This is a genomic window from Paracoccus lichenicola (assembly GCF_009708075.1).
GTDB lineage: Bacteria > Pseudomonadota > Alphaproteobacteria > Rhodobacterales > Rhodobacteraceae > Paracoccus > Paracoccus lichenicola.
The window spans coordinates 610,009-663,064 of record NZ_WMBT01000001.1 but is presented as its reverse complement, the minus strand read 5'-3'; the positions used below and the strand labels follow the sequence as shown (position 1 = coordinate 663,064).

At 65.7% G+C, this 53,056-nt stretch carries 67 protein-coding genes, 2 tRNA genes and 1 pseudogene (2 of these 70 running past the window's edge); 45 read left to right on the top strand and 25 right to left on the bottom strand.

Going from position 1 to position 53,056, the window contains the following annotated elements:
* From rplB to GIY56_RS03305, 17 genes are all read left to right on the top strand, one after another.
* Positions 1–496: the 3' portion of a 50S ribosomal protein L2 gene (gene rplB / locus GIY56_RS03385; protein WP_154763379.1), read on the top strand. The gene continues 344 nt to the left of window position 1, outside the view; only the last 496 of its 840 coding nucleotides appear in the window; its start codon lies beyond the left edge, outside the window; the stop codon is at positions 494–496.
* 3 nt (positions 497–499) lie between these two features.
* Entirely contained in the window at positions 500–778 is a 279-nt protein-coding gene (gene rpsS, locus GIY56_RS03380; RefSeq protein ID WP_126155998.1) for a 30S ribosomal protein S19, read from the top strand.
* Positions 779–783: 5 nt separating this feature from the next.
* Positions 784–1,164, top strand: coding sequence for a 50S ribosomal protein L22 (gene rplV / locus GIY56_RS03375; protein WP_154763378.1), 381 nt, complete (start codon positions 784–786; stop codon positions 1,162–1,164).
* On the top strand, positions 1,164–1,880 hold the full coding sequence (rpsC, locus tag GIY56_RS03370; RefSeq protein ID WP_154763377.1) for a 30S ribosomal protein S3: 717 nt from the start codon (positions 1,164–1,166) through the stop codon (positions 1,878–1,880). The genes rplV and rpsC overlap by 1 nt, the downstream gene beginning before the upstream one ends.
* Positions 1,881–1,891: 11 nt before the next feature.
* Positions 1,892–2,305, top strand: coding sequence for a 50S ribosomal protein L16 (gene rplP / locus GIY56_RS03365; protein ID WP_126156001.1), 414 nt, complete (start codon positions 1,892–1,894; stop codon positions 2,303–2,305).
* Positions 2,306–2,502: 197 nt separating this feature from the next.
* Entirely contained in the window at positions 2,503–2,709 is a 207-nt protein-coding gene (rpmC, locus tag GIY56_RS03360; RefSeq protein WP_154763376.1) for a 50S ribosomal protein L29, read from the top strand.
* Between the two features lie 11 nt (positions 2,710–2,720).
* On the top strand, positions 2,721–2,966 hold the full coding sequence (gene rpsQ / locus GIY56_RS03355; RefSeq protein WP_154763375.1) for a 30S ribosomal protein S17: 246 nt from the start codon (positions 2,721–2,723) through the stop codon (positions 2,964–2,966).
* Between the two features lie 76 nt (positions 2,967–3,042).
* Positions 3,043–3,411, top strand: a complete 369-nt coding sequence (gene rplN / locus GIY56_RS03350; protein ID WP_010400243.1) for a 50S ribosomal protein L14 — start codon at positions 3,043–3,045, stop codon at positions 3,409–3,411.
* Positions 3,411–3,716 (top strand): 50S ribosomal protein L24, encoded by a 306-nt coding sequence (gene rplX / locus GIY56_RS03345; RefSeq protein WP_154763374.1) that lies wholly within the window; start codon positions 3,411–3,413, stop codon positions 3,714–3,716. The genes rplN and rplX overlap by 1 nt, the downstream gene beginning before the upstream one ends.
* Positions 3,716–4,276: a 50S ribosomal protein L5 gene (rplE, locus tag GIY56_RS03340; RefSeq protein ID WP_154763373.1), complete on the top strand. Its 561-nt coding sequence runs from the start codon at positions 3,716–3,718 to the stop codon at positions 4,274–4,276. Before rplX ends, rplE begins: the two co-directional genes overlap by 1 nt.
* Before the next feature lie 17 nt (positions 4,277–4,293).
* Positions 4,294–4,599: a 30S ribosomal protein S14 gene (gene rpsN / locus GIY56_RS03335; RefSeq protein ID WP_154763372.1), complete on the top strand. Its 306-nt coding sequence runs from the start codon at positions 4,294–4,296 to the stop codon at positions 4,597–4,599.
* 9 nt (positions 4,600–4,608) lie between these two features.
* The gene (gene rpsH, locus GIY56_RS03330) at positions 4,609–5,007 is read left to right on the top strand and encodes a 30S ribosomal protein S8 (RefSeq protein ID WP_154763371.1); all 399 of its coding nucleotides are present in this window, start codon (positions 4,609–4,611) and stop codon (positions 5,005–5,007) included.
* Positions 5,008–5,019: 12 nt separating this feature from the next.
* Complete coding sequence (gene rplF / locus GIY56_RS03325; protein ID WP_154763370.1) at positions 5,020–5,553, top strand: 50S ribosomal protein L6; 534 nt, start codon at positions 5,020–5,022, stop codon at positions 5,551–5,553.
* Between the two features lie 12 nt (positions 5,554–5,565).
* A complete protein-coding gene (rplR, locus tag GIY56_RS03320) occupies positions 5,566–5,925 on the top strand; it encodes a 50S ribosomal protein L18 (RefSeq protein WP_154763369.1) in 360 nt (119 codons plus the stop codon).
* A 112-nt stretch (positions 5,926–6,037) separates the two neighbouring features.
* On the top strand, positions 6,038–6,607 hold the full coding sequence (gene rpsE / locus GIY56_RS03315) for a 30S ribosomal protein S5 (RefSeq protein WP_154763368.1): 570 nt from the start codon (positions 6,038–6,040) through the stop codon (positions 6,605–6,607).
* A gap of 12 nt (positions 6,608–6,619) precedes the next feature.
* Positions 6,620–6,805, top strand: coding sequence for a 50S ribosomal protein L30 (gene rpmD / locus GIY56_RS03310; protein ID WP_103173018.1), 186 nt, complete (start codon positions 6,620–6,622; stop codon positions 6,803–6,805).
* 141 nt (positions 6,806–6,946) lie between these two features.
* Positions 6,947–7,657, top strand: coding sequence for a hypothetical protein (locus GIY56_RS03305; RefSeq protein ID WP_328288418.1), 711 nt, complete (start codon positions 6,947–6,949; stop codon positions 7,655–7,657).
* Positions 7,658–7,659: 2 nt separating this feature from the next.
* Here GIY56_RS03305 and GIY56_RS03300 read toward each other — a convergent pair whose 3' ends face one another.
* Positions 7,660–8,268, bottom strand: coding sequence for a hypothetical protein (locus tag GIY56_RS03300; RefSeq protein WP_154763367.1), 609 nt, complete (start codon positions 8,266–8,268; stop codon positions 7,660–7,662).
* A gap of 227 nt (positions 8,269–8,495) precedes the next feature.
* On the opposite strand from GIY56_RS03300, the gene rplO reads away from it, so the two are divergent.
* The 7 genes from rplO (at position 8,496) to rplQ (ending at position 13,785) form a co-directional block, all read left to right on the top strand.
* Positions 8,496–8,972: a 50S ribosomal protein L15 gene (gene rplO, locus GIY56_RS03295; protein WP_154763366.1), complete on the top strand. Its 477-nt coding sequence runs from the start codon at positions 8,496–8,498 to the stop codon at positions 8,970–8,972.
* A gap of 108 nt (positions 8,973–9,080) precedes the next feature.
* Positions 9,081–10,451, top strand: a complete 1,371-nt coding sequence (gene secY, locus GIY56_RS03290; protein WP_154763365.1) for a preprotein translocase subunit SecY — start codon at positions 9,081–9,083, stop codon at positions 10,449–10,451.
* Positions 10,452–10,486: 35 nt separating this feature from the next.
* Positions 10,487–11,158, top strand: a complete 672-nt coding sequence (locus GIY56_RS03285) for an adenylate kinase (RefSeq protein WP_154763364.1) — start codon at positions 10,487–10,489, stop codon at positions 11,156–11,158.
* A 155-nt stretch (positions 11,159–11,313) separates the two neighbouring features.
* Positions 11,314–11,682, top strand: coding sequence for a 30S ribosomal protein S13 (gene rpsM / locus GIY56_RS03280; RefSeq protein ID WP_328288417.1), 369 nt, complete (start codon positions 11,314–11,316; stop codon positions 11,680–11,682).
* Positions 11,683–11,694: 12 nt separating this feature from the next.
* Positions 11,695–12,084: a 30S ribosomal protein S11 gene (rpsK, locus tag GIY56_RS03275; RefSeq protein WP_130991642.1), complete on the top strand. Its 390-nt coding sequence runs from the start codon at positions 11,695–11,697 to the stop codon at positions 12,082–12,084.
* 115 nt (positions 12,085–12,199) lie between these two features.
* Positions 12,200–13,216: a DNA-directed RNA polymerase subunit alpha gene (locus GIY56_RS03270; RefSeq protein WP_154763363.1), complete on the top strand. Its 1,017-nt coding sequence runs from the start codon at positions 12,200–12,202 to the stop codon at positions 13,214–13,216.
* 149 nt (positions 13,217–13,365) lie between these two features.
* On the top strand, positions 13,366–13,785 hold the full coding sequence (rplQ, locus tag GIY56_RS03265) for a 50S ribosomal protein L17 (RefSeq protein WP_154763362.1): 420 nt from the start codon (positions 13,366–13,368) through the stop codon (positions 13,783–13,785).
* Positions 13,786–13,825: 40 nt separating this feature from the next.
* On the opposite strand, the gene GIY56_RS03260 is transcribed toward rplQ, so the two are convergent.
* A complete protein-coding gene (locus tag GIY56_RS03260) occupies positions 13,826–14,002 on the bottom strand; it encodes a hypothetical protein (protein WP_154763361.1) in 177 nt (58 codons plus the stop codon).
* Between the two features lie 97 nt (positions 14,003–14,099).
* Between GIY56_RS03260 and GIY56_RS03255 the strand changes: the two genes are divergently transcribed.
* The 11 genes and pseudogenes from GIY56_RS03255 (at position 14,100) to GIY56_RS03205 (ending at position 24,340) form a co-directional block, all read left to right on the top strand.
* Complete coding sequence (locus GIY56_RS03255) at positions 14,100–14,711, top strand: helix-turn-helix transcriptional regulator (RefSeq protein WP_154763360.1); 612 nt, start codon at positions 14,100–14,102, stop codon at positions 14,709–14,711.
* A gap of 64 nt (positions 14,712–14,775) precedes the next feature.
* Positions 14,776–15,366 (top strand): acyl-homoserine-lactone synthase, encoded by a 591-nt coding sequence (locus GIY56_RS03250; protein WP_154763359.1) that lies wholly within the window; start codon positions 14,776–14,778, stop codon positions 15,364–15,366.
* A 50-nt stretch (positions 15,367–15,416) separates the two neighbouring features.
* On the top strand, positions 15,417–16,733 hold the full coding sequence (locus GIY56_RS03245; RefSeq protein WP_154763358.1) for a replication-associated recombination protein A: 1,317 nt from the start codon (positions 15,417–15,419) through the stop codon (positions 16,731–16,733).
* 31 nt (positions 16,734–16,764) lie between these two features.
* Complete coding sequence (gene crcB, locus GIY56_RS03240; RefSeq protein ID WP_154763357.1) at positions 16,765–17,130, top strand: fluoride efflux transporter CrcB; 366 nt, start codon at positions 16,765–16,767, stop codon at positions 17,128–17,130.
* Complete coding sequence (locus GIY56_RS03235; RefSeq protein ID WP_154763356.1) at positions 17,127–18,182, top strand: RluA family pseudouridine synthase; 1,056 nt, start codon at positions 17,127–17,129, stop codon at positions 18,180–18,182. Before crcB ends, GIY56_RS03235 begins: the two co-directional genes overlap by 4 nt.
* Positions 18,179–18,831: pseudogene (locus tag GIY56_RS03230) on the top strand (HAD-IA family hydrolase). Before GIY56_RS03235 ends, GIY56_RS03230 begins: the two are co-directional and overlap by 4 nt.
* Complete coding sequence (locus GIY56_RS03225; RefSeq protein ID WP_154763355.1) at positions 18,828–19,541, top strand: ATP12 family chaperone protein; 714 nt, start codon at positions 18,828–18,830, stop codon at positions 19,539–19,541. The pseudogene GIY56_RS03230 and the gene GIY56_RS03225 overlap by 4 nt, the downstream one beginning before the upstream one ends.
* 163 nt (positions 19,542–19,704) lie before the next feature.
* Positions 19,705–20,721 carry an amino acid ABC transporter substrate-binding protein gene (locus tag GIY56_RS03220; RefSeq protein WP_154763354.1) on the top strand — a complete coding sequence of 339 codons (1,017 nt, stop codon included), beginning with the start codon at positions 19,705–19,707 and terminating at the stop codon, positions 20,719–20,721.
* Positions 20,722–20,828: 107 nt separating this feature from the next.
* The gene (locus tag GIY56_RS03215) at positions 20,829–22,085 is read left to right on the top strand and encodes an amino acid ABC transporter permease (RefSeq protein ID WP_230312239.1); all 1,257 of its coding nucleotides are present in this window, start codon (positions 20,829–20,831) and stop codon (positions 22,083–22,085) included.
* A 1-nt stretch (position 22,086) separates the two neighbouring features.
* Positions 22,087–23,541: an amino acid ABC transporter permease gene (locus GIY56_RS03210; RefSeq protein WP_154763353.1), complete on the top strand. Its 1,455-nt coding sequence runs from the start codon at positions 22,087–22,089 to the stop codon at positions 23,539–23,541.
* A gap of 10 nt (positions 23,542–23,551) precedes the next feature.
* Positions 23,552–24,340, top strand: a complete 789-nt coding sequence (locus GIY56_RS03205; RefSeq protein ID WP_154763352.1) for an amino acid ABC transporter ATP-binding protein — start codon at positions 23,552–23,554, stop codon at positions 24,338–24,340.
* A gap of 125 nt (positions 24,341–24,465) precedes the next feature.
* On the opposite strand, the gene GIY56_RS03200 is transcribed toward GIY56_RS03205, so the two are convergent.
* From GIY56_RS03200 to rpmH, 9 genes are all read right to left on the bottom strand, one after another.
* Positions 24,466–24,984: a SixA phosphatase family protein gene (locus GIY56_RS03200; RefSeq protein WP_154763351.1), complete on the bottom strand. Its 519-nt coding sequence runs from the start codon at positions 24,982–24,984 to the stop codon at positions 24,466–24,468.
* Positions 24,985–25,064: 80 nt separating this feature from the next.
* Entirely contained in the window at positions 25,065–25,964 is a 900-nt protein-coding gene (gene argB, locus GIY56_RS03195) for an acetylglutamate kinase (protein WP_154763423.1), read from the bottom strand.
* Positions 25,965–26,039: 75 nt separating this feature from the next.
* Positions 26,040–26,690 (bottom strand): ribosome biogenesis GTP-binding protein YihA/YsxC, encoded by a 651-nt coding sequence (gene yihA / locus GIY56_RS03190; RefSeq protein ID WP_154763350.1) that lies wholly within the window; start codon positions 26,688–26,690, stop codon positions 26,040–26,042.
* Complete coding sequence (locus tag GIY56_RS03185; protein WP_328288415.1) at positions 26,687–27,448, bottom strand: MOSC domain-containing protein; 762 nt, start codon at positions 27,446–27,448, stop codon at positions 26,687–26,689. Before GIY56_RS03185 ends, yihA begins: the two co-directional genes overlap by 4 nt.
* The gene (yidC, locus tag GIY56_RS03180; protein ID WP_154763349.1) at positions 27,445–29,268 is read right to left on the bottom strand and encodes a membrane protein insertase YidC; all 1,824 of its coding nucleotides are present in this window, start codon (positions 29,266–29,268) and stop codon (positions 27,445–27,447) included. Before yidC ends, GIY56_RS03185 begins: the two co-directional genes overlap by 4 nt.
* A 108-nt stretch (positions 29,269–29,376) precedes the next feature.
* Positions 29,377–30,249 (bottom strand): tRNA 2-thiocytidine(32) synthetase TtcA, encoded by an 873-nt coding sequence (ttcA, locus tag GIY56_RS03175; RefSeq protein ID WP_154763348.1) that lies wholly within the window; start codon positions 30,247–30,249, stop codon positions 29,377–29,379.
* Complete coding sequence (yidD, locus tag GIY56_RS03170) at positions 30,233–30,496, bottom strand: membrane protein insertion efficiency factor YidD (protein ID WP_154763347.1); 264 nt, start codon at positions 30,494–30,496, stop codon at positions 30,233–30,235. Before yidD ends, ttcA begins: the two co-directional genes overlap by 17 nt.
* The gene (gene rnpA, locus GIY56_RS03165; RefSeq protein ID WP_154763346.1) at positions 30,493–30,897 is read right to left on the bottom strand and encodes a ribonuclease P protein component; all 405 of its coding nucleotides are present in this window, start codon (positions 30,895–30,897) and stop codon (positions 30,493–30,495) included. The genes yidD and rnpA overlap by 4 nt, the downstream gene beginning before the upstream one ends.
* A gap of 44 nt (positions 30,898–30,941) precedes the next feature.
* A complete protein-coding gene (gene rpmH / locus GIY56_RS03160; RefSeq protein ID WP_089386361.1) occupies positions 30,942–31,076 on the bottom strand; it encodes a 50S ribosomal protein L34 in 135 nt (44 codons plus the stop codon).
* Between the two features lie 265 nt (positions 31,077–31,341).
* Here rpmH and GIY56_RS03155 point away from each other — a divergent pair, with 265 nt between their 5' ends.
* From GIY56_RS03155 to opgC, 9 genes are all read left to right on the top strand, one after another.
* Positions 31,342–32,760: a sensor histidine kinase gene (locus GIY56_RS03155; RefSeq protein ID WP_154763345.1), complete on the top strand. Its 1,419-nt coding sequence runs from the start codon at positions 31,342–31,344 to the stop codon at positions 32,758–32,760.
* A 77-nt stretch (positions 32,761–32,837) separates the two neighbouring features.
* Positions 32,838–32,914 (top strand) — tRNA-Arg (locus GIY56_RS03150).
* A 245-nt stretch (positions 32,915–33,159) separates the two neighbouring features.
* Positions 33,160–34,350: a 3-deoxy-D-manno-octulosonic acid transferase gene (locus GIY56_RS03145; RefSeq protein ID WP_154763344.1), complete on the top strand. Its 1,191-nt coding sequence runs from the start codon at positions 33,160–33,162 to the stop codon at positions 34,348–34,350.
* Positions 34,351–34,389: 39 nt separating this feature from the next.
* Positions 34,390–34,797: a DUF1178 family protein gene (locus GIY56_RS03140; protein ID WP_154763343.1), complete on the top strand. Its 408-nt coding sequence runs from the start codon at positions 34,390–34,392 to the stop codon at positions 34,795–34,797.
* A 101-nt stretch (positions 34,798–34,898) separates the two neighbouring features.
* Positions 34,899–36,155 (top strand): aspartate kinase, encoded by a 1,257-nt coding sequence (locus tag GIY56_RS03135; RefSeq protein WP_154763342.1) that lies wholly within the window; start codon positions 34,899–34,901, stop codon positions 36,153–36,155.
* A gap of 64 nt (positions 36,156–36,219) precedes the next feature.
* On the top strand, positions 36,220–38,466 hold the full coding sequence (gene ptsP / locus GIY56_RS03130; protein WP_154763341.1) for a phosphoenolpyruvate--protein phosphotransferase: 2,247 nt from the start codon (positions 36,220–36,222) through the stop codon (positions 38,464–38,466).
* Positions 38,467–38,612: 146 nt separating this feature from the next.
* A complete protein-coding gene (locus GIY56_RS03125) occupies positions 38,613–40,193 on the top strand; it encodes a glucan biosynthesis protein (protein WP_154763340.1) in 1,581 nt (526 codons plus the stop codon).
* The gene (gene mdoH / locus GIY56_RS03120) at positions 40,190–42,289 is read left to right on the top strand and encodes a glucans biosynthesis glucosyltransferase MdoH (RefSeq protein ID WP_154763339.1); all 2,100 of its coding nucleotides are present in this window, start codon (positions 40,190–40,192) and stop codon (positions 42,287–42,289) included. The genes GIY56_RS03125 and mdoH overlap by 4 nt, the downstream gene beginning before the upstream one ends.
* Positions 42,286–43,419, top strand: coding sequence for an OpgC domain-containing protein (gene opgC / locus GIY56_RS03115; protein ID WP_154763338.1), 1,134 nt, complete (start codon positions 42,286–42,288; stop codon positions 43,417–43,419). Before mdoH ends, opgC begins: the two co-directional genes overlap by 4 nt.
* 26 nt (positions 43,420–43,445) lie before the next feature.
* Here the strand turns inward: opgC and GIY56_RS03110 are convergent.
* The 7 genes from GIY56_RS03110 to GIY56_RS03080 form a co-directional block, all read right to left on the bottom strand.
* Positions 43,446–43,519: transfer RNA gene (locus GIY56_RS03110), tRNA-Cys, on the bottom strand.
* A gap of 95 nt (positions 43,520–43,614) precedes the next feature.
* Positions 43,615–44,634, bottom strand: coding sequence for a tyrosine-type recombinase/integrase (locus GIY56_RS03105; protein ID WP_154763337.1), 1,020 nt, complete (start codon positions 44,632–44,634; stop codon positions 43,615–43,617).
* Positions 44,631–44,837 (bottom strand): hypothetical protein, encoded by a 207-nt coding sequence (locus GIY56_RS03100; RefSeq protein ID WP_154763336.1) that lies wholly within the window; start codon positions 44,835–44,837, stop codon positions 44,631–44,633. The genes GIY56_RS03105 and GIY56_RS03100 overlap by 4 nt, the downstream gene beginning before the upstream one ends.
* A 5-nt stretch (positions 44,838–44,842) precedes the next feature.
* On the bottom strand, positions 44,843–45,307 hold the full coding sequence (locus GIY56_RS03095; protein WP_154763335.1) for a hypothetical protein: 465 nt from the start codon (positions 45,305–45,307) through the stop codon (positions 44,843–44,845).
* 104 nt (positions 45,308–45,411) lie between these two features.
* Entirely contained in the window at positions 45,412–45,609 is a 198-nt protein-coding gene (locus GIY56_RS03090; protein ID WP_154763334.1) for a hypothetical protein, read from the bottom strand.
* Positions 45,606–45,866, bottom strand: a complete 261-nt coding sequence (locus tag GIY56_RS03085) for a hypothetical protein (protein ID WP_154763333.1) — start codon at positions 45,864–45,866, stop codon at positions 45,606–45,608. The genes GIY56_RS03090 and GIY56_RS03085 overlap by 4 nt, the downstream gene beginning before the upstream one ends.
* Before the next feature lie 15 nt (positions 45,867–45,881).
* The gene (locus GIY56_RS03080; RefSeq protein WP_154763332.1) at positions 45,882–46,034 is read right to left on the bottom strand and encodes an Arc family DNA-binding protein; all 153 of its coding nucleotides are present in this window, start codon (positions 46,032–46,034) and stop codon (positions 45,882–45,884) included.
* A gap of 102 nt (positions 46,035–46,136) precedes the next feature.
* On the opposite strand from GIY56_RS03080, the gene GIY56_RS03075 reads away from it, so the two are divergent.
* Entirely contained in the window at positions 46,137–46,481 is a 345-nt protein-coding gene (locus tag GIY56_RS03075) for an Arc family DNA-binding protein (protein ID WP_154763331.1), read from the top strand.
* Between the two features lie 272 nt (positions 46,482–46,753).
* Here GIY56_RS03075 and GIY56_RS03070 read toward each other — a convergent pair whose 3' ends face one another.
* From GIY56_RS03070 to GIY56_RS03040, 7 genes are all read right to left on the bottom strand, one after another.
* Entirely contained in the window at positions 46,754–47,827 is a 1,074-nt protein-coding gene (locus GIY56_RS03070) for a hypothetical protein (protein ID WP_154763330.1), read from the bottom strand.
* On the bottom strand, positions 47,827–48,381 hold the full coding sequence (locus GIY56_RS03065) for an HK97 family phage prohead protease (protein WP_154763329.1): 555 nt from the start codon (positions 48,379–48,381) through the stop codon (positions 47,827–47,829). Before GIY56_RS03065 ends, GIY56_RS03070 begins: the two co-directional genes overlap by 1 nt.
* Positions 48,381–49,616 carry a phage major capsid protein gene (locus GIY56_RS03060; RefSeq protein ID WP_154763328.1) on the bottom strand — a complete coding sequence of 412 codons (1,236 nt, stop codon included), beginning with the start codon at positions 49,614–49,616 and terminating at the stop codon, positions 48,381–48,383. The genes GIY56_RS03065 and GIY56_RS03060 overlap by 1 nt, the downstream gene beginning before the upstream one ends.
* Before the next feature lie 8 nt (positions 49,617–49,624).
* Complete coding sequence (locus GIY56_RS03055; protein ID WP_230312238.1) at positions 49,625–49,954, bottom strand: HNH endonuclease; 330 nt, start codon at positions 49,952–49,954, stop codon at positions 49,625–49,627.
* The gene (locus GIY56_RS03050; protein ID WP_328288414.1) at positions 49,951–51,579 is read right to left on the bottom strand and encodes a terminase large subunit domain-containing protein; all 1,629 of its coding nucleotides are present in this window, start codon (positions 51,577–51,579) and stop codon (positions 49,951–49,953) included. Before GIY56_RS03050 ends, GIY56_RS03055 begins: the two co-directional genes overlap by 4 nt.
* Positions 51,576–52,091, bottom strand: a complete 516-nt coding sequence (locus GIY56_RS03045) for a head-tail connector protein (protein ID WP_154763325.1) — start codon at positions 52,089–52,091, stop codon at positions 51,576–51,578. The genes GIY56_RS03050 and GIY56_RS03045 overlap by 4 nt, the downstream gene beginning before the upstream one ends.
* A 496-nt stretch (positions 52,092–52,587) precedes the next feature.
* Positions 52,588–53,056: the final stretch of a hypothetical protein gene (locus GIY56_RS03040; RefSeq protein WP_230312236.1), read on the bottom strand. It continues 494 nt past the right edge of the window; the window shows 469 of its 963 coding nt (coding positions 495–963); its start codon lies off the right edge, out of view; it ends in the stop codon at positions 52,588–52,590.

Sequence of the window (53,056 nt, the reverse complement as noted above, 5' to 3'; positions counted from 1 at the left end):
GGTCATCGCCGGCGCCAAGGTCGACGTGAAGCCGGGCAACGCCATGCCCTTCAGCGGGATGCCCATCGGCACCATCGTCCACAACGTCGAGCTGAAGCCCGGCAAGGGCGGCCAGATCGCGCGTTCGGCGGGCACCTATGCCCAGTTCGTGGGCCGCGACGGCGGGTACGCCCAAATCCGCCTGTCCTCGGGCGAGCTGCGCCTGGTCCGCCAGGAATGCATGGCGACCATCGGCGCCGTGTCGAATGCCGACCACTCGAACCAGAACCTGGGCAAGGCCGGCCGCAACCGCCACAAGGGCATCCGTCCCAGCGTTCGCGGCGTCGCGATGAACCCGATCGACCACCCGCATGGTGGTGGCGAGGGCCGGACTTCGGGTGGCCGCACGCCGGTCACGCCTTGGGGCAAGGACACCAAGGGCAAGAAGACCCGCTCGAACAAGGCGACCGACAAGTACATCTTGCGTTCGCGTCACGCGAAGAAGAAGGGCCGCTGATCCATGGCACGTTCTATCTGGAAGGGTCCCTTTGTTGACGCCTATGTGCTCAAGAAAGCGGAAAAGGCCCGCGACTCGGGGAAATCCGATGTCATCAAGATCTGGTCGCGTCGCTCGACCATCCTGCCGCAATTCGTCGGCCTGACCTTCGGCGTCTACAACGGGCAGAAGCACATCCCCGTTGCCGTGACCGAGGAGATGATCGGCCAGAAATTCGGTGAATATTCGCCCACGCGGACCTATTACGGCCACGCGGCGGACAAGAAAGCCAAGAGGAAGTAATCGTCATGGGTAAGGAAAACAATCCGCGCCGCGTGGCGGAGAACGAGGCGTTCGCCAAGACCAAGATGCTTCGCACCTCGCCGCAGAAGCTGAACCTGGTCGCACAACTGATCCGCGGCAAGAAGGTGGACAAGGCCCTGGCCGACCTGACCTTCTCGCACAAGCGGATCGCGGGCGACGTGAAGAAGTGCCTGCAATCGGCGATCGCGAACGCCGAGAACAATCATGGGCTGGACGTGGACAACCTGGTTGTCGCCGAAGCCTGGGTCGGCAAGAACCTGGTGATGAAGCGCGGCCGTCCGCGGGCGCGTGGCCGGTATGGCAAGATCATGAAGCCGTTTTCGGAAATCACCATCAAGGTGCGCCAAGTCGAGGAGCAAGCGTAATGGGTCAGAAGGTCAATCCGATCGGTATGCGCCTGCAGGTCAACCGCACCTGGGACAGCCGCTGGTATGCCGACGACAGGGACTATGGCAATCTGCTGCTTGAAGACCTGAAGATCCGGGACTTCATCAAGACGGAAGCCAAGCAGGCCGGCATCAGCCGCGTCATCATCGAGCGTCCGCACAAGAAGTGCCGCGTGACGATCCATGCCGCGCGTCCGGGTGTGATCATCGGCAAGAAGGGCGCCGACATCGAGGTGCTGCGCAACAAGCTGGCGAACCTGACCAAGTCGGAAGTTCACCTGAACATCGTCGAGGTCCGCAAGCCGGAAGTCGATGCGGCCCTGGTGGCCGAGTCGATCGCCCAGCAGCTGGAGCGCCGGGTCTCGTTCCGCCGCGCCATGAAGCGCGCGGTGCAGAACGCGATGCGCATGGGCGCCCTGGGCATCCGCGTGAACGTGTCGGGCCGCCTTGGCGGCGCCGAGATCGCGCGGACCGAATGGTATCGCGAAGGTCGCGTGCCCCTGCACACCCTGCGCGCCGACATCGACTATGCGCTGGCCGAAGCCACGACCCCTTACGGGATCATCGGGGTGAAGACCTGGATCTTCAAAGGCGAGATCATGGAGCATGACCCCCAGGCCCGCGACCGCAAGGCCGCCGAGGCTCAGGAAGGTCCGGCTCCGCGTGGTCCGCGCCGTGACCGCGACGCGCGTTAAGGAGCGATAAGATGCTGCAACCGAAACGGACCAAGTTCCGCAAACAGCACAAGGGCCGGATCCACGGCGAGGCCAAGGGCGGTTTCGCCCTGAACTTCGGATCCTTCGCGCTGAAGGCCACCGAGCCGGAGCGCGTGACCGCCCGCCAGATCGAAGCGGCCCGCCGCGCGATCACCCGCCACATGAAGCGTCAGGGCCGGGTCTGGATCCGGATTTTCCCGGACGTGCCGGTTTCCTCGAAGCCGACCGAAGTGCGCATGGGTAAAGGCAAGGGTTCGGTCGATTTCTGGGCCGCCCGCGTCCACCCGGGCCGGATCATGTTCGAGATCGACGGCGTGTCCGACGAGATCGCGCGCGAAGCCCTGCGCCTTGGCGCCAACAAGCTGCCGGTCCTGACCCGCATCGTGGCGCGCGAAGACTGGTAAGGGCGGTGCGTGCAGGCACGCACCCTACGGAACAGGACCCCGCCGGGTGACTGGCGGGGTTTTCCTTTTCCCCGCGGGAAAAGGGTTGCACGAAGGGGTCGTTGCCTGTATGGGCAGGCCTTCATCATGAAACTCCACCGGGAATCAGGGTGGCCCTGCGTGCAGGGGCTCTCCGGTGATGTTGAAAGGAAAGCGCCATGAAAGCGCAGGAACTGAAAGACAAGACGCCCGATCAGCTGAAGGACCAGCTGATCGCGCTGAAGAAGGAGGCCTTCAACCTCCGCTTCCAGCAGGCCACCGGCCAGTTGGAAGGCACCGCCCGGATGCGCGCCGTGCGCCGCGACGTGGCGCGTGTGAAGACCATCCTGAACCAGAAGGCGGCCGCAGCCGCCGCAGCGAACTGAGGAGCGGTTTCATGCCCAAACGCATCCTGCAAGGCCGTGTCACCAGCGACAAGAACGAACAAACCATCACCGTTCTGGTCGAGCGCCGCTTCAAGCACCCGCTGCTGCACAAGACCGTCCGTTCGTCCAAGAAATACCGGGCGCATGACGCCCTGAACCAGTTCAAGATCGGCGACACCGTGCGCATCATCGAATGCGCGCCGATCTCGAAGACGAAACGCTGGACTGTCCTGACGGACGAAGCGGTTTCCGCGTAAGTCCATCATCACAGATCAGAAATGATCGAAACCCTGGGGCCGGATCAGCCGGTCCCCAAAGGTCGGGAGAAACCAAATGATCCAGATGCAGACCAATCTGGATGTCGCTGACAACTCCGGCGCTCGCCGGGTTCAGTGCATCAAGGTCCTGGGTGGTTCGCACCGTCGCTATGCGTCGGTGGGCGACATCATCGTCGTGTCCGTCAAGGAAGCCATTCCGCGGGGCCGGGTCAAGAAGGGCGATGTCCGCAAGGCCGTTGTCGTTCGGACCGCCAAGGAAGTGAAGCGCGAGGACGGAACCTCGATCCGCTTCGACCGCAACGCCGCCGTCATCCTGAACAACCAGGGCGAGCCGGTCGGCACCCGCATCTTCGGGCCGGTCGTTCGCGAATTGCGCGCGAAGAACTTCATGAAGATCATCTCGCTTGCGCCGGAGGTGCTGTGATGGCTGCCAAGCTGAAAAAGGGCGACAAGGTCATCGTGCTGGCCGGCAAGGACAAGGGCAAGCAGGGCGAAATCACCGCCGTCATGCCCAAGGACAACAAGGCGGTCGTTGACGGCATCAACATCGCGATCCGTCACCAGCGCCAGACCCAGACCACCCAAGGCGGTCGCATTCCGAAAGCGGTGCCGATCGACCTGTCGAACCTGGCGCTGCTGGACAAGAACGGCAAGGCGACCCGCGTCGGTTTCCGCATGGAAGGCGACCAGAAGGTCCGTTTCGCCAAGACCACGGGAGACGTGATCTGATGCTGGACGCAACCAAGTACACGCCGCGCCTCAAGGCCGTTTATCGCGAAACGATCCGTGCCGCGATGAAGGAGGAATTCGGCTACAAGAACGACATGCAGATCCCGCGCCTGGACAAGATCGTCCTGAACATGGGCATCGGCGAGGCCGTCAAGGATACCAAGAAGGTCAAGCAGGGCGCCGAGGAACTGTCGCTGATCGCCGGACAGAAGGCCGTGATCACCAAGGCCAAGACCTCGATCGCGGGCTTCCGTGTCCGCGAGGAAATGCCCCTGGGCGCCAAGGTCACGCTGCGCGGCGACCGGATGTACGAATTCCTGGACCGCCTGATCAACGTGGCCCTGCCGCGCGTCCGCGACTTCCGCGGCGTGAAGGGCACCTCGTTCGACGGCCGCGGCAACTATGCCATGGGCCTCAAGGAGCACATCGTGTTCCCGGAAATCAACTTCGACAAGGTCGACGAAGTTCTGGGGATGGACATCATCATCTGCACCACGGCGCCGACCGACGCCGAAGCGAAAGCGCTGTTGAAGCATTTCAACATGCCCTTCAACAGCTGATCGCGGAGGTAAGAGATATGGCAAAGAAATCCATGGTCGAGCGCGAGAAGAAGCGCCAGCAGCTGGTCGCGAAGTTCGCCGCCAAGCGCGCCTCCCTGAAAGAGGTGATCAACGACCAGTCCCGTCCGATGGAAGACCGGTTCAAGGCAAGCCTCAAGCTGGCCGAACTGCCGCGCAATTCGTCGGAAACGCGTCTGCACAACCGGTGCCAGCTCACCGGCCGTCCGCACGCGTATTACCGCAAGTTGAAACTGTCGCGGATCATGCTGCGCGAGCTGGGCTCGCAAGGTCAGATCCCCGGTCTCGTCAAGTCCAGCTGGTAAGGGGGCACCATGTCGATGAACGATCCTCTCGGCGATATGCTGACCCGCATCCGCAATGCGCAGATGCGTGGCAAATCGACCGTGCGCACCCCGGCCTCCAAGCTGCGCGCTTGGGTTCTGGACGTGCTGAAAGCCGAAGGTTACATCCGCGGCTATGACGAAGTGACCACCGAGGCCGGCCATGCCGAGCTGGAGATCGGTCTGAAATACCACGACGGCACCCCGGTCATCCGGGAACTGTCGCGTGTGTCGAAGCCTGGCCGCCGCGTTTACGCCGGCGCCAAGGAAATCCCGCAGGTCCGTCAGGGTTTGGGCGTGTCCATCGTCTCGACCCCCAAGGGCGTCATGTCGGATGCAGCGGCTCGCAATGCCAATGTCGGCGGCGAAGTCCTCTGCACCGTGTTCTGAGGAGGGCAGCAGATGTCTCGGATTGGTAAAAAGCCGGTCGCTCTGCCCCAGGGCGTGACGGCCGAGATCAAGGGTCAGACCATCGAAGTGAAGGGTCCGAAAGGCACCCGCAGCTTCACGGCGACCGATGATGTGGACCTGGTGCTGGACGAAGGCGCCGTCGCGGTCAAGCCGCGCGGCACCTCCAAGCGTGCGCGCCAGCAATGGGGCATGACCCGCTCGATGGTGGAAAACCTGACGGTCGGCGTGTCGCAGGGCTTCAAGAAAGAGCTGGAAATCCAGGGCGTGGGCTACCGCGCCACGATGCAGGGCAAGACCCTGAAGCTGGCTCTGGGCTATTCGCACGACGTGAACTTCGAGACGCCCGAGGGCGTGACGATCACGGCGCCGAAGCAGACCGAAATCGTTGTGGAAGGCATCGACCAGCAGCTTGTTGGTCAGGTGGCCGCGAACATCCGCGAGTGGCGCAAGCCCGAGCCGTACAAGGGCAAGGGCATCCGCTACAAGGGCGAGTTCGTCTTCCGCAAGGAAGGCAAGAAGAAGTAAGGGGCGCATGAAATGGCACTGAAAAAGCAAGAGCTGTTCCAGAAGCGCCGCCTGCGCGTTCGGAACAAACTGCGGGCGATGTCGAACGGCCGTCCGCGCCTGTCGGTCCACCGCTCGTCGAAGAACATCTCGGTTCAGGTCATCGACGACCTGAACGGCGTGACCCTGGCCTCGGCCAGCACGCTGGAGAAGGACTTCGGCCTGGTGGGCAAGAACAACGTCGAGGCTGCCGCCAAGATCGGCGCGGCCATCGCCGAGCGCGCGAAGGCCGCGGGCGTCGAGGAAGTCGTCTTCGACCGCGGCGGCTTCATCTTCCACGGCAAGGTGAAGGCCCTGGCCGACGCCGCCCGCGAAGGTGGCCTGAAGTTCTGATCCTGCGGGTGGCGGCAACGCCACCCCGATGATCCGGGGGCGTCCTTCGGGGCGCCCACCTGGATTGAACCAAACCGGCGCGCTCGCCGCGCCACCTGAAAAGGAATGCCATATGGCAGAACGTGATAACCGCCGGGGCGGCCGCCGCGAAGAACGCGAGGAAAACCCGGAATTCCAGGATCGCCTTGTCGCGATCAACCGCGTGTCGAAAACCGTCAAGGGTGGCAAGCGCTTCGGCTTTGCAGCCCTGGTCGTCGTGGGCGATCAGCGCGGCCGTGTCGGCTTTGGCAAGGGCAAGGCGAAAGAAGTGCCCGAGGCGATCCGCAAGGCGACCGAGCAGGCCAAGCGTTCGCTGGTCCGCGTGCCGCTGCGCGACGGCCGCACCCTGCACCATGACATCGAAGGCCGTCATGGCGCGGGCAAGGTGATCATGCGCACCGCCGTTCCGGGCACCGGCATCATCGCCGGCGGTCCGATGCGCGCCGTGTTCGAGATGCTGGGCGTTCAGGACGTTGTTGCGAAGTCGCAGGGGTCGCAGAACCCCTACAACATGATCCGCGCGACGCTGGACGGCCTGAAGAAGGAAGCCAGCCCCCGGTCTGTCGCGCAGCGTCGCGGCAAGAAGGTGGCCGACATCCTGCCGCAGGACAACAAGCCGGCTGCCGAGCCGGTCGAAGCGTAAGGAGACAGGCGCATGGCAACCATCGTCGTCAAGCAGATCGGCAGCCCGATCCGCCGCCCCGCCATCCAGCGCGAAACGCTGAAAGGCCTGGGCCTGAACAAGATGAACCGCACCCGCGAGTTGGAGGATACCCCCTCGATCCGCGGCATGGTCGCCAAGATCCCGCATCTGGTGACGATCATCGAGGAAAAGGCGTAATCCCGCAAGGATCGCCACGGAAAGACGCCCCGGAGAAATCCGGGGCGTTTTCCTTTGAGGGGGTGCCGTCCGGTTAACCTTATCCTAACGATTCGCCCCTTAGGTTCGGTGGTGGCTCAAACCGGACAGGGACCACCCCGAGTGACGCGCGTTCTAGCTGGCTGCATCCTGTGGCTTCTTCTGGCGGTGACGGCCCATGCCGGTCCCTGGTCCCGTGATCCCGGGCATTCCTTCATCGCCCTGTCCGGTGAACGGGACGATGCGGGCAATTCCTATACCGGGCTTTACACCGAATACGGCCTGAGCCGCCGCCGGACCGTGGGGCTGGAGGTCAGCCACACCAATGTCGGCGAAACCAGCGCCATGCTGTGGTATCAGAAATCGCTGGATCGGGGCGAGGGGCCGAACAAGCTCTCCTATGCGACAGGCATCGGCGTCATTCGCCGCGGGGGCGAGTTGCTGCCGCTCAGCCAGGCGGCGCTGATGTGGGGGCGCGGCTTCTCGGGTCCATGGGACGGCGGCTGGCTGAGCGCCGAGGCGCGGGTGAAGGTCGCGGGCAAGACCGAGGAAGTGACCGTCCGCCAAGGCCTGACCAGCATCCAGTACGCCTATCTGACGCCCGAGATCGTCACCAAGCTGGACCTGACGGTCGGCCTGCGTCCGACGCCTCTCTGGGCCGTGGTGAACCAGCTTCGGCTGGAGGCGCGCAAGGATACTGATTTCTCGGCCAAGCTGGCGACCTCGGTCGTGTATGACCTGACCGGGCCGGCAAGGCTGGAGATCGGCTTTGTCGCGCCCCTGGCCGGTCCCAGCGAACCCGCGATCAGGATCGGCACATGGCTGGAGTTCTGATGCTATTCCCGGCAGGCATAGACCGCGCCGCCCACCGCCACGACCGACACCGCCGCCCCCGCGACGATCGCGGGCGACGAGGCCACGGCCGCCGCCGCCCCGCCGATCGAGGACAGCGCGCCCGCGATATAGCCCTGCGATCCGCTGAGGATCACCGCGCCGGACCCGTCGGGCAGGGCGCGCGCGCCGTTGACCGCGCCCCTGGCCGCCGCGCCGGTGATGGCGACCGCCGCGTTCCTGGTCTGGTTCACCCGCTGGCAGACGGTTTTCGCGGGCGCCTCGCAGCGGCCATAGGCATCACGTTGGCCAAGGTCATAGCCGATGATCGAATCGCTGGCCTTGTCGTGGCGCAGGCAGAAGGGGCCGCGCTGGTCGTCCGTCAGGTCGGGCGTCAGGCTGCGCAGCACGACATAGCTGGGGCAGGTGTCGCGGCCCCACGAGGTGAACAGGATCTCGCGCCGGCTGAAATGGTCGCGCAAGCCTGGTTCCTGTGGGTCATAGGCCAGGGGCACGTCCTGGCCGTTGATGCGGGCGGTGCAGAAGGTCGGCTCGGCCTGCGCGGCCAGGGGGGCGCAGATCAGGGCGGCAAGGGCAAGGGCGATGCGAGTCATGGCTGTGGTCCAAAGGCTAATGCGGCCCTGATAGGGCGATGGCGCGCGACGGCAACTCACATCCGCTTGTCCGGGCGCTTGTCCGGGCGGGAAAGCAAGGCTTGCCCCAGGCCGGCGTTCCGTTTATACGCCCTGCCGGGTGCCACCGGGCGCCGATTCACGAAACAAGACATGCCGTGTCCGCCCCGTTTTCGCTTCGGGGGCGCGTCCGGCTTAGGAGAAGCGACATGAAACTGCATGAAATCCGCGACAACGACGGCGCGAACCGCAAGAAAAAGCGCGTGGCGCGCGGTCCCGGTTCGGGCAAGGGCAAGACCGCCGGGCGCGGGATCAAGGGCCAAAGCTCTCGTTCCGGCGTGGCGCTGAACGGCTATGAAGGCGGCCAGATGCCGCTGTATCGCCGGCTGCCGAAGCGCGGCTTCACCAAGCCGAACGCGAAATCCTTCGCGGTGGTCAACCTGGGCCAGATCCAGACCTTCATCGACGCGGGCAAGATCGACGCGGGCGCCGAACTGACCGAGGACGCGCTGGTCGCCTCGGGCCTGGTGCGCCGCAAGCTTGACGGCGTGCGCCTGCTGGCCAAGGGCGAGCTGACGGCGGCCGTGACGATCACCGTCACCGGCGCGTCGAAATCGGCGGTCGAGGCGGTCGAGAAGGCGGGCGGCAAGGTGACGCTGCCGGTCGTGGCTGCGGCGGCGGAATAAGCTGTTGATCGGGGCGTCCGCGCCCCATAGATAGCCCTCAGGTTTTCCTGGCGCCGCCGGTCCCCGGAAACGGGCCGGCGGCGCCGTCATGACACGGGACGGAAAAACATGGCGTCAGCCGCAGAACAGATGGCCGCGAACCTTTCATGGAGCGCATTCGGCAAGGCCACGGAACTTCGCCAGCGCATCTGGTTCACGATCGGGCTGCTGGTCATCTATCGGCTTGGCACCTATATCCCGGTGCCGGGCATCGACGGCGGGGCGCTGCGCAACTTCATGGATCAGGCGCAGGCCGGGATCGGCGGCATCCTGTCGATGTTCACCGGCGGCGCGCTTGGCCGCATGGGCGTCTTCGCGCTTGGCATCATGCCCTATATCTCGGCCTCGATCATCGTGCAGTTGCTCACCTCGATGGTGCCTTCGCTGGAACAGCTGAAGAAGGAAGGCGAGCAGGGGCGCAAGAAGATCAACCAGTACACGCGCTATGGCACCGTGGCGCTGGCGCTGTTCCAGGCCTTCGGCCTGGCCAAGTCGCTGGAGGCCGGGGGCCTTGCGCATGATCCGGGGCTGTTCTTCCAGGCCTCCGTCGTCATCACCCTGGTTGGCGGCACCATGTTCCTGATGTGGCTGGGCGAACAGATCACCGCGCGCGGCATCGGCAACGGCATCAGCCTGATCATCTTCGTGGGCATCGTGGCCGAAATCCCGGCGGCGCTGGCGAACTTCTTTGCGCAAGGGCGGTCGGGCGCGATTTCCACCCCGGTGATCCTGGGCGTGATCGTGATGGTCGTGGCCGTGATCGCCTTCGTGGTCTTCATGGAGCGGGCGCTGCGCAAGATCCGCATCCAGTATCCCCGGCGCCAGGTCGGCATGAAGATCTATGACGGCCAGTCCAGCCACCTGCCGATCAAGGTCAACCCGGCGGGCGTCATTCCGGCGATCTTCGCGTCGTCGCTGCTGCTGCTGCCGATCACGATCTCGACCTTCTCGGGCAACCAGACCGGGCCGATCATGTCCACGATCCTGGCCTATTTCGGGCCGGGCCAGCCGCTGTATCTGATCTTCTTCGCGGGGATGATCGTCTTTTTCGCCTATTTCTACACCCACAACGTCAGCTTCAAGTCCGACGATGTGGCCGACAACCTCAAGAACCAGGGCGGCTTCATCCCCGGCATCCGTCCGGGCAAGCGGACCGAGGAATACCTGGACTACGTGGTCAACCGCGTGCTGGTGATCGGCGCGGCCTATCTGGCGGCGGTCTGCCTGCTGCCGGAAATCATCCGCCACCAGTGGTCGGTGCCGTTCTATTTCGGCGGCACCTCGGTCCTGATCGTGGTGTCGGTCACGATGGACACCATCAACCAGGTGCAAAGCCATCTTCTGGCCCATCAATACGAAGGCCTGATTGAGAAATCCCAGTTGCGTGGTAAACGCAAGGAAGGAAGCGCAAAGCCGCGTCGCGCACCGTCGCGCCGCTAACGGCCCGACGGGCTGACGAGGGGGACAGACCAACGATGACGATCAATATCATTCTGCTGGGGCCGCCGGGTGCCGGCAAGGGAACGCAGGCCCGCAAGCTGGTCGAGGAGCGGGGGCTGGTACAGCTGTCCACCGGCGACATGCTGCGCGCCGCGCGGTCCTCGGGGACCGAGATGGGCAAGCGCGTGGCCGATGTCATGGACCGGGGCCAGCTTGTCACCGACGAGATCGTCATCGGCCTGATCCGCGAAAAGCTGTCCGAAGGCGGCAACGGCTTCATCTTCGACGGCTTCCCGCGCACGCTGGCCCAGGCCGATGCGCTTGGCCAGCTGCTGGACGAAACCGGCATGGTGCTGGACGCGGTGATCGAGATGCAGGTGGATGACGAGGCATTGGTCCGCCGCATCACCGGCCGCTACACCTGCGGCCATTGCGGCGAGGTGTATCACGACGAGACGAAGCCCACGGCAAGGCATGGCGTTTGCGATGTCTGCGGCTCGACCGACCTGCGGCGGCGGGCGGACGACAACGAGGACAGCCTGAAGACGCGGCTTCTGGAATATTACAAGAAGACCTCGCCCCTGATCGGCTATTACTATGCCAAGGGAAAGCTGGCGCCGGTGGACGGGCTGGCCGCCATGGACCAGGTCGCGGGGCAGATTGCCGCTGTCCTGCCTGTGTCAAGCGAAATCGCCACGGGCACTTGACGCGGCAGTCAGCGGCTTATAAGTCACGGCATCTCGCAAGAGAATCACCCCATTCGGCGGGTGGCCCATCAGCGGCCCGAAGGCATGGCTTTCGGGCCTTCCGTTGTGAAAAAAGGTTCCGGCGTTACGGAACCGCAACCGATAAAGGATAACGCGTGGCTCGTATTGCTGGCGTCAACATTCCGACCGGGAAACGCGTCCCGATCGCCCTGACCTATATCCACGGCATCGGCCCGATGTATGCCGGACAGATCTGCGAGGCCGTCGGCATCGACCCGTCCCGCCGCGTCAACGACCTGTCGGATGCCGAAGTGCTGCAGATCCGCGAATACATCGATGCGAACCTGACCGTCGAAGGCGACCTGCGCCGCGAAAACCAGATGAACATCAAGCGCATGATGGACCTGGGTTCATATCGCGGTCTGCGCCACCGTCGCGGCCTGCCGGTCCGCGGTCAGCGCACCCACACCAATGCCCGCACCCGCAAAGGTCCGGCGAAGCCCATCGCTGGCAAGAAGAAATAAGGGGAACGGGATATGGCACGCGACAAGACCCGCATGAAGCGCAAGGAACGCAAGAACATCGCCACCGGCGTTGCGCATGTGAATTCCAGCTTCAACAACACCAAGATCCTGATCTCGGACGTGCAGGGCAACGCGATCGCATGGTCGTCCGCCGGCACCATGGGCTTCAAGGGTTCGCGCAAATCGACCCCCTATGCCGCGCAGATGGCCGCCGAAGACGCGGGCCGCAAGGCCCAGGAACACGGCGTCCGCACCCTGGAAGTCGAAGTCCAGGGTCCCGGCTCGGGCCGCGAATCGGCGCTGCGCGCGCTGGCCTCGGTCGGCTTCAACATCACCGCGATCCGCGACGTGACGCCGATCGCGCATAACGGCTGCCGCCCGCCAAAGCGCCGCCGCGTCTGATTTCAGACAACCCTTACCCGGACCGCGCCCTGTGGCGCGGTTCGGTCTTTACGTTTTCAACCTCGGGCGTTTCCGGCCACGGACATGGGACGGGGACAAGAATGGAGGCAAACGCATGATCCACAAGAATTGGGCCGAGCTGATCAAGCCGACGCAATTGGTCGTCAAGCCGGGCGCGGATGCCACCCGCACGGCCACGCTGGTCGCCGAGCCGCTGGAGCGCGGCTTCGGCCTGACGCTGGGCAACGCCCTGCGCCGCGTGCTGCTGTCGTCGCTGCAGGGCGGGGCCATCACCTCGGTCCAGATCGACAACGTCCTGCACGAATTCAGCAGCGTCGCGGGCGTCCGCGAGGACGTGACGGACATCGTCCTGAACCTCAAGGGCGTGACGCTGAAGATGGACGTGGAAGGGCCGAAGCGCCTGACCCTGTCCGCGAAAGGCCCGGGCGAGGTCAAGGCCAGCGCCATCCAGGAAACGGCCGGCATCACGGTCCTGAACCGCGACCACGTCATCTGCCACCTGGATGACGGCGCGGACCTGAACATGGAACTGACGGTCCAGACGGGCAAGGGCTATGTCGCCGCCGACAAGAACCGCCCCGAGGATGCGCCCATCGGGTTGATCCCGATCGACGCCATCTTCTCGCCCGTGAAGCGCGTCAGCTATGAAGTCACGCCGACCCGCGAGGGGCAGGTGCTGGATTACGACAAGCTGACCATGAAGATCGAGACCGACGGTTCGCTGACCCCGGAAGACGCCGTGGCCTATGCCGCGCGCATCGTCCAGGACCAGTTGTCGGTCTTCGTGAACTTCGACGAGCCGGAATCGGCCAACCGCCAGGACGCCGAGGATGGTCTGGAGTTTGATCCGCGCCTGCTGAAGAAGGTGGACGAGCTGGAACTCTCGGTCCGTTCGGCCAACTGTCTGAAGAACGACAACATCGTCTATATCGGCGACCTGATCCAGAAAACCGAAGCCGAGATGCTGCGCACCCCGAACTTCGGCCGCAAGTCGCTGAACGAGATCAAGGAAGTCCTGTCGGGCATGGGCCTGCACCTGGGCATGGACGTGGTCGATTGGCCGCCGGAAAACATCGAGGATCTGGCGAAACGGTTCGACGACCAGTTCTGACGTGGCGGTGCGTGTGAACACGCACCCTACATAAAACCCGTAGGGTGCGTGCTTGCACGCACCTTGCGACCCCCGGGCATCCCGCCCCAAGGAGAGCGGCCCGCACGCATGGGCTGCCGGACAAAGCAAAAACGCTATAGGAGAAAATCATGCGTCACGCCCGTGGCTATCGCCGCCTCAACCGCACCCATGAACACCGCAAGGCGCTGTTCGCCAACATGGCCGGCTCCCTGATCGAGCACGAGCAGATCAAGACGACCCTGCCCAAGGCCAAGGAACTGCGCCCGATCGTCGAAAAGCTGATCACGCTGGCCAAGCGCGGCGACCTGCACGCCCGCCGCCAGGCCCATGCGCAGCTGAAGCAGGACGCGCACACGGCCAAGCTGTTCGAGGTCCTGGGCGCCCGCTACAAGGACCGCCAGGGCGGTTACGTCCGCATCCTGAAGGCCGGCTTCCGCTATGGCGACATGGCGCCGATGGCGATCATCGAACTGGTTGACCGCGACACCTCGGCCAAGGGCGCCGCGGACCGTGCCCGCGTCGAGGCCGAAACCGCCGACGCCGACTAAGCGGACGCTAGGTCACCGAATCAAACGCCCCGCGGCTTTTTCAGCCTGCGGGGCGTTTTTCTTGGTGTTGCGACAATTTGCGCATATTTTCCCGGGGCGGCGCCAGCTTCAGCAACGCCCGCGCCACTTCGCTTTTTTCGCCGGCTGTCAGGGGCATCGCCAGCAGTTGCTGGCGAAGATCGGCTGGCAGCGCAGGAATTCCGCTGGATGGCCGCATTGGTGGGATCTCCCATCCCTTTAATGATATGGCAAGAAATATCCGTCACTACTACATTGTCCGTTGACGCTACTGAACGCAATTTGTCTAAAAAGTCATGTCATCACGCGCAGATATCAATGCAGGCTTGCGGAAGTTGGGGAAAATAGCCCCGACCGGCTATTTTGTCGGCTTGCACATCCGTTTCGCCGCCCCCCTGATGCAGTTCCAGACCTATCCCGAGGAATGGTCGGAGTTCTATTCCCAGAACGGCTATGCGCTGCGTGACCCGACGATCGCCTGGGGCTTTTCCACGACAGGGGCCTGCCGCTGGTCCAGCCTGCCGATCCCCGATCCGTTCAGCATTCTCAAGGACGCGGCGCAGCACGGCCTGACCTTCGGCCTGACGGTGTCCTGCGGTCCGATCAGTTCCCGCACCATCGCCAGCTTCGCGCGCGATGACCGCGAATTCACGGATGACGAGATCGCCGAGATCTCGACCACGGTACGTCGGCTTCACGATATCACGGAGCCGCCGGCGAGCCTCACGAAGGCTCAGAAAGAGGCCCTTCGTTGTGTTGCGGAGGGCGATCGTCATGCAGCAGCGGCAGCCAAACTTGGCATCACCGAAAGCGCGTTCAAGGCAAGGCTGATTTCGGTCCGCGAAAGACTGAATGCACGCACGACGGCCGAGGCGCTGCAAAGGGCCAAGGAATACCGTCTGCTCTAGACCTTCGCCCAGGGGAGCCGTGATGCGGGGAGGGGTTTATCCTTACACCCCAGGAGTTTTGACCATGCAGACGACCACGCTTTCCTTTTCCAACCTCCACAACCATGGCGAGTTGTTCGCCAAGCTTTTTCGCGCACGCAAGCAGAGCTTCATCATCCAGAAGAACTGGGATCTGCCCGAAGCCGAGGACATGGAGTTCGACCAGTACGACACGCCGCAAAGCCGCTGGATCGCCGTCCACGACAAGGGCGAGATCCTGGCGGGCTTCCGCCTGACGCCGACCACCGCGCGCTGCGGCATCTACAGCTACATGATCCGCGACGCGCAAAAGGGGATCTTGGGCGGCTCGATCCCGCAGGATCTGCTGGACGCCGAGGCGCCGGTCGATGACCAGGTCTGGGAATGTTCGCGCGTGTTCGTCTGCCACGACATTCCGCAGATGTACCGCCGCAAGGTCCACTTCAAGATGGTCGAGGCGATGACCGGGTCGGCCCGCGAACTGGGCGCCACCCGGCTGATCGCCCTGACGGGGGCCAGCTGGCCGCGCTGGTATGGCCGTTGCGGCCTTGATGCCGAGGCGATTGGCCGGGTGATGTGGATCGACGATGCCAATTTCCAGTGCGTCGCGATCAACTTGGCGCCCAAGATGCACTAAGGCTGGCACATCTTGTGCGCCAGGGCCTTGCAGGCCTAAGATGGTGTATCATGCCCGACCTGTTTGACGCCAGCCCCTTGTCCGATCCGCCGCCACCCCCGGCGGCGCGACCCCTGGCCGACCGCATCCGCCCCGTGCGCATGGGCGACGTGATCGGCCAGGACAAGGTGCTTGGCCCGGACGGGCCGCTGGGATCCATGCTGGCGTCCCGCAGCCTGTCGTCCCTGATCCTGTGGGGACCTCCGGGTGTCGGCAAGACCACCATCGCGCGGCTTCTGGCCGATGAGACCGACCTGGCCTTCGTGCAGATCAGCGCCATCTTCTCGGGCGTGCCGGAACTGCGCAAGGTGTTCGAGACCGCGAAGCTGCGGCGCCAGCAGGGGCGCGGCACCCTGTTGTTCGTCGATGAAATCCACCGCTTCAACAAGGCGCAGCAGGACAGCTTCCTGCCCCATATGGAGGACGGGACGATCCTTCTGGTCGGTGCGACGACCGAAAACCCGTCCTTCGAGCTGAACGCCGCCTTGATGTCGCGCGCCCAGGTGATCGTGCTGGAACGCCTGTCACTGCGCGACCTGGAACTGCTGGCGCAGCGGGCCGAACGCGAACTGGGCCGCAAGCTGCCCCTGACCGCCGAGGCGCGGGATGCGCTGCTGGAGATGGCCGACGGCGACGGCCGCGCCGCCCTGAACCTGATCGAGCAGGTGGCGGCCTGGAAGACCGACAAGCCGGTCGATGCCCCCGCCATGGCGCAGCGGCTGATGCGGCGGGCGGCGAAATACGACAAGGCAGGGGACGAGCATTTCAACCTGATCTCGGCCCTGCACAAGTCGGTGCGGGGGTCCGACCCCGATGCGGCGCTGTATTGGCTGTCGCGGATGCTGGAAGGGGGCGAGGATCCCCGCTACCTCGCCCGCCGCATCACCCGCATGGCGGTCGAGGATATCGGCCTGGCCGATCCGGCGGCGCAGCGGCATTGCCTGGATGCCTGGGCCCTGTATGAACGGCTTGGGTCCCCCGAGGGCGAGTTGGCCTTGGCGCAGGCGGTGATCTATCTGGCGCTCGCGCCCAAGTCGAACGCGGGTTATGTCGCCTACAAGGCCGCGCGCGCCGAGGCGAAGCGCACCGGCAGCCTGATGCCGCCCTCCCATATCCTGAACGCGCCCACCAAGATGATGAAGGACCAGGGCTATGGGGCGGGCTATGCCTATGACCACGACGCCGAGGACGGCTTTTCCGGCCAGAACTATTTCCCCGAGGGCATGAAGCGCCCGGTGCTTTACGTTCCCGTCGAGCGTGGCTTCGAGCGCGAGTTGAAGAAGCGGCTCGATTGGTTCGTGTCGCAGCGGTTGAAGCGCGGCGGTTGACTTTGTTCCCGCGCCACCACAGTTAGCCGCCATGATGAACCCATATCTTCAGGTCGCCATCGGCGGAGCCATCGGATCGGTGGCGCGCCTTGGTCTTTATCGCGCGCTGCCTGCGCAGGGCTTTCCGCTGGCGACCTTCGCCGTCAACGTCGCGGGCAGCCTTGTCATGGGCCTGCTGGCGGCCGTGCTGGCGCAGCGCGGCGGACCTTGGGCGCCCTTGCTGCTGACCGGCATCCTGGGCGGCTTCACGACCTTTTCCGCCTTCTCGCTGGACGCGCTGACCTTGTGGGAACGAGGGCAGGGGGGCTTGGCCGCGATCTATGTCGCGGGATCGGTGCTGCTGTCGCTGGCTGCTGTGGCACTGGGCATGACCATCGGCCAGGGGATTTTCGCATGAGCGGCGTTCAGACCATCCGCGTGGGCGGGGACGAGGGCGAACAGCGCCTCGACCGCTGGCTGAGGAAGAAGTTTCCCCAGCTTGGCCAGATCGCCATCGAAAAGCTGTGCCGCACCGGCCAGATCCGCGTCGATGGCGGGCGGGTGAAGCCCGCGACCCGCATCGAGACGGGGCAGGAGGTCCGCATCCCGCCCCTGCCCGATGCCGCAACCATTCCGGCCCAGGCCAAGGAACGGCCCATCGGCCCGCGCGTGTCCGAGACGGACCAGCAGATGATCCAGGCCGCCGTCCTGTGGAAGGACGAACACATCATCGCGCTGAACAAGCCGCCGGGCCTGCCCAGCCAGGGCGGCAGCGGGCAGGGTGATCGGCATGTGGACGGGCTGACCACCGCGCTGATGTTCGGCTTCAAGGACCGGCCCAAGCTAGTGCACCGGCTGGACAAGGACACCTCGGGCGTGCTGCTGCTGGCGCGCACCGACCGGGTGGCGCGTGCGCTGTCCGAGGCGTTCCGGTCGCGCACTACGCGCAAGATCTATTGGGCCGCCGTGGCGGGCGTGCCGCATCCGCGCATGGGCACGATCCGCTTTGGCCTGGTCAAGGGCGGCGGTGGGCGCGGCGACAACGAAAAGATGATCGCCGTCCACCCCCGCGACATCGACGCGACCGAAGGGGCCAAGCGCGCGACCACCGACTATGCCGTGCTGGACGCGCTCGGCACGCGCGCCAGCTGGTGCGCCCTGGTGCCGGTCACGGGCCGGACGCACCAGTTGCGCGCGCACATGGCCGAACTGGGCCATCCGATCGTGGGCGACGGGAAATACGGCGGCTCGGGGCAGGAAAACCTGGGCGACGGCTGGGGGGCGCAGTTGGGCGGAGAGATCAGCAAGAAGCTGCACCTGCACGCCCGCAGCATCAGCTTTGACCATCCGATCACCAAGAAGCGGATCACCCTGACCGCGCCCCTGCCGGATCACATGGCGCGGACGTGGAAGACGGTGGGCTGGCAGGAAAACGACGTGCCCGACGATCCCTTCGCGGATGTCGAATGAAGCTGGTCGTCTTCGATGTCGATGGCACGCTGGTGGACAGCCAGCATCACATCCACGGCGCCATGACCGCCGCCTTTGAAGCCGCCGGCCTGACCCCCTTGCCGCCAGAGGCGGTGTTGCGGATCGTCGGTCTGTCGCTGCCGGTCGCGGTGGCGCAACTGGCCGCCGGGCAGGACGCGGCAACGCAGGCGCGCATCGTGGAAGCCTATCGTTCGGCCTTCATGCAGGCCCGCATGGCGCAGGCCGCGCCGCTTTACCCCGGCGCGCTGGACTGCCTGGACGGGCTGGCCGCGCGCGGCGACCTCCTGCTGGCGGTCGCGACCGGCAAGTCGCGGCGCGGGCTGGCGGCCATGATCGCGGCGCATGGGAGGGGCGGTTCGTCAGCCTGCAAACGGCGGACGATCATCCCTCGAAGCCCCATCCGGCAATGCTGCTGGCGGCGCTGGCCGAGGCAGGCGTGGACGCCCGGGACGCGGTGATGATCGGGGATACGAGCTTCGACATGGAGATGGCGCGTGCCGCCGGGATCACGGGTTTCGGCGTCGGCTGGGGGTATCATGCCCCCGAGGCGCTGACGGCCTCGGGGGCGGCCTTCGTGGCGGCGGATTTCAGGGATTTGGGCCAGGCAGTGGCAAGGTGGGCATCATGACCGAATGGAAGGCACGGCGGTTCTGGAAGGCGTCCGGGGTCCGGCCGTCCGGGGACGGGTTCGAGGTGGCGCTGGACGACCGGCCCTTGCGGACCCCCGGCAAGCTGCCGCTGCTGCTGCCGACCGAGGGCCTGGCGCAGGCGGTCGCGGCCGAATGGGACGCGCAGGCCGACGTGATCGACCCCAACACCATGCCCCTGACCCGCGCGGCCAATTCCGCGGTGGAAAAGGTCACTCCTCAATTTGCCGCCGTTGCGGTCATGCTTGCGGAATATGGCGGCACCGACCTGCTGTGCTATCGCGCAGACCAGCCTGCCGAACTGGCCCGCCGGCAGGCCGAGGCCTGGGACCCCCTGGTCGATTGGGCCGCGACCGACCTGCGCGCCCCCCTGCGCATCACCCATGGCGTCATTCCGGTCGGGCAGGATCCGCAGGCCCTGGCGCGGCTGCACGGGCATCTTGCGGAGCTGGACGCCTTCGGCCTCACGGCGCTGCACGATCTCGTGACGCTGCCCGGATCGCTGATCCTGGGCCTGGCAGTCATCCGGGACCGGATCGACGCGGAAACGGCCTTCCGCCTGTCCCGCATCGACGAGGATTTCCAGGCCGAACACTGGGGCCGGGACGACGAGGCGCAGGCTGCCGCCGAAAGCCGCAAGGCGGCGATGCTGGTCGCCGAACGCCTGTGGCATCTGTCCCGCCGCAGGTGAAACTGCCCGGCCTGTGGGCGATGCGCTTGACGCACCGGGAAGGATCGGCACTATGTTGCCCATGGGATGCCCTGTGCGGGCTTCCGGAAGACAAGCCCGGCCGGCAAGGTCCGGGCGCCGCCCGCGGGATCCCTGCGACGGCGGCACCAACAAAGGGGTAGAAATGAATACTTCGGTTTTTCTGGGTTCCGTCGCCGCCGTCACGCTGATGGCGGGTGCGGGCATGGCCGACACGCTGGCCGACGTGAAGGCGCGCGGTGAGCTGAACTGCGGCGTGAACACGGGCCTCGTCGGTTTTGCGGCACCCGATGCGAACGGCAACTGGACGGGCTTCGATGTCGATATCTGCAAGGCCGTCGCCGCCGCCGTCCTGGGCGATGCGACAAAGGTGAAATACGTCCCCACCACCGGCCAGACGCGGTTCACCGCCCTGTCGTCCGGAGAGGTGGACGTGCTGGCGCGGAACTCGACCTGGACGTTTTCGCGCGACACCGACCTGAAGCTGGATTTCATCGGCGTCAATTACTATGACGGCCAGGGCTTCATGGTGAACAAGGACCTGGGCGTGACCTCGGCCAAGGAACTGGACGGCGCGACCGTCTGCATCCAGACCGGCACCACCACGGAACTGAACCTGGCCGATTACTTCAAGGCCAACAACATGACCTACACGCCCGTCAACATCGACAGCAATGCCGAGGGCGAGCAGCAATACATGGCCGGCGCCTGCGACGCCTATACGACCGACGCATCGGGCCTGGCGGCCACCCGCGCGGCCTTTGCCGACCCCGAAAACCACATCATCCTGCCCGAGATCATTTCCAAGGAACCGCTGGGACCGGCGGTGCGCCACGGCGACAGCAACTGGGGCGACATCGTCCGCTGGACGCTTTACGCGCTGATCGCGGCCGAGGAATACGGCGTCACCTCGGCCAATGTCGAGGAACTGACCACCTCGTCCCAGAACCCCGAGGTTCAGCGCCTTCTGGGCGTGACCGACGACCTGGGCGCGATGATCGGGCTGGACAAGGAATGGGCCAAGCGCGCCATCATGGCCAGCGGCAACTATGGCGAGATCTTCGCGGCCAATATCGGCGAGCAGACCCCCATCGGTCTGGCGCGCGGGCTGAACGCCCAGTGGACGCAGGGCGGCCTGATGTACGCGATGCCCTTCCGCTGAGGCATCGCAGCAACGCTGGGGGGCGCAGATGCGCCCCTTTCGCATGACAAGACCGGTTGCGACAAACGCTGCCACCACAAGGCATGACCGGCTGCAGGGGTAGAAGAATGACGGACGTTATGGTCTCGGCGAATCCGCCGTTCCGGCCAAGCATGTTGATCCATGATCGGCGCTATCGGTCGATGACCTTCCAGGTGATCGTGTTCATCCTGGTGATGGCGCTGGCCTGGTGGCTGGTCAACAACACGGTCCGCAACCTCGCGGCCATGGGCAAGGATTTCGACTTCGGCTTCCTGTGGCAGCGCGCGGGCTATGACATCCCGCAGACGCCGATCCCCTATACCTCGGACGACACGCATCTGCGCGCGGCCTTTGTCGGCCTGCTGAACACGCTGATCGTGTCGATCCTGGGCTGCATCGCGGCCACCGTCGTGGGCATCATCGCGGGCGTGGCGCGGTTGTCGAACAACTGGCTGATCGCGCGGCTGATGACCGTCTATGTCGAGGCGTTCCGCAACGTGCCCCTGCTGTTGTGGATCCTGATCGTCTTCGCGATCTTCACCGAGGTGATGCCGCCGCCGAACGCCTTTCGGGGCGACGATCCCGCGGCCAGCATGATCCTGTTCGACCATGTGGCGCTGACGAACCGCTATACCGCCATTCCGACGCTGGCGATGACCAACGATCCGGGCAGCCTGGATCTGGGCGCGCGCATCACCTTCAACTGGGCGACCATCGCCTTTGTCGTGGTGCTGGTCGCGGGCTGGATCGTCCGGCGCATGATCGCCGCCTGGGCGCAGCGGGTGCAGGACCGGACAGGCGTCCGCCCCACCACCTGGTGGATGAGCCTGGGCGTCATGACGGTGCCGTCGCTGCTGCTGATCTGGTATTTCGGCCTGCACATGATCCCGCCGCAGCTGCGCGGCTTCAACTTCACCGGCGGGCTGAACGTCCAGAACGGGCTGGTCGCGCTGTGGCTGGCGCTGACGCTTTACACCGGCGCGTTCATCGCCGAGATCGTCCGCGCCGGGATCCTGGCCGTCAGCCGTGGCCAAAGCGAGGCCGCCTTTGCCTTGGGCCTGCGCCCGGGCCGCACCATGAACCTGGTGATCCTGCCGCAGGCGCTGCGGGTGATCATCCCGCCGCTGATTTCCCAATACCTGAACCTGACCAAGAACAGTTCCCTTGCCATTGCCGTGGGCTACATGGACATCAAGGGCACGCTGGGCGGCACGACGCTGAACCAGACGGGACGGGAACTGGAATCCATCCTGCTGATGATGGGGGTCTATCTGGTGCTCAGCCTGATCATCTCGACCGGGATGAACATCTTCAACGCAAGCGTCAAGCTGAAGGAGCGGTGAGATGAGCGAAACCCACGCCCAGACCGTTCCCTTTGTCCGCGACACCATGCTGCCCCCGGCCGATCCGCCGATCAAGGAAGCGGGCGCGGTCCGCTGGCTGCGGCAGAACCTGTTTTCGGGACCGCTGAACACGATCCTGACGATCCTGGGCGTCCTGATCGTCTGGTTCGTGGCCAGCCATTTCTGGGACTGGTTCTCCCATTCCGTCTGGAACGCGGACAGCCTGGCCGACTGCCGCCGGATCATCGCGGAAACCTGGGGCGAAGGCGCGCGCGGCGCCTGCTGGGCGGTGATCCGGGAACGCTGGAACCAGTATGTCTTCGGCTTCTACCCGGTCGAGCTGTACTGGCGCCCGACCATGACCTTTGGCCTGCTGTTCGTGGCCCTGGCGCCGGTGCTGTTTTCGGAATCGGCCGGGATCCGGCGCATCGTGCTGGTGCTGACCACCGTGCTGACGCTGTGGCTGATGGCGACCCTGGGCGCGCCTGCCGCCTGGCTGGTCTTTGCCGCCGTGGTGCTGGTCGGCGCGATCCTGATCTCGGAACGGCATGTGGCTTGGCTGCTGGTCTTTTCGGTCCTTTATCCGCTGATGGGGGTGTGGTTCCTGTGGGGCGGCTCGGCCTGGGGACCGATCATGGTGCTGGCGGGACCCGTGCTGGGCTGGATCGCCTGGCGGCTGCTTGGCCGCGTCTCTGCCCTGGTCGCGACGGTCGCGGCGCTGGTCGTGCCGCTGGTCTGGTGGATCGTCTTTGCGGGCGATGCGTCGCGGGACGCGCAAGGCATCGTCTCGCTGGCGATTCCGGCCGTGGATTCGGACCGGTTCGGCGGCTTCCTGCTGTCGATCACCATCGGCGTGGCGGGCATCGTCATGTCGCTGCCGCTGGGCATCGTGCTGGCGCTGGCGCGGCGGTCGGACATGTTCCTGGTCAAGACGCTGGCGGTGATCTTCATCGAGTTCATCCGGGGCGTGCCGCTGATCGCGCTGCTGTTCGTGGCCTCCCTGCTGCTGAACTATTTCCTGCCGCCGGGCACCACCTTCGACATCATCCTGCGCGTCATCATCATGGTGACGCTGTTTTCCGCCGCCTACATGGCCGAGGTGATCCGCGGCGGGTTGGCCGCCCTGCCCAAGGGCCAATACGAGGCCGCCGACGCCCTGGGCCTGGACTACTGGAAGGCGCAGCGGCTGATCGTCTTGCCGCAGGCGCTGAAGATTTCCATCCCCGGCATCGTGTCCACCTTCATCGGCATGTTCAAGGACACCACGCTTGTCACCTTCGTGGGCCTTTACGACCCGCTGAAGTCCATGTCCGACGCGGTGCGCGCCAGCACCAGCTGGAAGGGCATCTATTGGGAGCCTTACATCTTCGTGGGCTTCATCTTCTTTCTGATCTGCTTCGGCATGTCGCGCTATTCGATGTATCTTGAACGCCGCTTGGCACGCGACCACAGGTAAGGACACCGCCATGAGCGACAACAGCACCCGCCCCATCGACCGCAGCCAGATGCGGGTCAGCGACGAGATCGCCATCGACATCCGCAACATGAACAAGTGGTACGGCAATTTCCACGTGCTGCGCGACATCGACCTGACCGTGCATCGGGGCGAGCGCATCGTGATCGCCGGGCCGTCGGGATCGGGCAAGTCCACCTTGATCCGCTGCATCAACCGGCTGGAGGAACACCAGTCCGGCCATATCGTCGTGGACGGGATCGAGCTGACCAACGACATCAAGAACATCGACAAGGTCCGGTCCGAGGTCGGCATGGTGTTCCAGCACTTCAACCTGTTCCCGCATCTGACGGTGCTGGAAAACTGCACGCTGGCGCCCATCTGGGTGCGCAAGGTGCCCCGCCGGCAGGCCGAGGAAACGGCCATGCGGTTTCTGGAAAAGGTCAAGATCCCCGAGCAGGCCGGGAAATATCCGGGCCAGCTGTCCGGCGGTCAGCAACAGCGCGTGGCCATCGCCCGGTCCCTGTGCATGCAGCCCAGGATCATGCTGTTCGACGAACCGACCAGTGCCCTTGACCCCGAGATGATCAAGGAGGTCCTGGACACCATGATCGAACTGGCCGAGGAGGGCATGACCATGCTGTGCGTGACGCACGAGATGGGCTTCGCCCAGGCCGTCGCGAACCGGGTGATCTTCATGGACCAGGGCCAGATCGTCGAGCAGAACGAGCCTTACGAGTTCTTCAACAATCCCAAGTCGGAACGGACCAAGCTGTTCCTGAGCCAGATCCTGGGGCACTGAAGAAGGCCGGGGGCGCTTCGCCCCCCGCTCGGGCCTGCCGGCCCCTTCTCAGCTGAAAAAGGTCCACTGGACCTTTTTCCGGGCGCTTCGAAGCCCCCGGAGGATATTTGGACAAAGGTGAAAGCCTAGCGCCGTCCGTCGAGGCGGACGAAATCCATCACGCTGCCCTGGCCGGGTTCGATCTGCGACCAGCTGTCCGCCTGGAAATCGACCACCAGCGTGGCGCCGGTGGGATAGCGGCGGAAATCGGGATCCATCGGCAGGCGCGCGGGCAGCAGCGCCGCGAATTCGGAAATGCCGGGGTTGTGGCCCAGCATCATCACCGTCGGATAGGTCGCCGTCTTCAGGACCGACAGCATCCTTTCCGGTCCCGCCTGATACAGGCCCGGCTCGATCCGCAGGACCGGGCGCACTTCAAGCGGCGCGCTGGCGATCACGGCCCAGGTTTCCTGCGTGCGGGCGGCGGACGAACACAACACCTCCTCGGGTTCGTAGCCGCGCGAGGCCATCCAGTCGCCAAGGGCCAGGGCCGAACGGCGGCCGCGGTCGTTCAGCGGGCGGTCGTGATCGGCCAGGGCCGGATCATCCCAGGCCGACTTGGCGTGGCGCGTCAGGATCAGCCGTCGATGTCCAAGCGGTGTCATGTGCAGGCAGCCCCCGTTTCAACCCGAATGTGAACGCAGCCTGCCATTCCACCGTGCATTCGGCAAGGCGATGCGTGGAATTACAGCGACACGTCCCCTTGCCGCAGTCCGCGCGGCCGGGTGCTGGGGGGCGTGGACCGGATCAGGCTGCCCGCGCCATGTTCGGTGAAGAGTTCCAGCAGGCTGGCATTGGGCACGCGCCCGTCCAGGATCACCACGGCGCGCACCCCGTCCTGCAGGGCCTTCAGCGCGGTTTCGGTCTTGGGGATCATGCCGCCTGCGATGGTGCCGTCGGCGATCATGGCGCGCACCTGGTCGGGGTGGAGCTGGGTCAGGACCTCTCCGTTCCTGTCCTTGACGCCCGCGACATCCGTCAGCAGCAGCAGCCGGTCGGCGCGCAGCGCCCCCGCGATGGCGCCCGCGGCGGTGTCGCCGTTGACGTTGAAGGTCTCGTTGTCGTTCATGCCGGTGGCGACGGGGGCGATGACCGGGATCAGCCCCGCCTTGTAAAGGTCGCGGATGATCTGGACGTTCATCTCGACCGGGCGGCCGACGAAGCCCAGTTCGGGGTCGTCCGCCTCGCAGACCATCAGGTCGTCGTCCTTGCCGCTGATGCCCACGGCGCGCCCGCCCGCGTCGTTGATGGCCTGGACGATGCGCTTGTTCACGAGGCCCGACAGCACCATTTCCACGACCTCGACCGTTTCCTTGGTGGTCACGCGCTTGCCGCGCACGAAGGTGCTTTCGATGCCCAGCCTGGCCAGCAGTTCGTTGATCATCGGCCCGCCGCCGTGGCAGACGACCGGGTTCATGCCGACCTGCTTCATCAGCACGATGTCGCGGGCGAATTCGGCCATCGCGTCGTCGTCGCCCATGGCGTTGCCGCCGAACTTCACCACGACCACCGCGCCGGAATAGCGTTGCAGATAGGGCAGGGCCTCGGAAAGGGTTCTGGCGGTGGCGGTCCAGTCACGGTTCATGTTCTGCTTTCTCATCCTTGGCCCCTGTGTGACGCGCGGACCCTAGGATGCATCGGCAGGTCAGTCCAGACGCGTTCAGTCGAGGCCGGCGATGATCGCGCGCAGGGTCGCGATGCCCTGGCCCTTGTCCGAGGATGTCACCACGATCTGCGGGAAGGCGGCGGGGTGTTTCTGCAATTCCGCCTCGACCTGGTCGATCACCGGCTGGAGGGCGTTCGGTCCCAGCTTGTCGATCTTGGTCAGCACCGCCTGGAAGGGCACGGCGGACTTGTCCAGAAGCGTCATGATCTCGTGATCCACGGGTTTCACCCCGTGGCGCGAATCGATCAGGCAGAAGGCGCGGCGCAGGGTGGGGCGGCCCGCCAGATAGTTCTTGAGCAGCGCCTGCCATTTGGCGACAATCGCGACCGGGGCCTTGGCAAAGCCGTAGCCGGGCAGGTCCACCAGATAGCCGTGGTCGCCCAGGGTGAAGTAGTTGATTTCCTGCGTGCGCCCCGGCGTGTTGGACGCCCGCGCGATGCCCTTGCGGCCGGTCAGCGCGTTGATGAGGCTGGACTTGCCCACGTTGCTGCGGCCCGCGAAGCAGACCTCGGGGCGGTCGGCGGGGGGCAGGCCGTCCATGGCGACCACGCCTTTCAGGAAATCGACGGGACCGGCGAACAGCAGGCGCGCGGCCTCGGCGGTTTCTGCGTCCGGTTCGGGGGCGACGGGGAAGGCGACCTTCATGCCGCCACCTTGTCGCCAAGCGCGATGGCGCCGCCGGTGACGACCTCGGCGAAGATGCCGAAGTCGGTGTGGCCGTAAAGGCGTTGGAGGGTTGCCAGCATGTCGATGTCCCGTTCGCCGGTGTCGGTATCGGCGCTGGTCGCGTCGCAGCGGCCGATGGGGGCGGTCACGCGCAGTTCCACGTCGCCGATGCGGATGATGTGGCCGATCAGGTCGCGTTCGGCCCAGGGGGTCCAGCCGTCCACCCACAGGTTGCCGCGCCAGCGGTGTATGCCGAGCGGCTGGCCGGTGCGGGCTTCCAGGTCGGCCAGGCTTGCCAGCGACAGGATCGAGATCCACGGCCATTTCTGGTCCGTCCAGATGGCGGCGCCGCGCACCAGGCGGGTGGGCGCGGGGGCATTGGCGGGCCACAGCGGGCGCAGCCATTCGACCAGCCGGTCGCCCTCGGTTTCCGGGTCGATCACCAGATCGGCCTGCGTCGGCTGGCGCAGCACCAGACGCCCGTCCGTCCAGCCGCCGCTAATCGCCTGCACCTGCGGCGACTGCACGCCGCGCACGAAGCAGGACTTGGGCAGCCAGCGGTCGGGTTCTCCGCCGGTCTGGCTTCCTTGCGCGTTGCGTTCACCCGCTTCGGTCAGCACCGCCCATTCCCGGTCGCCCGGCAGGCGGCGCGCCGCAGACAGGGTCACGTGGTCAAGCCCCTCGCCGCCGATCGACTTGATCGGATGGCGGCGGATATGGGCCAGGGTTGCGCTCACTTGCCGCCCTTGCGGGGACGGGCGGGGATCGCGGACTTGATGTTGCCGAACAGGTCGGGCCGGTGGCCGTGCATGGTCATGATCGTGTATTGCTGCACGCAGGTGATCAGGTTGTTGGTGATCCAGTAGAGCACCAGACCCGAGGCGAAGCCGCCCAGCATGAACATGAAGATCCAGGGCATCCAGGCGAAGATCATCTTCTGCGCGGGGTCCGCGGGCGCCGGGTTCAGCCGCTGCTGGATCCACATGCTGATGCCCAGCACGATCGCCAGCGCGGGCAGCGACAGCGAATGCAGCAGTGTGCCTTGCGCCGGGGGGGCAAAGGGCAGCAGCCCGAACAGGTTCAGCAGCGAGGACGGATCGGGCGCGGCAAGGTCGCGGATCCAGCCGACCCAAGGGGCGTGGCGCAATTCGATGGTGACGAAGATCACCTTGTAGAGCGCGAAGAAGATCGGCACCTGCAGCAGCACGGGCAGGCAACCCGCGGCGGGGTTCACCTTCTCGCGCTTGTAAAGCTCCATCATCTCCTTCTGGAACTTCATGCGGTCGTCGCCGGTGCGTTCCTTCAGCGCCTCCATCTGCGGCTGGAGTTCCTTCATCTTGGCCATCGAGATGTAGGACTTGCGCGCCAGCGGGAAGACCAGCAGCTTGAGGATGAAGGTCAGCGCGATGATCGACCAGCCCATGTTGCCGATGAAGCCGTGCAGCCAGTGCAGGACGCGGAAGATGGGTTTCGTCAGGAAGTAGAACCAGCCCCAGTCGATGGAATCGACGAACCGCTGGATGCCGGGGGTTTCCTGATAGCCGTTGATGACCTCCCACACCTTGGCGCCGGCGAACAGGTAGCTGTCGGAATTGACCTGGGTGCCGGGCGCGACGGTCTGCATCGGATAGCGGGCTTCGGTCTGGAAGATGCCCGCGCCTTCCGCGTATTTCACGACCGAGGTGAAGGCCTGGCCCGGCGCGGGGGCCAGCGTGGTCATCCAGTACTTGTCGGTGAAGCCCACCCAGCCGTTGCCCGTGACCTCGGTCACCTGGGCGCGGCCTTCGCGGTCCACGGGGTCCAGTTCGGTGATCTTGTCGTATTTCAGTTCCAGCAGCTTGCCGTCGTTCATGCCGACCGCGCCTTCGTGCAGCACGAAGAAGTTCTGCGTGTCGGGGCGGCCGTGGCGGGCGATGATGCCGTAGGGCGCGGCGGTGAAGGCCGCATCGCCGTTGTTCTGCAGGCTGTGGCCCACGGTGAACAGATAGTTCTCGTCGACCGAGAAGGTGCGGCGGAAGATCTGGCCCGCGCCGTTGTCCCAGGCCAGCGTGACGGGCTGGCCGGGGGCTAGCACCTCGCCCGATTCCACGGTCCACAGGGTTGAGGGGTTGGGCACCAGCGCCGGATCGACGCCGGGTCCGGGGGTCCAGCCATAGACGGCATAATAGGGTTTGGCCTCGCCCGTCTGGATCGCGGCCGTGGCCGAGGACGGCGACAGCAGCCGCACGTGGGGCGAGCTGTCGTCCAGCGTTTCGCGGTATTTCGTGAGCAGCAGGTCGTCGATGCGGCCACCGGCCAGAGAGATGGACCCCGACAGCGACGGCGTCTGGATCTGCACGCGGCCCGCCTGGGGCGCGGCGTCCGTGGGCGCGCCCAGGTCGGCGGGCAGGGTGCTGCTTTCCGGGTTCGCCAGCGGCACGTCCTGGGTCTGGCTTTCCACCGCGACCGGCTGTTCCGCGGGCACCGGCGGTTCGGGCGCGAAGACCGTGTACCAAACCAGGATCACCAGGAACGACAGGACCGTCGCCAGGATCAGATTGCGGTTGTTGTCTTCCATGTGCCTACCAGCCTCATCGCGTCCGTCGCGCCGCTTCAACAGAAGGGGCGCCTGAAGGTCAAGCGGATTTGGCCCAAGGACCAGCCTCCGCACAGGAGTCGCAGGCGCCTAACGCAGGCGCGGGATGTCGTCCACGGGTGCCGCAGCGTCCCCCGGGAACAGCGCGGCGAAATCGAACAGCTTCGGATCCAGCAGATGCGAGGGACGCACGTTCATCAGCGCGCGGAACATCACCTGGCGGCGGCCCGGCGTGCGCTGTTCCCATTCGTCCAGCAGGCGTTTCACCTGCACGCGCTGCAAGCCTTCCTGGCTGCCGCACAGGTCGCAGGGGATGATGGGATAGGCCATGGCCCGTGAAAACCGTTCGCAATCGGCCTCGGCCACATAGGCCAGCGGGCGCAGCACCGTCAGGTCGCCGTCTTCGTTCAAGAGCTTGGGCGGCATGGTCGCCAGCCTGCCGCCGTGGAACAGGTTCATGAAGAAAGTTTCCAGGATGTCGTCGCGGTGATGGCCCAGGACCACGGCGGAGCAGCCCTCCTCGCGCGCGATGCGGTACAGGTTGCCCCGGCGCAGGCGCGAACACAGCGAACACATGGTCCCGCCCGGCGCGATCTTGTCGGTGACGACCGAATAGGTGTCCTGGTATTCGATCCGGTGCGCGACGCCGCGTTCCGTCAGGAACCGGGGCAGCACGGTCGCCGGAAAGTTCGGCTGGCCCTGGTCGAGGTTGCAGGCCAGCAGATCGACCGGCAGCAGCCCGCGCCATTTCAATTCGTGCAGCACCGCCAGCAGGGTGTAGCTGTCCTTGCCGCCAGACAGGCAGACCAGCCAGCGGTCGCCGGGGCGGATCATGCCGTAATCCTCGATGGCCGCGCGGGTTTCGCGGACCAGCCGCTTGCGCAGCTTGCGGAACTCGGTCGAGGACGGGGCGCCCGCGAACAGCGGATGGATCTCGGTCAACTCGTCAGTGTCGTCCAGCATGGGACTGCCTTTCGTGATCGGGATCGGACCCCGGCACCGGATCATAGCCTGACCCGCCCCAGGGGTGACAGCGCCCGACGCGCCGTGCCGCCAGCCATGTGCCGCGCAATGCGCCGTGACGGGCCAGGGCGTCCAGGGCATAGGCCGAACAGGTCGGCTGGAACCGGCAGCCATGACCCACCCAGGGCGAGGCCACCAGCCGATAGCCGCGCACCGGCAGCGCCAGAAGGCGGGCCAGCGGCGTCATTTGTGGATCTTCCGCAGCGCGCCCGTCAGATCGCCGCACAGGTCGGCGAAGTCGCGGCTGACGGTCGCGTCGGGGCGGCCCACCAGCACGTAGTCCCAGCCTTGCCGCGCGCCTTGCGGCAGATGCAGCCGCGCGACTTCGCGCAGGCGCCGCTTGGCGCGGTTGCGCATCACCGCGTTGCCGATCTTCTTGGAACAGGTGAAGCCCACGCGGAACGGCAGCCCGTCGCCCCGGTCCCGCGCCTGCAGCAGAAAGCCCGGCGTGCCCTGCCGCAGCGCCCGCGCGGCCGCCAGGAAGTCGGCGCGCTTGGCGATGACGGGGGGCATGGACATGCGAAATGCCGCCGTGCCGTCATCCGTGGGTCGCGCGGGGGCAACGGCGGGATGGGGCAGGGGCGGCATGGCGAAAGCCTTTGGATCGGCGGGGGTCGCCCGCCGCAAAGGGATCAGGCCGACAGGCGCTTGCGGCCCTTGGCGCGGCGGCGGTTCAGCACCAGCTGGCCGCCTTTGGTCGCCATGCGGGCGCGAAAGCCGTGACGGCGCGCACGAACGAGGTTCGAGGGTTGAAAGGTGCGCTTCATGGTCAGTCTCCGGGTCGTGTCTTGCGGATGGCGGTTTGGCAGCGGCGGAATGGCGGAATTCCACCCTGCGCGCGAACACGCCGGTTGTTTGAAGCCCGCTGGATAGATCACGCGGCCTGCCCCGTCAACCGACAAGACGGGGGCATTTGCAGAATGTCCTTTTCTTTGCCGGCAGGAACCGGCTTATGATCACATTCGTTTGATGTGCAAACGGGGACCGCCGGGCCGAAACACGCGTATTCGACGCGATGACAATCACGAATAAATGCGACTGAATACGATCACTGGCCGATTCGCCGCCCTGACGATCATCTTCGTCATGCTGGCCGAACTGTTCATCCTGCTTCCTGCGCTGGCCAGCTTTCGCCTCGATTACCTCGAATCGCGGCTGGAACGGGCGCAGATCGCCAGCCTTGCGCTGCTGGCGACCGACGAATCGCTGGCCAGCGACCTGGAATCGGAACTGCTGCAGAATGCCGGGGTCTTCAACGTCGTCCTGCGCCGCAACGACATCCGCCAGCTGGTCCTGTCCTCGCCCATTCCCGGACCCGTGGCCCAGACCTATGACCTGCGCGAGGAAGGCGTGGCCCAGACCATCGACGACGCGATGGGCACGCTGCTCAACCGCCGGAACGAGGTGATCCGCGTCATGGGATCGCCCGTCAACGAGGCGGGCCAGCTGATCGAGATCACCATGGAAACCGCGCCCCTGCGCGCGGCGATGATCGAATACGGCGTGCGGTTGCTGCTGCTGTCGGCGGCGTTTTCCATCCTGACGGCGCTGCTTCTGAACCTGGCCGTGCAGCGGCTGGTTCTGGTGCCGATCCGGCGGGTGATCAGCCACATGGTATCCTATGCCGAGGCCCCCGAGGATCCGCGCCACATCATCACCCCCGACGCCCGGCTTGTCGAATTGCGCGATGCCGAGACGGCGATGGCATCGATGCAGAAAACCGTCACCTCGGCCCTGAAGCAGCGCGAACGGATGGCGCAGCTGGGCGAGGCGGTGGCCAAGATCAGCCACGACCTGCGCAACATCCTGACCACCGCGCAGATCTTCGCCGACCGGCTGGAGGACAGCGGCGACCCCAAGGTCCGGCGCGCCGCGCCGAAGCTGGTCAATTCCATCAGCCGGGCCGTGAACCTGTGCGAAACGACCCTGGCCTTCGGCAAGGCCGAGGAGCCTGCCCCCACGCTGTCGCGCTTTCCCTTGGCGCAGCTTGCGGCCGAGGTGATCGAGGCCGAATCCCTGGCAAGCCCGGCAGCCCAGGTCGATTTCCTGACGGACATCCCCCCGACCCTGACCATCCGCGCCGACCGCGACCAACTGTATCGCGTGCTGGCCAACCTGGCGCGCAACGCCCGCCAGGCCATCGAGGGCACCGGCCAGCCCGGCACGGTCGAGATCGGCGCGGGCGAGACGGACAGCGACTGGTGGATCCGCGTGGGCGATACCGGTCCCGGCCTGCCGGAACGGGCGCGGGAATACCTGTTCAAGCCCTTTTCGGGCAGCGTGCGCAAGGGCGGCACCGGGTTGGGGCTGACGATCGCGGCGGATCTGGTCCGGGGCCACGGCGGGCGGCTGGATCTGGTCCGCAGCGATACCGAGGGCAGCGAATTCATGATCCACATCCCCCGCGACATGGCGATCCTGCCGGCGCGGCAGGCGGTGGCGTCGCGATAAAAACAAGAGGGGCGGCGTTTTTTGCGAAACCCCTCTTGCATCCCCCGGAACGGGCGGATAGATCACCGCCCTACGACGGACCCGTAGCTCAGCTGGATAGAGCACCAGACTACGAATCTGGGGGTCGGGCGTTCGAATCGCTCCGGGTCCGCCACCTTTTCCTTCCCAATCCGATGACGGAACCACTGCCCTTCGGGGCGGTTGCATCGTGCGCTCAGAAGATGCCTGTCAGATACAGGATGATGATCACGATCACCGGCACGCCCAGCCACCAGGCGAAAAGACCCTTCATGGAAACCTCCTGATTTCGTATGCTTGGCAAGCCAACGTCAGGTGGTGTGTCGGGTTCCGGCAGGGACCGGTCTTCATGCCGGGTGCGGCATCGGCTATAGCCTTGCCATGATCTATCGCGCCACCGCCTCGGTTCTTGAACAGGGTTTTCGCCTGCGGGCCATGCTGGGCGGGCAGGGTGCGCCGCGCGAGCGGCTGGTGCTGGACCCTGTCGGTCCCGCCGACCTGTGGTTTCACGGCGCCTCCGTGGGCGAGCTGACCTCGGCCCGTCCGATCATCGCGGCGCTGGCGCAGACGCATCGGGTGCTGGTCACGGCCAACAGCCTGACCGGACGGGACATGGCGGCGGGGTGGGGGTTGCCGGCGCGGCTGGCGCCCCTGGACCTGCCGGGTGCCCTGGGCCGCTTTCTGGATCAGGCGCGGCCCCGCCTGCAGGTCACGGTCGAGGGCGAGTTCTGGCCGCTGCGGTCGCGGATGCTGGCCGACCGGGGCATCCCGCAGGCGGTGATCGGGGCGCGCATGTCGGCACGCTCGGCTTTGCGCTGGAGGCGGCTGCCGCGCCTGATCGGGCCGGTCTTGCAGCGGCTGACGGTGCTGTCGGCCCAGGATGCGGACAGCGAAGCGCGGCTTCTGGCCCTGGGCCTGCCCGGCCGGGCGGTCCTGCCCCGGCTGGATCTGAAGCTGCTGGCGCCTGCCGGGATCGCGCCGCCGCCGCCCTCTGCATCGCGTGACCGGACGGTGCTGGCGGCCTCGACCCACGAAGGAGAGGAGGCCGTGGTGCTGGACGCCTGGATGCAGGCGCGCCGCAACCACCCTGGCCTGCGGCTGATCCTGGCCATCCGCCATCCGCGGCGGGGGGACGAGGTCGCGGGTCTTCTGACGCAACGTGGCATCGCCTTTGAACGGCGATCCGCCGGGGGCACCGGGGGCGACGTGCTGCTGGCCGACACGCTGGGGGAAATGGACCGCTGGTATGCGGCGGCGGGGCTTTGCCTTGTCGGCGGGTCCCTGGCCCAGCGGGGCGGCCATACCCCGTGGGAGCCTGCGGCCCATGCCTCGGCGATCCTGCACGGGCCGCATGTGGGCAATTTCACGCAAGGCTATGCGGCGCTGGACGCGGCAGGGGCGGCGCGGCAGGTCGATGCGGCGTCGCTGGCGGACCAGCTAATCCGGCTGGCGGGCGACCCTTCGTCTGCCCGGCACATGGGACAGGCGGCGCGCCGGGTTCTGGACGACCGGGCGGGCGATCCGGCCGCGCTGATCGGGCGCTTGCGGGAACTTGCAGGCGGGCGGGGCTGACCCGATATAAGGCAAGGAAAGGAAAAGGGGTTCGTATCCATGATCCGCTATGCTTTGCGCTGCGACCAGGGCCATGATTTCGACGGCTGGTTCCGCTCGTCCGACGCGTTCGAGACGACGCGGGCGGCCGGTCACGTGGCCTGCACGCGATGCGGATCGGTGACGGTGGAAAAGTCGCTGATGGCCCCGGCAGTCCCTGCGGCGAAACAGCACGAACCCGCCATGAACCCGGTCGAGGCCGCGCTGCAGGCCCTGCGCCAGCAGGTCGAGGCGAACAGCGACTATGTCGGCCTGAAATTCGCGGACGAGGCGCGCGCGATCCACGAGGGCCGCGCCCCCACCCGCGCGATCCATGGCGAGGCCAAGCTGGAAGAAGCCCGCAAGCTGATCGAGGACGGCGTGCCGGTCGCGCCCTTGCCCTTCATCCCGCGGCAGAAGACCAACTGATCGCGACAACAATCGCGCATATCCCCTTTCCGCCCTTGCCCTTTCGCCCCCCCGCCCCTAAAAGCCGCGCCCAGCAGAAACCCTTGGCTGGAGGCCCCGCGATGCCGCTTCTGGTGATGAAATTCGGCGGCACCTCGGTTGCAGACCTTGACCGCATCCGGAACGCCGCCCTGAAGGTGCAGCGCGAGGTCGAGCGCGGCTATGACGTGATCGTCATCGTCAGCGCCATGTCCGGCAAGACCAACGAACTGGTGGGATGGGTCGAACAGACCTCGCCCCTGTTCGACGCGCGCGAATACGACGCGGTGGTCAGTTCCGGCGAGAACGTGACGGCCGGCCTGATGGCGCTGACCTTGCAGGAAATGGGCGTGCCCGCACGGTCCTGGCAGGGCTGGCAGGTGCCGATCAACACCACCGCGCAGCATTCGTCCGCACGCTTCGTGGACATTCCGCGCACGAATATCGACACGAAATTCGCCGAGGGCTTCAAGGTCGCTGTGGTCGCGGGCTTCCAGGGGCTTGGCCCGGACGGGCGCATCACCACGCTGGGCCGGGGCGGGTCGGACACCACCGCCGTCGCCTTTGCCGCGGCCTTCGCGGCCGAACGCTGCGACATCTATACCGACGTGGACGGCGTCTACACGACCGACCCGCGCATCACCACCAAGGCCCGCAAGCTGGACAAGATCGCCTTCGAGGAGATGCTGGAACTGGCCTCCCTGGGCGCCAAGGTCCTGCAGACCCGGTCGGTCGAACTGGCGATGCGCTACAAGGTGCGGCTGCGCGTGCTATCCTCGTTCGAGGACACGGACGAGAATTCCGGCACCCTGATCTGCGATGAGGAAGAAATTATGGAATCGAAAGTCGTCAACGGCGTCGCCTCCTCGCGCGACGAGGCCAAGATCACCCTGGTCACGGTCGAGGATCGGCCCGGCATTTCCGCCGCGATCTTCGCCCCCCTGGCCGAGGCGGGCGTGAACGTGGACATGATCGTCCAGAACATCTCGGAAAAGGATTACGACGACCACCCCGGTTCCGTGACCGACATGACCTTTTCCGTCCCCATCAACCAGGTGGAACGCGCCAAGCGCGCGATGGAGGAGGCGATGGCCGCGGGCCATATCGCCTATGACGAACTGGTCGTCGATACCGAGGTGGCCAAGGTGTCGGTCGTGGGCATCGGAATGCGCAGCCATGCGGGCGTGGCGGCCAAGATGTTCAAGGCGCTTGCAGACGAAAACGTCAACATCAAGGTGATCTCTACGAGCGAGATCAAGATTTCGGTGCTGATCGACCGCAAGTATATGGAATTGGCCGTGCAGGCGCTGCATGATGCCTTTGGCCTGGAAGCGGCCTGACATTCCCTGACGGCCCGCCCCTTTGCGGCGGCGGCGGGTTATCGCAAAGCAAGGCGGGCCGGCGATGCAAGACCGCAAGGACAGCGACTCTCGCAAGTTGCTGCAACGGTTGAAGGAAATCCTGGGCGCCCCTGGCGGCGGCCAGGACAGGCTTGACCAGATCACCCATCACATCGCCGATTCGATGGGAACGGATGTCTGCTCGATCTATCTGTTCCGCGATCCCAACACGCTGGAACTGTGCGCGACCGAAGGGTTGCGCCCCGAATCCGTTCACCGCACCCGCCTTCGCCTGGGCGAGGGGCTGGTGGGCCGCGTGGCCCGCACGGGGCGGCATGTGAACACCGCCGACGCGCCGTCGGAACCCGGTTTCCGCTTCATGCCCGAAACGGGCGAGGAGGTGTTCCCAAGCTTCCTGGGCGTGCCGATCCAGCGGGTCGGCGAACGGCTGGGCGTGCTGGTCGTCCAGTGCCGCGAGGCGCGGCTGTTTTCCGAGGACGAGATCTATGGTCTGGAGGTCGTGGCCATGGTGCTGGCCGAGATGACCGAGCTTGGCGCCTTCCAGGGCAGCCAATCCGACGGCATGCCGCCCAAGCACCGCTTTCCGCTGATGATCCGCGGCTCGACGGGTCAGGAAGGCGCGGCCGAGGGCCGGGTCTGGCTGCACGAGGCGCGCGTGGTCGTCACCAATCCCGTGGGCGACGATCCCGACAAGGAACTGGCGCGCCTGCACGAAGGCGTGGCGATGCTGCGCAGCACCGTGGACAAGATGGTGGCCGCCGCCGACATGGGCGGCGAGGGCGAACATACCGCCGTGCTGGAAACCTATCGCATGTTCGCCCATTCGCGCAGCTGGCTGAAGCGGATGGAGGAGGACATCCAGCTGGGCCTGTCGGCCGAGGCCGCGGTGGAAAAGGAACAGTCCGCCGCCCGCGCCCGGTTGGAGATGGCCGCCGATCCCTATCTGCGCGACCGCCTGCACGACCTGGACGACCTGTCGAACCGGCTGTTGCGGATCCTGACCGGGCAGGGCGCCGATACCGGGGCCGAGATGCCCGACAATCCCATCCTGGTCGCCCGCAACATCGGCCCGGCGGAACTGCTGGAATACGGCCGCCGGTTGCGCGGGGTCGTGCTGGAGGAAGGCTCGGTCGGCAGCCATGCCGCCATCGTCGCGCGCGCGCTGGCCATTCCGCTGGTCATCCACGCCCCCCGCATCACGACCGAGGCGCTGAACGGCGACACGATCCTGCTGGACGGGGACCAGGGCATCGTCCACCTGCGCCCCGAGGAAACCGTCCACAAGGCCTTCCTCGACAAGATCGCCATGCAGGCCGAGGCGCAGAACCGCTATGCCAGCCTGCGCACCCTGCCCGCGACGGGCACCTGCGGCACCACGATCCAGCTTTACATGAACGCGGGCCTGATGGCCGACCTGCCGTCGCTGGCAGGATCCGGGGCCGAGGGCGTGGGCCTGTTCCGCACCGAATTGCAGTTCCTGATCCGCAACCACGTCCCCCGCCGGGCCGAGCTGGCCGAGCTTTACCGCCGCGTCGTGGACAACGCCCAGGGCAAGCCGGTGATGTTCCGCACGCTGGACATCGGATCCGACAAGGTCCTGCCCTACATGAAGCCGCAGGACGAACCCAACCCCGCGATGGGCTGGCGCGCGATCCGCGTGGGCCTGGACAAGCGCGGCATCCTGCGGATGCAGTTGCAGGCGCTGATCCGGGCATCTGTCGGGCGGCCCCTGCACGTGATGTTCCCCTTTGTCGCCGACATCAGCGAATACGAGGCCGCCTATCGCATCCTGATGCAGGAACTGTCGCGCGAACAGCGCGTGGGCCATCCGATGCCCACCGACATCCGCGTGGGGGCGATGCTGGAAACCCCGTCGCTGGCCTTCGCGCCCAGGAAGTTCTTCGAGATGTGCGACTTCATCTCGATCGGCGGCAACGACCTCAAGCAGTTCTTCTTTGCCGCGGACCGGGAAAACGAACGCGTGCGGCGCCGCTATGACACCCTGAACTCCTCCTTCCTGCTGCTCTTGCGCCAGATCATCGAACGCTGCGAGGACGCGCGCGTGCCCTTGTCCTTTTGCGGCGAGGATGCGGGCCGCCCGGTCGAGGCGCTGACCTTCGCCGCCCTGGGGATCGGGCGGCTGTCGATGCGCCCGGCCTCGATCGGGCCGGTCAAGCACCTGATCCGGCGCGTCTCGATCGCGGGCCTGCGCGAGGTCATCGACGAAGGGCTGGACCGGGGCCTGCCCAACCTGCGCCAACCCGTGACGGAATGGCTGGCCAGCCAATAGGCGGAAAGGCGCGAAAACGGGCAGCAGACCCCCGCTGCCCCTTGTAAACCTGCAACCTTCCCGGGGACGCGCGGGTTCGGCTTGCGCCTTGCTGCGGCCCGGCATCCCCCTTATAGTATAACGGTTTTTGGCAACCATCACCCGATATGAAACGCCGTCAATTTCTCAACGCAGCCACCGCACTGGCCGCCGCCGGAGGCTCGTTTGCCGCCGTGCCCGCGCAGGCGCAGACCGCACCGGACCAGGCTGCGCCCGCAGGCGCGGCAGGCGACACGCCCCCCGCGCCCGCACCGACTGTCTTCGGATTCGAGGAGGTGGCGGCCCTTGCGGCGGAACGGGCGACGCGCGTTTACGAGCAGCCGGTGTCCGATCTGGTGGGCAGCTTTGCCAACCTGTCCTATGACCAGTACCGGGCGATCCGCTTCCGCCGCGACCGCGACCCCTTTGCGGGCAATCCCCGCTTCGGCATGGACCTGCTGCCGCCCGGGTCGATCTTCTACGAGCCGGTGAACATCAGCGTGGTGCGCGATGGCGTGCCGCACCGGCTGGACTTCGATCCCTCGATGCTGGACTTCGACCCCTCGCAGTTCCCCGACGGGGCGGATTTGCAGAACAAGGGGAACATGGGCTGGTCCGGCTTCCGGATGCGGACGATCCTGAACCGGCCCGGCGTGATGGACGAATTCCTGGTCTTCCAGGGCGCCACCTATTTCCGCGCCGTGGCGCGCGGCACGATCTATGGCCTGTCGGCGCGCGGGCTTGCCATCAAGACCGGCAGCCCGGATGGCGAGGAATTCCCGCTGTTCACCGACTTCTGGATCCAGGATCCTTCGGACGGGTCGGACTGGGTCCGCATCTATGCGGTGCTGGACAGCAAGTCGGTCACGGGCGCCTATCAGTTCGACATCAACCCGGGCGCGGTGTCGATGGTGCGCGTGCGCGTCGCGCTGTTCCCGCGCGTCGATCTGCAGAACACCGGGCTTGCGCCCCTGACCTCGATGTTCTGGTTCAGCCCGGCCAGCCGGCGGCAGGTGGACGATTACCGCCCCGCCGTGCATGACAGCGACGGCGTGCAGATGCACACGGGCGCGGGCCAGGCGCTGTGGCGCACGCTGGGCGCACACAAGACGTTGCAAATTTCGTCCTTCGTGGACAACAACCCGCGCGGCTTCGGCCTGATCCAGCGCAAGCGCGCCTTCGAGGATTACCAGGATTCCGAGGCGCTGTATCACCTGCGCCCCTCGGCCTGGATCCAGCCCGAGGAGAACTGGGGCGAGGGCGAGGTGCGCCTGGTCGAGATCCCCGTCGAGAACGAGTTCAACGACAACATCGTCACCTGCTGGGTTCCCAAGGAGCCGCTGGCCCGCGACAAGCGCCACGACTACAGCTATCGCCTGGGCTTCGCGCCCTTGCCCGCCAACGACCTTCCCCTGGCCCGGGTGGTGCAGGCGCGGTCCGGCCTGTCGGTCAATTCGCAGGCGGCGCGCAGCTTCATCGTCGATTTCGACCTGTCGCTGTTCGCCGACGCCTTGCCCGAATCCCAAGTCACGACCTCGGCCGGCAATATCGCCCATGCCTATCTCAAGCCCTTGCCGCACCAGGGCGTGCTGCGCCTCGCGTTCGAGTTCGAGCCTGGCGATGCCACCCTGGCCGAGTTGCAAGCCGTGCTGACCAGCCCCGAGGGTGTCGTGCAAAGCGAAACCTGGCTGGCCCGCTGGACCGCATGACCGCCATGGACCGGCCCCTTGCCCCTGCGGCCACGCTTCCCGCCACCCCGCCCGAGGCGCCCTTGGCCATGCCCGTTCAGGACTTCGGCGCGCGCCCGGCCCTGGCCTTTCCGCGCCTGCGCAACGGCTGGCGGGTCTGGGCGGCGCGGCTGGTGGCGTTCGGCGGCGCGGCGGTCATCGCCGTGGTGGGTTTCCTGCAGATGCTGCAGTCCTTCGGCGACGATCCGACGCCGATGCAATGGGCGCTGCTGGTCCTGTTCGTGCCGACCTTTGCCTGGGTGGGCTTTTCCTTCTGCGGCGTCCTGGCGGGCCTTTTCGCCCCCGACCTGACCACGCCCGAGGGGCCGAACGATGCCCGCCTGGCCGTGGTCATGCCGATCTATCACGAGGATGCGCAGAAAAGCATCGGCCTGCTGACCGCCCTGGCGCGAGAGCTTGACCGCGAGGGCATGGCCGATCGGGCCGAGATCTTCGTGCTGTCCGACAGCCGCGACCCGGTGATCGCCGTGAACGAGACGCTGGTGATCGACGCGGCCCGCAGGATGTCGCCCCTGCCGATCTGGTATCGCCGCCGCGTCACCAACGAGGATCGCAAGACCGGCAACATCAGCGACTTCATCCGCCGCTGGGGCGGGCGCTATGACCAGATGGTGGTGCTGGACGCCGACAGCATCATGACCGGCGCCACGATCCGCGCCCTGTCCGCGCGCATGAACGCCGATCCCCGGCTGGCGCTGATCCAGACCATGCCGATCCTGGTGGGGGGCGAGACGATCTTTGCCCGCCTGACCCAGTTCGCGGGCCGCGTCTATGGCCCGATGATCGCGCGCGGCGTGTCCGCCTGGTCGGGCAACACCGGCAACTTCTGGGGCCACAACGCCATCATCCGCCTGCCGGCCTTTGCCTCGGCCTGCGGGTTGCCGCGCCTGCCCGGCAAGCCACCCTTCGGAGGCACCATCCTGTCCCACGATTTCGTGGAAGCCGCCGCCCTGTGCCGGGCGGGGTGGAAGGTCCGGCTGGACCACGACCTGCGCGGCAGTTTCGAGGGCTGTCCGCCGACCCTTCTGGACATGGCCGTGCGCGAACGCCGCTGGGCGCAGGGCAACCTGCAGCATTCGCGCCTGTTCGGGATGCGCGGCGCCCGCGCCATCACGCTGGCCCATTTCACCATCGGCATCCTGGGCTTCCTGATGAGTCCCCTGTGGCTGGCCCTGATCCTGGTGGGCCTTGTCCTGTCGGCGACGGTGCTGCTGTCCACCCCCGAATATTTCCCGACCGCCTATCAGCTGTTTCCCGACTGGCCGGTCTTCGACGCCCGGCGGATGCTGTGGCTGTTCGTCGCCGCCATGGCGCTGTTGCTGCTGCCCAAGCTGATCGCGACCATCCGCGCCTGGTCGCGGCCCCTGGCGCGCAACGCGGGCGGGCCGGTGCGCATCTTCGCCAGCGCGTTGTTCGAGATCCTGCTGTCGGCCCTGATCGCGCCGGTGCAGATGCTGATCCAGACGCGCCAGATTTATGAAATCCTGCGGGGCCGCGACAGCGGCTGGAACGCCCAGGTCCGCGCCGGGTCCATGCCCGACTGGAACGTGGTGATCGCGCGGCACTGGGTGCATGTGCTGCTGGGCGTCGGCACCCTGATCGTGCTGGCGCAGTTTTCGCCCGCGCAGCTGATCTGGCTGTCGCCGATCCTGGCCGGGCTGATCCTGTCGCCCGTGACCTCGCGCTATTCCGCCAGCCCCATCTTTGGCCGCTGGGCGCGGATGCGCGGCCTTCTGGTCACGCCCGAGGAGCGCAATCCCCCCGCGATCCTGTCCGATGCCAGCGCCGTCGTGCGGTCCATGCCCCGCCCCCTGAAGGGCGCGGCGGGGCTGCTGCGGCTTGGCGGGGACGCCGGCATGATCGAGCGTCATGTCGCGCTGCTGCCCGAAAACCCCGACCTGCCGGTGGACAAGCGCCTGCACCGCATCACCGCAGGCGCCAAGATCGCCCATGCGGCCACCCGGTCCGAGGCGCTGGACTATCTGACCCGCGACGAGACCGACGCGCTGGTGTCCGACCCCGCCCTGTTGCGGCAATGGAGCGTCCTTCCCTCATGAAGCGTCTCATCGCGCTGGACATGCTGCGCGGCTACGCGCTGGTCTGCATCATGCTGGACCACATGCCGATTTCGGAACTGCGCTGGTTCACGCTGGCCAACTTCGCCATCTTCGACGCGGCGGAACTGTTCGTGCTGCTGTCGGGCTTCCTGGTCGGCATGGTCTGGCTGGCGGTCGAACGCAAGCAGGGCCTGCGCGCCGTCCAGTGGCGCTTTACCCGCCGCGCCTTCGAGGTCTGGCGCGCCCTGGTCTTTGGCGGAATGCTGATGGCGCTGGTGTCCGCAGGCCTTCTGGCGCTGGACATGGACCACACGGCGATCTGGCACCAATACGCCATCTGGGTGCTGGAAAACCCGATCGGCTTTTTCGGCGTGCTGGCGACGATGTGGCTGCAACCGAACCTGCTGGACGTGCTGGCGGTCTACGTGATCCTGCTGGCCTCGGTCCCCATCCTGGTGCCGGTGCTGATGCGCCATCCGCTCAGCTTCGCGGCGGGGTCGTTCGCGGTGTGGTGCTTTGCCCCCGTGCTGAACGCCTTCGTGCCGAACCACCGCATCGGCGGGTTGCTGTTCAACCCCTTCGGCTGGCAGATGCTGTTCTTTTCCGGCATCGCCATGGGCCTTTACCGCGAACGGATCATGCCGGTCCTGACACAGCACCGGCGGCTTCTGACGATCCTGTCGGCGGGCATGTTCCTGTTCGGCACCGCCATCGTCGTCGCCGCCAAGTTCGGCGAACCCGCGCTGCCCGTCCGCGACGCCCTGCGCCTGATCTATGGCGGAGAGGTCGGGAAATGGGACCTGGACGGCACCCGCTACATGGCGATCATGGGCGCAAGCTGGCTGGTCGCCGTGCCCCTGGCCCGCATCATGGAGCGCATGGCCGCAAGCCGCCTGGGCGTGGCCTTGCAGCAGATCGGCCGGGGCGGGCTGTTTTCCTTTCTGGCCTGCGTGCTGCTGTCGGTCCTAGGCGACGCCTTCCAGATGAACCCCCCGGGCCAGGGCATCGCTCGCCGCATGGCCGTCGATGTCTGGGCGATGCTGACGCTGTGGTGGATTTCCGCGCTGTGGCTGCGCCATGGCGCGCCCTGGCAGATGTCGATCACCCTGCGGCGCCAGGCCAAGGGCTGAGCGGAACGGCACATTTCGGGGAAAGGTGGAGGCGGGTACCGGAATCGAACCGGTCTTCACGGATTTGCAATCCGCTGCGTAACCTCTCCGCCAACCCGCCGGAGCCTCGCGTTTGCTAAGGTTTTCGGTTGAGGGGGTCAAGGGGGTTATCACTCCTGTTATCACTTTCACGTTCTGGCCCTGTTCTGTTCTGCGTCAGGACCGCTTGGCACGGGCTTGCTTCGCCCGCATGATCTGCCGGGCTTCCCCGGCATACTTGCGCACCATGGTCTTGGTGCTGTGACCGCTGTAGGACATGATTTCGTCATCGTCGCAGCCAGCCCAGGCCAGTTCCATCACGCCGCGATAGCGCAGCGCGTGAAGATCGTAGGTTTCCAGGTTGAGCCGCCGCCGCTCGGCCAGCATCACCTCGGCCATGCGCCGATAATCCATGCGGCTGCCGTCCTGCTTGGTGATGATGTAGCGACCGGGCAGGGGCGCGAAGGGCAGGGCTGATTTCGCCGTGTCCAGAGCGGCCTTCAATGCAATGGTGCAGGGCAGGACCAGGGCCACGTCGGTCTTGTTCTGGCGCAGGCGCAGCGTTCCGTCACCTGCCGGATCATAGTCGCCCCAGGTGAAGCCTACCCAATCGCTAGGTCGCTGGACGCTGCCCACGCCGATCTCGAAGATCAGCCGTTCAAGCGGTCCAGCCTCGGCCCGCCACTTGTTGACGGCTGCATCGGGCCACGGGATATGCGGTTGCTGCCGGTTCTTCGGAACGGCTAGGCGCTCGATGCCCTTCGCCGGGTTCTCGTTCAACCAGCGCCGCCGAATCACCTCTTTGGCGATCATGCTGATGGCGACAGGCAGGTAGTTGGCAAAGCGGACGCGATGCTTGTTCTTGTCCATCGCCTCGTAAATATCGGCCTGCGTGAGCCGGGACACGTCGCGCTTGCCAATCTTGTCGATCAGGTAGGTCAGCACGGGTTCAAGGTCTTGCCGGTAACGGACGGACTTCCCAGCCCAACGATCCGACTCGCGCAGGATTTGGATCGCCGCAGCCCAGGAACGCTTGGCCTCGGCTTTCTTGCCGGTCATCACTTCCCAATACTGGCGGTCGAATTCTTCGGTGCCTTCCGGTGCCGTGAAGCGGTGCAGGTATTTGCCGCCCTTGCGGAAATAGAGGAAGCCCTGCTTGACCTCGCACACGTAGGGCTTGCGGCCTGTTTTTCTCATGACCAGTCTATTCCTCCATCGACAGCTTCGCCCCGCCCGATGGCGCGCAGTTCGTCTGTATTCCAGCGGATCACGCCAGGGGCGATCTCACGACCGCGCGGCAAATGCCCATCCGCAACCAGCGCGCAAAACTCGCAGGGCTTCAAATCCAGAAGCGATGCAGAAGTCTTTTCGTTGGCCCAGAGGGGCAATGCCTTGATCATGTCGATCAGTCCTCGGCGTCGTCGGGGTGGACATAGCGCGCCGCCAGCTTGTTAAACTGGTGGGCGATGTTGCTATGGACCGGACGCAGATCCAGCGTCTCGATGCCAATCGGTTGCGTCCCGCCCAAGGTGAAGCTGACCAGTGAACCTACTTGGTCAGGCGCTACCACCCAGCGGCGGCGAAAGGCGTCACGGACCAGGGCCACTTCTTGCAGATCGGGGTTATGGCGCATCACCTCGACCAGTTGGCAGGCCAGATCGCCCGCCTTGGCCGGGGGAAGCCCTTCATCGGTCAGTTGGCCATACAGCCACAGGCCGAACACATCGCGCGCGGTGAAAATGCGAGTGCGGCCATCGACTACTGGGGCGCAGGGATAATCCCCTCGGGCCACGGCTTCGTTGAAACGCTGCTTGTTCACGAAAGCGACCTCGCAGGCGTAAGTGCTGGACATGGTGGGTTCGATATTCATAGCTATCTCCATCTATTGCCTTAACAATAGATCGGATTGATTGCCGTGGCAATAGGTTTTCCATGTGTTTCGCCCGCAACCGGCGGGATCGCGGGCGATGCACATCATGCGACTTTCTCGGCAATCGGGGTATTGCGCCGCTCATCAAGCCATCGGGTAAAATCGTTGATTCGCCGCGTTCGCCACCCTTTCGACTTGGTGTTCGTTACTGTGACGATGGTATAGAGCAGGACTGACTTCTCGGTTTCGTCCAGCAACTCCATGATCTCCTCGAAGTGCTTTTCTTTCTCCTCCCGCGTCATGCCCGCCCCCGCAACGCCGCATTGTGCGCTTCCAGGACCAGCGACTTCTCGTCGCCAAGCCAAACCCAATCAATCGACATGCCGTTCAGGGCGCAGAACGTCAGGAACTCGGTGCTGAACGTCCAGCCGTCGCCCTGATCCTCCAGGATCGTTTCGGGCGGGGTTGTGCCGGTCCACTCTGCAAACAGCGCCATGCGGTCCATCATGCCAGCAGGGTAAGGGGTATTGTTCGCGCGAACGCGTTCGATGATCGTCATCATTTCCTCCAAGGGTTAGGCCGTCGCGGCCTCTTGACGCTCCATCCGTTCGCGGACGGCGCGGATCACTTCGCTGTTCTGGCTCGAACCATTGAGCCGGGCTTGTTCCGACAGCCACGCTTTCACATCGGCGGGGAAGCGGATCGGCAGTTGCTTCATTTCTGACATGGCGGTCCTCGATACCAGCACAATGCTATAACAGCATAGTGCTGGTATTGCGTCAATGCTAAAAAGTAGCATTGTGCTGGCATGTGATAGCGTGGGGACTACATGTCTAAGCCGCCAGCCCGTGAGCAGGCCCAGGTCAACATTCGGATGCCTGATGATCTGCGCGACCGGATCAAGGCCGCCGCAGATGCAAACAACCGCAGCATGAACGCTGAAATCGTCGCGGCGCTAGAAGATAAATTTCCCGCACCCACACCCGTTCAAATGACTGTCCATGACATGTTCCAGTATCTTCAAGCAGCGCCAACACGCGCGGAGAGGCTTGCTAGGCTGGACGAAGTAAACCGGCTGATTGCGGACATGCTTCCTGAACTTGAACCGCGTTTTGAACAAAAGCGGCCAGGTCATATGCGCCTTCACTTCGGAAAATCTCCAGACGACAAGTAAGCAGGCACCGGGATATTCTGAGGAAGCGGGGCCGGTGCGCCATCCCGACGCCCCCGGCCCCTTGCCCAGACGCGGGCCATGGCACTTGCTCGTGCCGCGTTGGCGGCCCCCGATCTGCATCGTGGCAGCCTGCGCCGCGCCCCCATGGAAGAAGGGGCCGCGCCGTGACGGGGTTTTCGGCATGTCGGACGCCGGGCACTCGCCGTCTGATCCCAGATGCTTTGCGGTGAAGACGCTCGAAAGCCCGCAGGGCGCATCCCGGCCCTATCTCGTCAATCCGCCCAGTCGATGAAGGTCAGCGCGTCCTTCACGGTCGCATCGTCAAGCCCGGCCTCCTTGGCCTGCGCCATCGCCTGCATCATCGTGCCAAGCGCCCGCGCCTTGCCGCCGTGGTCAAAGGCTTGCATCGGTCGCACAACGTCGATTTTTACGGCCAGCCCGAATTTCTCGCTGGCTTCCTCGGCCATGAGATTGGCGACGGGTTGCAGCACCAGCTGCGCAAGGTGCCGCTGCGCCTCGCGGACCATCGGTCCGGTCGTGGCGGGGTTGTGCAGGCCGGGCAGGACGCCGAACGTGCCAAAGATTGCGCCTTTCGCATCAGTCAGCAGCCGGTCGGCCAAGGTGCGGGACAAATCCGGGGAAAGCTGATCCGGTGACTTGCCGATGTTCGGGTTCATGCCCGCCGCCGTCGCCTGCGCCACGCCCTCGATCACCAGAGCCTGCCCGCGCCTGCCACGGAAGCCCCGCCGCAGCGCCTCCATATCCTCGGCTGATCCTTCAGGCACGGGCACGATCAGGCTGCCAATAGGCGAGTCCTGGTAAACGTCGCGCAACGCGGTTTCGATGGCTTCCAGCAGCTGCGCCGACAGCTTGGCACGGGCCAGAGGTGCAGAGCCTGCCCAGGGGGTGACAGCATCGCAGCCAATGCGGAAGTGCAGCACCTCGCCTGCCAGGACGGTTTCATTCCGCCCGCCGCCGATTTCAGGCAGTCCCACGCGATAGGCGCGGGGTTGGCCGTAGCGGGTGCTGATGTCCCAATCGGTCGCCGGGATCAGCCTATCACGGATCAGGAACAGGCATTCGCCCCGTAGGGCCAGAGCGCGGGCCGTGATAGCCATGCTGCGCCGGTCCAGCAGGTCGGTGCCGGTCACATCGGCCAGCGACAGGCCGCTTTCCCAGAGAGAAACGGAAGTCTGCACAGCCGCCGTTACCTCGGCCAGGCCGGATGCGCCGGAAATCCACGCTTCGCGCGCTGCCATGAGGCTGGCGGTATAGCCCGGCTGGATGGCACGGGTTTCGGGAACGTCTACGCGCGTAGACCGCCGGAACAGGTTCAGCAGGCCCATCAGACCCTCCAACGGTTCAGGTGATAGACCGGGCCGCGATAGGGCAGCCGGTCCCAATGGGTTTCCCATGCCCGCGCCTCGATCTGCGCCGAAGGATAGGCGGGCCGGGTGACAGCCGATATTTCAAACAGCGCCGCTTTGGTGATGGTGCGCAGGACGCCAGCCCCGCGCCGCTCGATCCGTTCACCGTCCGGGGTGACGCGGAAGCCAGGGGACAGGCCGCGGATCAGCCCGCTTGCATGGGCTGCCAGGAAGTCGCGCGCCCAGGTCGTGCCGCCGTCAATCTCGGCCTCGATCATCAGCGCGTCGTCGCTATCGCGCAGGGACAGGTTGCCCGCCGTGGTGGATGCCAGCGGGCGGTTGTAGTCGTGACCGGACAGCAGGTGGATTTCGCCGCCTGCCTCGATCCGGTCAGCGAAGGCGCGCGGGGCGATGACTTCACGCCGCCCCGGTGCCAGTTCGGTTTCCGCCCCATAGGGGAACGTCGCCCGCAGGCGGGTTGCCCCGCCATCGCTGCGCAGTTCCAGTGCGCCGAGAGACGCCCCCCACAGCATCAGGGCGCCCCGATGCCGGTCAGGATGCGGGTTTGCGCGCCGCGCGGGACGGTGAAGTCAGCCGTCACAAGCGCGGTCAGCACCAGCTGGCCCGATGCCGCCTTGGTATAGGGATCCCGGATCAGGTCAACGCCGCCCCAGATGCCCAGATAGCCGGGGGCCACGCCCTGCACGGTGGCGGTCAGGATCGCGGTCCTGTCGGGGATGACATTGCTGATTGCCGGGGTGCCAACCTGCTTGGTCAGCCGGTCCCATTCCGAAACAGCCGTGCCGGTGATCAGCGCCGCGTCCAGTTCCGCCCAGATCGCCGGATCGAAGGCCAGCTTCACCTGGTCGGGCGCGGTGATCTGGTTGCCGTCCATGAAGGCCACCAGCTGCGCCCGGAACGCCGCCCAGGTCGCGGTCGCGCCAACGGCGGTCGCGGTGATGCCGTAGGTGGCAGCGCCCGGAATGATGCCCAGGGGCTGGCCCGCCGCGCCGCTGCCGCTGATCACCACGCGGTCGAGTTCCGCGCCGATCACCGCGTTCATGTCGCGCCGGATCGCCTGTTCCAACCCTTCGCCCGCCTGTTTCAGCGCCTTGCGGCTGATGACCATCTGCGCGCCGCCGGTGTGATCGGGGGCCAGGCTGCGTTCGGTCGTGGCAAAGGCTTGCTGCGCCCCCACGTTGCCAAGTTCGGTCGTCTGCCAGCCAAAGACAGCGCCAGCGGTCGCCACGGGAAAGGCCAGTTCGCCCGCCGTGATGTTGATGCGCTGGACGCCCAGGCGTTCGGCCACGCTGTTCGGGAAGATCCGGTCGATGATGGGACGGATGGTCTTGGGGTTCGGAACGCCCGCCGCGACGGTTTCGCCCGCACGGGTTTCCAGAGCCGCCAGCGGGACCGGGATGCCCTGATAGCCGCCCTTGGCGCGCAGTTCCTGCACCACCTCGGCAGTTGCGCCCGAAAGCGCCCGGCCTTCGTCCAGGGACAGGGCCACCTGCCGCAGTTCAAAGCGCCCGATCAGTTCCGCGAATTCACGGTCGGAGCGCGTTTCCAGATCGGCCCCGGCTTCGCGCCGTTCCTGATCCTCGGCCACCAGGGCAGCCCGGAACCGTGTTTCGTTGGTCCGGTATTCCTGATCCATGCTTTCCATGGAACGGGTTTCGTCCTCGGTCGGGCTTTCCTTGCCGACCAGGCCCGCCAATGCCTGCCGGATTTCCGACTGGCGACGGGCGATCTTCACAGAGTCCAGCATTTGATACCTCATGTTGCCGGGTTGGGGTTTGTCGCCAGTTCGGCAACGAGTTGCCCCCAGGCTTGCCGCTCGGGGGTGATGATCGGGGCGGGATGCCCGCACTCGATCCGGGTTTTTTTCGTGTGACAGGAAGGACAGCGGGCGGCACAATTCGCCGGGTCAAAGGCCAGGTCGGGCCGGGTCCGCACGGACTGGATATGGTCGATTTCCAGCCGCCCGCGCCGGGTGCCGCAATCCACGCAAGCCCAGTTGTCCCGTTCCAGCACGATCTGGCGCAGAACCTGCCAGCGTTTGGTCGAGGTCACGCGCTTTGAATGCCGGTGCCAATCGCGCATCATGCCCATGCAACCCTCGCTTTCCGCAGAGGTGCGGCCTTGCGCCGCTGGCCCTCGGCAACGGCCAGGATGGAGGCTGCGATAGCGTCAATGCGGCCCAGGCTTCGCGCCTTGGTCAGCTTGGCGTTCATCGCATCATCGACCACGACAAGCGCGTCAGCCGCCGCAGAGCGCAGCAGCAGGGACGGAGCCGTGCGCACTTCCCCGTCAAAGACAGCCTTGCGGAAGCCTTCAACGTCCTGCCCGCCGTCGCGGAAGCCTTGCCCCCGGAAAACCACGGGAACGCGGATGCCTGCCGCTGTCAGGGCGTCCAGCAATTCCGCCTGCCGGTATCGGTCGCAGATCAGGGCGCGCACATCAGCGTCCTGCACCAGATCGTCCCAGACTTGCCGCAGCCACGGCCCGACCTGCACGGTGCTTTCGCCGGTCACGGTCAATTCGCCCCGGTCGTGCATCTGCACATAGCGGTCCTTCACGCCATCCGCTTCGCCACGATCCGCGAGGCCGGGTTTCTGGGGGAATGCGCCCTGCACCTCAAGACGGCCTGTCAGCGGCCAATACAGCGCCACGGCGGACATGCTGCGGCTGCCGCCAAGGTCCAGGCCCACAATGCACTCGCCTTCACGCGGGGGCAGTTCTGTTGCCTCGCAAGCCTGCCATTCGTCAGCCGTCACCAGCTGCGCCTTGCCCACGTCCGAAACGCGCTGATTGAGGCTGTAGAGCCGGAAGCCCGTGAGAGCCTGTCCGCCCCGCTGGATCGCCACGCGGGCCTGATCTTGCAGCCATTGCAGGGACGGGCCGATGCCATGTTCCGCGCCGGGGTTTGCAGCCTTGATGCCTGCCAAGTCGTCGGCAGGCTGGCCCAAAGGCGCGCGGCATTCGATGATGAAGGAATGAGGCGGGGGGTTGTCCAGCATCTGCGAAAACGGGTGCGTGTCGTCGCTTGCCGAAGTCGATATGATGATGGTCTTGGCCCGCCGCTTGCCCGCCGAAGTCTCTAAGGCCGCATGAAGCTGCATCCCCTTGTCAGGATGCCAATGGCCGAATTCATCCTCGCAAATCATCGTCGGGCTTAGGCCAAGCAGGTTCTTGGCATCTGCCGCCACGGCCCGGATCATGCCGCCGCCGTTGCCTTCATAGCTGATTTCCAGACGTGGAGCCTGCCGGAAGGTGAACAGCGCCTGTTCATCCTCGGGCAGTTGCAGAACGATGGCCTGCACATATTCCCAAGCGATGCGCGCCTGTTCCTTTACGCGGGCCGCGATGATCACTTGCCGCCTCGGCTGATCGTCAGACACGCCCATGAGGTGCGCCAGGGCCAGCGCCGCAGACAGCATCGACTTGCCTTGTCCCCTGCCAACGGAAAGCATCGCCGTCATTGTCTCGGGTGCCAGAACGCCCCGAATGAAGTCCTCTTGAAAGGGTGCCAGGCTGAAATTCTGCCCATGCAACGGCCCCTCGGGGATCCGCAGGGACCGGATGAAGTCCAGGGTTTTTGCCGCCGGATCGTCAGAACGCGCGCGAGGATTAGTCAGCCCCCGGTGCTTGGATTTGCCGACTTTGGGGGCATTGGGACCAGATGCGGCCTGCCCCTTGCGCCCCTTCGCCCTGGTCGCTGCCGCCGTCACACCGCCACCCTGCGATAGCGGGCTGCGATGCGAGACGCTGCCACCGATAGTCCCTGCGGCCCATCCTCGGCCCCGCGCAGATCATAGGACCGCGCCGTCTGGTCAGCGATGGCAAGCGCCAGGTCATCGGGGATGCTGCCTGCATCAGGGCCGAAGCCCGCGACATAGGACACGACCACAGGCCCGCGTGTATAGTCGGGCAGGTGCAGCACGGGATAGCGCCCGCCTGTCAGTCCGTTCACCAGGGCCAGCCCGTCCACCAGCACCTCGGCATCAGATGCAGCAGGACCGCAGGGCAGGGGGATGGCTTGCCCCGTGGCATCCACGGTCAGCGTGATCAACTGATGCAGCAGGGCCAGTTCCGCATGGGCCTCGATCTCGCGGGCAGCAGCACGGGCCATCATCGCAATGGCTGCATCATCGTGATCGCCGTCAACGCGCGCGTGTTGCTTCACCGCGTCCAGGTCGAACGGGTCGGCAAGGCTGATCGGGGTGCGGGTGTAGGACATCATTTGCTTGGGGCCTCGGTTTGTTCCAATGTAGTCTAGTTGAGAATGGTTCGCAACTATGCGATAGGCAATAGCCGGTCCCCGCTACTGTCCCCCCGACATGCAGGAGACAGACATTCGGCTTCCTCGATCCGTATCCACGCGATGCCCGATGACGGGGGCCAGCCGCTGTCCCGCAGGCTTTGATCCTGCCCCGGTGGGATGCCTCCCTGTCCGGTCCCCGGTCTGTCACCACAGGTCATTCCCGTGTTCACCAGCCGGTGGGTTAAGTGTCGCGTTTCTGGCGGGGCCTAGAATGTGCCGGTGTCCCGCCGGGTTGGGGTAGTCCCCGGATCGTCATTGCCGCGATTTGGTGCGGGGTTGCGGCATCCCCTTCCGCTGAATTCGCTCGGCGGTCAGAAGCTAGGGCGGTTGGTGGAATATGCCCGGCTCATGGTCCGGTCTGCTTCGATGGATGGATGCCCCCGCGCCGCGCCCGTGACGCGGGGGCAGGGGTTCGCTATTTCGGCGGGGCCAGAAGCAGGGTCTGGATTTCACGCCGGTCGCGTTCTTCATCGATCCGGTCGATTTCCAGTTGCACCATGCTTATGTGCCGTTCGATTGCTTCCCGCAGAATGTCGGCAATGACGTTCGGCGGCAGGGCTTCCAGCTGGCAGGTGCCGCCGTCCCATCCCTTTGACCGGCTGTCTGTCGCCTTTGGTGGGGCAGTCGGCAGCCCATACTGGCGCACCTGATCCGCAGTCAGGGCGACACGCTCAAAGGTGACATGGATTGTCCCCCATGGCCTGTCGGTTTCCACAAACGCGGCCACGTCCTCGGCCACGCTGTCGAAGATGGAAACTCCGCTCGGGTCGAAGTCGCCCAGGTGCAGGATCACGGTCGGCTTGCCGATCCGGCAGATACGCGCTGCCAGATCCTTCTTGGCCGTCAGGCTGTCAAAGCCGCCGGACGAATAGGCGCGCACCGAA

Coding starts and splice junctions, on each gene's coding strand:
- GIY56_RS03300 (WP_154763367.1), bottom strand. CDS start 8,268: ATGACTCGCATCGCCCTTGCCCTTGCCGCCCTGATCTGCGCCCCCCTG.
- rnpA (WP_154763346.1), bottom strand. CDS start 30,897: ATGCCGCCCCTGCCCCATCCCGCCGTTGCCCCCGCGCGACCCACGGAT.
- rpmC (WP_154763376.1), top strand. CDS start 2,503: ATGAAAGCGCAGGAACTGAAAGACAAGACGCCCGATCAGCTGAAGGAC.
- rplO (WP_154763366.1), top strand. CDS start 8,496: ATGAAACTGCATGAAATCCGCGACAACGACGGCGCGAACCGCAAGAAA.
- secY (WP_154763365.1), top strand. CDS start 9,081: ATGGCGTCAGCCGCAGAACAGATGGCCGCGAACCTTTCATGGAGCGCA.
- GIY56_RS03045 (WP_154763325.1), bottom strand. CDS start 52,091: ATGATGTCCTACACCCGCACCCCGATCAGCCTTGCCGACCCGTTCGAC.
- rpsK (WP_130991642.1), top strand. CDS start 11,695: ATGGCACGCGACAAGACCCGCATGAAGCGCAAGGAACGCAAGAACATC.
- rpmH (WP_089386361.1), bottom strand. CDS start 31,076: ATGAAGCGCACCTTTCAACCCTCGAACCTCGTTCGTGCGCGCCGTCAC.
- GIY56_RS03200 (WP_154763351.1), bottom strand. CDS start 24,984: ATGACACCGCTTGGACATCGACGGCTGATCCTGACGCGCCACGCCAAG.
- GIY56_RS03245 (WP_154763358.1), top strand. CDS start 15,417: ATGCCCGACCTGTTTGACGCCAGCCCCTTGTCCGATCCGCCGCCACCC.
- GIY56_RS03225 (WP_154763355.1), top strand. CDS start 18,828: ATGACCGAATGGAAGGCACGGCGGTTCTGGAAGGCGTCCGGGGTCCGG.
- crcB (WP_154763357.1), top strand. CDS start 16,765: ATGATGAACCCATATCTTCAGGTCGCCATCGGCGGAGCCATCGGATCG.
- GIY56_RS03060 (WP_154763328.1), bottom strand. CDS start 49,616: ATGCTGGACTCTGTGAAGATCGCCCGTCGCCAGTCGGAAATCCGGCAG.
- GIY56_RS03210 (WP_154763353.1), top strand. CDS start 22,087: ATGAGCGAAACCCACGCCCAGACCGTTCCCTTTGTCCGCGACACCATG.
- GIY56_RS03235 (WP_154763356.1), top strand. CDS start 17,127: ATGAGCGGCGTTCAGACCATCCGCGTGGGCGGGGACGAGGGCGAACAG.
- rplP (WP_126156001.1), top strand. CDS start 1,892: ATGCTGCAACCGAAACGGACCAAGTTCCGCAAACAGCACAAGGGCCGG.
- rplR (WP_154763369.1), top strand. CDS start 5,566: ATGGCACTGAAAAAGCAAGAGCTGTTCCAGAAGCGCCGCCTGCGCGTT.
- GIY56_RS03285 (WP_154763364.1), top strand. CDS start 10,487: ATGACGATCAATATCATTCTGCTGGGGCCGCCGGGTGCCGGCAAGGGA.
- GIY56_RS03145 (WP_154763344.1), top strand. CDS start 33,160: ATGATCTATCGCGCCACCGCCTCGGTTCTTGAACAGGGTTTTCGCCTG.
- opgC (WP_154763338.1), top strand. CDS start 42,286: ATGAAGCGTCTCATCGCGCTGGACATGCTGCGCGGCTACGCGCTGGTC.
- GIY56_RS03135 (WP_154763342.1), top strand. CDS start 34,899: ATGCCGCTTCTGGTGATGAAATTCGGCGGCACCTCGGTTGCAGACCTT.
- rplN (WP_010400243.1), top strand. CDS start 3,043: ATGATCCAGATGCAGACCAATCTGGATGTCGCTGACAACTCCGGCGCT.
- GIY56_RS03250 (WP_154763359.1), top strand. CDS start 14,776: ATGCAGACGACCACGCTTTCCTTTTCCAACCTCCACAACCATGGCGAG.
- GIY56_RS03215 (WP_230312239.1), top strand. CDS start 20,829: ATGACGGACGTTATGGTCTCGGCGAATCCGCCGTTCCGGCCAAGCATG.
- yidC (WP_154763349.1), bottom strand. CDS start 29,268: ATGGAAGACAACAACCGCAATCTGATCCTGGCGACGGTCCTGTCGTTC.
- rpsC (WP_154763377.1), top strand. CDS start 1,164: ATGGGTCAGAAGGTCAATCCGATCGGTATGCGCCTGCAGGTCAACCGC.
- GIY56_RS03075 (WP_154763331.1), top strand. CDS start 46,137: ATGTCTAAGCCGCCAGCCCGTGAGCAGGCCCAGGTCAACATTCGGATG.
- rpsH (WP_154763371.1), top strand. CDS start 4,609: ATGTCGATGAACGATCCTCTCGGCGATATGCTGACCCGCATCCGCAAT.
- rplX (WP_154763374.1), top strand. CDS start 3,411: ATGGCTGCCAAGCTGAAAAAGGGCGACAAGGTCATCGTGCTGGCCGGC.
- GIY56_RS03055 (WP_230312238.1), bottom strand. CDS start 49,954: ATGATGCGCGATTGGCACCGGCATTCAAAGCGCGTGACCTCGACCAAA.
- mdoH (WP_154763339.1), top strand. CDS start 40,190: ATGACCGCCATGGACCGGCCCCTTGCCCCTGCGGCCACGCTTCCCGCC.
- rplE (WP_154763373.1), top strand. CDS start 3,716: ATGCTGGACGCAACCAAGTACACGCCGCGCCTCAAGGCCGTTTATCGC.
- rpsN (WP_154763372.1), top strand. CDS start 4,294: ATGGCAAAGAAATCCATGGTCGAGCGCGAGAAGAAGCGCCAGCAGCTG.
- GIY56_RS03095 (WP_154763335.1), bottom strand. CDS start 45,307: ATGAATATCGAACCCACCATGTCCAGCACTTACGCCTGCGAGGTCGCT.
- ptsP (WP_154763341.1), top strand. CDS start 36,220: ATGCAAGACCGCAAGGACAGCGACTCTCGCAAGTTGCTGCAACGGTTG.
- argB (WP_154763423.1), bottom strand. CDS start 25,964: ATGAACCGTGACTGGACCGCCACCGCCAGAACCCTTTCCGAGGCCCTG.
- GIY56_RS03260 (WP_154763361.1), bottom strand. CDS start 14,002: ATGCGGCCATCCAGCGGAATTCCTGCGCTGCCAGCCGATCTTCGCCAG.
- GIY56_RS03205 (WP_154763352.1), top strand. CDS start 23,552: ATGAGCGACAACAGCACCCGCCCCATCGACCGCAGCCAGATGCGGGTC.
- rpsQ (WP_154763375.1), top strand. CDS start 2,721: ATGCCCAAACGCATCCTGCAAGGCCGTGTCACCAGCGACAAGAACGAA.
- rpsE (WP_154763368.1), top strand. CDS start 6,038: ATGGCAGAACGTGATAACCGCCGGGGCGGCCGCCGCGAAGAACGCGAG.
- GIY56_RS03085 (WP_154763333.1), bottom strand. CDS start 45,866: ATGACGATCATCGAACGCGTTCGCGCGAACAATACCCCTTACCCTGCT.
- rpmD (WP_103173018.1), top strand. CDS start 6,620: ATGGCAACCATCGTCGTCAAGCAGATCGGCAGCCCGATCCGCCGCCCC.
- yihA (WP_154763350.1), bottom strand. CDS start 26,690: ATGAAGGTCGCCTTCCCCGTCGCCCCCGAACCGGACGCAGAAACCGCC.
- rplQ (WP_154763362.1), top strand. CDS start 13,366: ATGCGTCACGCCCGTGGCTATCGCCGCCTCAACCGCACCCATGAACAC.
- GIY56_RS03140 (WP_154763343.1), top strand. CDS start 34,390: ATGATCCGCTATGCTTTGCGCTGCGACCAGGGCCATGATTTCGACGGC.
- rpsS (WP_126155998.1), top strand. CDS start 500: ATGGCACGTTCTATCTGGAAGGGTCCCTTTGTTGACGCCTATGTGCTC.
- ttcA (WP_154763348.1), bottom strand. CDS start 30,249: ATGCTGGACGACACTGACGAGTTGACCGAGATCCATCCGCTGTTCGCG.
- GIY56_RS03155 (WP_154763345.1), top strand. CDS start 31,342: ATGCGACTGAATACGATCACTGGCCGATTCGCCGCCCTGACGATCATC.
- GIY56_RS03070 (WP_154763330.1), bottom strand. CDS start 47,827: ATGGGCCTGCTGAACCTGTTCCGGCGGTCTACGCGCGTAGACGTTCCC.
- GIY56_RS03105 (WP_154763337.1), bottom strand. CDS start 44,634: ATGAGAAAAACAGGCCGCAAGCCCTACGTGTGCGAGGTCAAGCAGGGC.
- GIY56_RS03255 (WP_154763360.1), top strand. CDS start 14,100: ATGTCATCACGCGCAGATATCAATGCAGGCTTGCGGAAGTTGGGGAAA.
- rplV (WP_154763378.1), top strand. CDS start 784: ATGGGTAAGGAAAACAATCCGCGCCGCGTGGCGGAGAACGAGGCGTTC.
- GIY56_RS03100 (WP_154763336.1), bottom strand. CDS start 44,837: ATGATCAAGGCATTGCCCCTCTGGGCCAACGAAAAGACTTCTGCATCG.
- GIY56_RS03125 (WP_154763340.1), top strand. CDS start 38,613: ATGAAACGCCGTCAATTTCTCAACGCAGCCACCGCACTGGCCGCCGCC.
- GIY56_RS03270 (WP_154763363.1), top strand. CDS start 12,200: ATGATCCACAAGAATTGGGCCGAGCTGATCAAGCCGACGCAATTGGTC.
- yidD (WP_154763347.1), bottom strand. CDS start 30,496: ATGACGCCGCTGGCCCGCCTTCTGGCGCTGCCGGTGCGCGGCTATCGG.
- GIY56_RS03065 (WP_154763329.1), bottom strand. CDS start 48,381: ATGCTGTGGGGGGCGTCTCTCGGCGCACTGGAACTGCGCAGCGATGGC.
- GIY56_RS03080 (WP_154763332.1), bottom strand. CDS start 46,034: ATGTCAGAAATGAAGCAACTGCCGATCCGCTTCCCCGCCGATGTGAAA.
- GIY56_RS03220 (WP_154763354.1), top strand. CDS start 19,705: ATGAATACTTCGGTTTTTCTGGGTTCCGTCGCCGCCGTCACGCTGATG.
- GIY56_RS03090 (WP_154763334.1), bottom strand. CDS start 45,609: ATGACGCGGGAGGAGAAAGAAAAGCACTTCGAGGAGATCATGGAGTTG.
- rplF (WP_154763370.1), top strand. CDS start 5,020: ATGTCTCGGATTGGTAAAAAGCCGGTCGCTCTGCCCCAGGGCGTGACG.